Origin of the sequence: Halobellus salinus (assembly GCF_014646875.1) — an archaeon.
In the GTDB taxonomy this organism is placed as follows: Archaea; Halobacteriota; Halobacteria; order Halobacteriales; family Haloferacaceae; genus Haloquadratum; species Haloquadratum salinum.
This window is the reverse complement of sequence record NZ_BMOC01000009.1, coordinates 1-56977: the sequence shown is the minus strand read 5'-3', so window position 1 is coordinate 56977 and position 56977 is coordinate 1. Positions and strand designations below refer to the sequence as shown.

54 protein-coding genes and 1 pseudogene (1 of these 55 cut by a window edge) are annotated in these 56977 nt (G+C 64.8%); 30 read left to right on the top strand and 25 right to left on the bottom strand.

Going from position 1 to position 56977, the window contains the following annotated elements; genetic code table 11:
* Both IEX72_RS08440 and IEX72_RS08435 read left to right on the top strand, forming a co-directional pair.
* Positions 1-171, top strand: partial view of a TATA-box-binding protein gene (locus IEX72_RS08440; protein ID WP_188786938.1) — the 3' portion only. 393 nt of this gene lie to the left of the window's left edge; the window shows 171 of its 564 coding nt (coding positions 394-564); its start codon lies off the left edge, out of view; its stop codon occupies positions 169-171.
* A 22-nt stretch (positions 172-193) separates the two neighbouring features.
* Positions 194-574 carry a DUF7473 family protein gene (locus IEX72_RS08435; protein ID WP_188786937.1) on the top strand — a complete coding sequence of 127 codons (381 nt, stop codon included), beginning with the start codon at positions 194-196 and terminating at the stop codon, positions 572-574.
* A 639-nt stretch (positions 575-1213) separates the two neighbouring features.
* Here IEX72_RS08435 and hisG read toward each other — a convergent pair.
* Positions 1214-2059 (bottom strand): ATP phosphoribosyltransferase, encoded by an 846-nt coding sequence (gene hisG / locus IEX72_RS08430; protein WP_188786936.1) that lies wholly within the window; start codon positions 2057-2059, stop codon positions 1214-1216.
* A gap of 141 nt (positions 2060-2200) precedes the next feature.
* On the opposite strand from hisG, the gene hisB reads away from it, so the two are divergent.
* From hisB to IEX72_RS08405, 5 genes and pseudogenes are all read left to right on the top strand, one after another.
* Positions 2201-2863, top strand: a complete 663-nt coding sequence (hisB, locus tag IEX72_RS08425; protein WP_188786935.1) for an imidazoleglycerol-phosphate dehydratase HisB — start codon at positions 2201-2203, stop codon at positions 2861-2863.
* Between the two features lie 9 nt (positions 2864-2872).
* A pseudogene (locus IEX72_RS15555) lies at positions 2873-2986 on the top strand (IS5/IS1182 family transposase); the annotation flags it as partial.
* A 440-nt stretch (positions 2987-3426) separates the two neighbouring features.
* Positions 3427-4134 (top strand): PepSY domain-containing protein, encoded by a 708-nt coding sequence (locus IEX72_RS08415; protein WP_188786934.1) that lies wholly within the window; start codon positions 3427-3429, stop codon positions 4132-4134.
* Positions 4135-4224: 90 nt separating this feature from the next.
* A complete protein-coding gene (locus tag IEX72_RS08410) occupies positions 4225-4521 on the top strand; it encodes a hypothetical protein (protein ID WP_188786933.1) in 297 nt (98 codons plus the stop codon).
* A 42-nt stretch (positions 4522-4563) separates the two neighbouring features.
* Positions 4564-5103: a winged helix-turn-helix transcriptional regulator gene (locus IEX72_RS08405; RefSeq protein WP_188786932.1), complete on the top strand. Its 540-nt coding sequence runs from the start codon at positions 4564-4566 to the stop codon at positions 5101-5103.
* A gap of 1167 nt (positions 5104-6270) precedes the next feature.
* On the opposite strand, the gene IEX72_RS08400 is transcribed toward IEX72_RS08405, so the two are convergent.
* Complete coding sequence (locus tag IEX72_RS08400) at positions 6271-7098, bottom strand: hypothetical protein (RefSeq protein ID WP_229663792.1); 828 nt, start codon at positions 7096-7098, stop codon at positions 6271-6273.
* 73 nt (positions 7099-7171) lie between these two features.
* Positions 7172-7975 (bottom strand): sulfurtransferase, encoded by an 804-nt coding sequence (locus tag IEX72_RS08395; protein ID WP_188786931.1) that lies wholly within the window; start codon positions 7973-7975, stop codon positions 7172-7174.
* Positions 7976-8217: 242 nt separating this feature from the next.
* Between IEX72_RS08395 and IEX72_RS08390 the strand changes: the two genes are divergently transcribed.
* The gene (locus IEX72_RS08390; protein ID WP_188786930.1) at positions 8218-9087 is read left to right on the top strand and encodes a sulfurtransferase; all 870 of its coding nucleotides are present in this window, start codon (positions 8218-8220) and stop codon (positions 9085-9087) included.
* Between the two features lie 130 nt (positions 9088-9217).
* Here IEX72_RS08390 and IEX72_RS08385 read toward each other — a convergent pair whose 3' ends face one another.
* Positions 9218-10459 (bottom strand): MFS transporter, encoded by a 1242-nt coding sequence (locus tag IEX72_RS08385; RefSeq protein ID WP_229663791.1) that lies wholly within the window; start codon positions 10457-10459, stop codon positions 9218-9220.
* Positions 10460-10698: 239 nt separating this feature from the next.
* Complete coding sequence (locus IEX72_RS08380) at positions 10699-12240, bottom strand: stage II sporulation protein M (RefSeq protein ID WP_229663790.1); 1542 nt, start codon at positions 12238-12240, stop codon at positions 10699-10701.
* Positions 12241-12670: 430 nt separating this feature from the next.
* On the opposite strand from IEX72_RS08380, the gene IEX72_RS08375 reads away from it, so the two are divergent.
* Positions 12671-13006: a hypothetical protein gene (locus IEX72_RS08375; protein ID WP_188786929.1), complete on the top strand. Its 336-nt coding sequence runs from the start codon at positions 12671-12673 to the stop codon at positions 13004-13006.
* Between the two features lie 256 nt (positions 13007-13262).
* On the opposite strand, the gene IEX72_RS08370 is transcribed toward IEX72_RS08375, so the two are convergent.
* The 3 genes from IEX72_RS08370 to IEX72_RS08360 form a co-directional block, all read right to left on the bottom strand.
* The gene (locus IEX72_RS08370) at positions 13263-14282 is read right to left on the bottom strand and encodes a hypothetical protein (RefSeq protein WP_229663789.1); all 1020 of its coding nucleotides are present in this window, start codon (positions 14280-14282) and stop codon (positions 13263-13265) included.
* 337 nt (positions 14283-14619) lie between these two features.
* Positions 14620-14922 (bottom strand): DUF7521 family protein, encoded by a 303-nt coding sequence (locus IEX72_RS08365; protein ID WP_188786928.1) that lies wholly within the window; start codon positions 14920-14922, stop codon positions 14620-14622.
* A gap of 2 nt (positions 14923-14924) precedes the next feature.
* Entirely contained in the window at positions 14925-15350 is a 426-nt protein-coding gene (locus IEX72_RS08360) for an ArsR/SmtB family transcription factor (protein ID WP_188786927.1), read from the bottom strand.
* 1021 nt (positions 15351-16371) lie between these two features.
* Here IEX72_RS08360 and IEX72_RS08355 point away from each other — a divergent pair.
* A complete protein-coding gene (locus tag IEX72_RS08355; protein ID WP_188786926.1) occupies positions 16372-16986 on the top strand; it encodes a transcription antitermination protein in 615 nt (204 codons plus the stop codon).
* A 122-nt stretch (positions 16987-17108) separates the two neighbouring features.
* Here IEX72_RS08355 and IEX72_RS08350 read toward each other — a convergent pair whose 3' ends face one another.
* On the bottom strand, positions 17109-17378 hold the full coding sequence (locus tag IEX72_RS08350; RefSeq protein WP_188786925.1) for a DUF7553 family protein: 270 nt from the start codon (positions 17376-17378) through the stop codon (positions 17109-17111).
* Positions 17379-17504: 126 nt separating this feature from the next.
* Here IEX72_RS08350 and uvrB point away from each other — a divergent pair, with 126 nt between their 5' ends.
* Entirely contained in the window at positions 17505-19646 is a 2142-nt protein-coding gene (gene uvrB / locus IEX72_RS08345) for an excinuclease ABC subunit UvrB (RefSeq protein WP_188786924.1), read from the top strand.
* A 151-nt stretch (positions 19647-19797) separates the two neighbouring features.
* Here the strand turns inward: uvrB and IEX72_RS08340 are convergent, their stop codons facing one another.
* Positions 19798-20973, bottom strand: a complete 1176-nt coding sequence (locus IEX72_RS08340; protein ID WP_188786923.1) for an SPFH domain-containing protein — start codon at positions 20971-20973, stop codon at positions 19798-19800.
* A gap of 105 nt (positions 20974-21078) precedes the next feature.
* On the opposite strand from IEX72_RS08340, the gene IEX72_RS08335 reads away from it, so the two are divergent.
* Entirely contained in the window at positions 21079-21288 is a 210-nt protein-coding gene (locus IEX72_RS08335; RefSeq protein ID WP_188787008.1) for a DUF7554 family protein, read from the top strand.
* Between the two features lie 9 nt (positions 21289-21297).
* On the opposite strand, the gene IEX72_RS08330 is transcribed toward IEX72_RS08335, so the two are convergent.
* A complete protein-coding gene (locus IEX72_RS08330) occupies positions 21298-21864 on the bottom strand; it encodes a hypothetical protein (RefSeq protein WP_188786922.1) in 567 nt (188 codons plus the stop codon).
* An 89-nt stretch (positions 21865-21953) separates the two neighbouring features.
* On the opposite strand from IEX72_RS08330, the gene IEX72_RS08325 reads away from it, so the two are divergent.
* The 3 genes from IEX72_RS08325 to rnhB all read left to right on the top strand — a co-directional run bounded on the left by IEX72_RS08325 (position 21954) and on the right by rnhB (position 24649).
* Positions 21954-22481 carry a 2'-5' RNA ligase family protein gene (locus IEX72_RS08325; RefSeq protein ID WP_188786921.1) on the top strand — a complete coding sequence of 176 codons (528 nt, stop codon included), beginning with the start codon at positions 21954-21956 and terminating at the stop codon, positions 22479-22481.
* An 81-nt stretch (positions 22482-22562) separates the two neighbouring features.
* Complete coding sequence (locus IEX72_RS08320) at positions 22563-23927, top strand: tRNA pseudouridine(54/55) synthase Pus10 (protein ID WP_188786920.1); 1365 nt, start codon at positions 22563-22565, stop codon at positions 23925-23927.
* Positions 23924-24649, top strand: a complete 726-nt coding sequence (gene rnhB, locus IEX72_RS08315; protein ID WP_188786919.1) for a ribonuclease HII — start codon at positions 23924-23926, stop codon at positions 24647-24649. Before IEX72_RS08320 ends, rnhB begins: the two co-directional genes overlap by 4 nt.
* 24 nt (positions 24650-24673) lie before the next feature.
* Here the strand turns inward: rnhB and IEX72_RS08310 are convergent, their stop codons facing one another.
* From IEX72_RS08310 to IEX72_RS08300, 3 genes are all read right to left on the bottom strand, one after another.
* Positions 24674-24913, bottom strand: a complete 240-nt coding sequence (locus IEX72_RS08310) for a DUF7511 domain-containing protein (protein ID WP_188786918.1) — start codon at positions 24911-24913, stop codon at positions 24674-24676.
* A 919-nt stretch (positions 24914-25832) separates the two neighbouring features.
* Positions 25833-26336, bottom strand: a complete 504-nt coding sequence (locus IEX72_RS08305; protein WP_188786917.1) for an ACT domain-containing protein — start codon at positions 26334-26336, stop codon at positions 25833-25835.
* Positions 26337-26369: 33 nt separating this feature from the next.
* The gene (locus tag IEX72_RS08300; protein ID WP_188786916.1) at positions 26370-28295 is read right to left on the bottom strand and encodes a Cdc6/Cdc18 family protein; all 1926 of its coding nucleotides are present in this window, start codon (positions 28293-28295) and stop codon (positions 26370-26372) included.
* Positions 28296-29230: 935 nt separating this feature from the next.
* Between IEX72_RS08300 and IEX72_RS08295 the strand changes: the two genes are divergently transcribed.
* The 5 genes from IEX72_RS08295 to IEX72_RS08280 all read left to right on the top strand — a co-directional run bounded on the left by IEX72_RS08295 (position 29231) and on the right by IEX72_RS08280 (position 32434).
* Positions 29231-29872: an Era-like GTP-binding protein gene (locus IEX72_RS08295; protein ID WP_188786915.1), complete on the top strand. Its 642-nt coding sequence runs from the start codon at positions 29231-29233 to the stop codon at positions 29870-29872.
* Positions 29873-29877: 5 nt separating this feature from the next.
* On the top strand, positions 29878-30267 hold the full coding sequence (locus IEX72_RS08290; RefSeq protein WP_188786995.1) for a DUF2073 domain-containing protein: 390 nt from the start codon (positions 29878-29880) through the stop codon (positions 30265-30267).
* Positions 30268-30351: 84 nt separating this feature from the next.
* Positions 30352-31344: an OapC/ArvC family zinc-ribbon domain-containing protein gene (locus IEX72_RS08285; protein ID WP_188786914.1), complete on the top strand. Its 993-nt coding sequence runs from the start codon at positions 30352-30354 to the stop codon at positions 31342-31344.
* Positions 31345-31423: 79 nt separating this feature from the next.
* Positions 31424-31513, top strand: coding sequence for a hypothetical protein (locus tag IEX72_RS15650; RefSeq protein ID WP_425603792.1), 90 nt, complete (start codon positions 31424-31426; stop codon positions 31511-31513).
* A gap of 87 nt (positions 31514-31600) precedes the next feature.
* Complete coding sequence (locus tag IEX72_RS08280; protein WP_188786913.1) at positions 31601-32434, top strand: DUF7089 family protein; 834 nt, start codon at positions 31601-31603, stop codon at positions 32432-32434.
* Positions 32435-32594: 160 nt separating this feature from the next.
* Here IEX72_RS08280 and IEX72_RS08275 read toward each other — a convergent pair whose 3' ends face one another.
* Entirely contained in the window at positions 32595-33173 is a 579-nt protein-coding gene (locus tag IEX72_RS08275) for a DUF7090 family protein (protein ID WP_188786912.1), read from the bottom strand.
* 199 nt (positions 33174-33372) lie between these two features.
* Positions 33373-33828 carry a DUF2391 family protein gene (locus tag IEX72_RS08270; RefSeq protein ID WP_188786911.1) on the bottom strand — a complete coding sequence of 152 codons (456 nt, stop codon included), beginning with the start codon at positions 33826-33828 and terminating at the stop codon, positions 33373-33375.
* 172 nt (positions 33829-34000) lie between these two features.
* On the opposite strand from IEX72_RS08270, the gene IEX72_RS08265 reads away from it, so the two are divergent.
* Positions 34001-34678, top strand: a complete 678-nt coding sequence (locus tag IEX72_RS08265; RefSeq protein WP_188786910.1) for a class I SAM-dependent methyltransferase — start codon at positions 34001-34003, stop codon at positions 34676-34678.
* 160 nt (positions 34679-34838) lie between these two features.
* Here the strand turns inward: IEX72_RS08265 and IEX72_RS08260 are convergent, their stop codons facing one another.
* Positions 34839-36122: a cytosine deaminase gene (locus tag IEX72_RS08260; RefSeq protein ID WP_188786909.1), complete on the bottom strand. Its 1284-nt coding sequence runs from the start codon at positions 36120-36122 to the stop codon at positions 34839-34841.
* A 62-nt stretch (positions 36123-36184) separates the two neighbouring features.
* Here IEX72_RS08260 and IEX72_RS08255 point away from each other — a divergent pair, with 62 nt between their 5' ends.
* Entirely contained in the window at positions 36185-36355 is a 171-nt protein-coding gene (locus IEX72_RS08255; RefSeq protein WP_188786908.1) for a hypothetical protein, read from the top strand.
* A gap of 22 nt (positions 36356-36377) precedes the next feature.
* Here the strand turns inward: IEX72_RS08255 and IEX72_RS08250 are convergent, their stop codons facing one another.
* From IEX72_RS08250 to lipA, 3 genes are all read right to left on the bottom strand, one after another.
* A complete protein-coding gene (locus IEX72_RS08250; protein ID WP_188786907.1) occupies positions 36378-37271 on the bottom strand; it encodes a hypothetical protein in 894 nt (297 codons plus the stop codon).
* Positions 37272-37437: 166 nt separating this feature from the next.
* Positions 37438-38337, bottom strand: a complete 900-nt coding sequence (locus IEX72_RS08245) for a mechanosensitive ion channel family protein (RefSeq protein WP_188786906.1) — start codon at positions 38335-38337, stop codon at positions 37438-37440.
* Positions 38338-38416: 79 nt separating this feature from the next.
* Entirely contained in the window at positions 38417-39349 is a 933-nt protein-coding gene (lipA, locus tag IEX72_RS08240) for a lipoyl synthase (RefSeq protein WP_188786905.1), read from the bottom strand.
* A gap of 395 nt (positions 39350-39744) precedes the next feature.
* Here lipA and IEX72_RS08235 point away from each other — a divergent pair, with 395 nt between their 5' ends.
* Together IEX72_RS08235 and IEX72_RS08230 are read left to right on the top strand one after the other, a co-directional pair.
* A complete protein-coding gene (locus IEX72_RS08235) occupies positions 39745-42087 on the top strand; it encodes a DEAD/DEAH box helicase (protein WP_188786904.1) in 2343 nt (780 codons plus the stop codon).
* Positions 42088-42173: 86 nt separating this feature from the next.
* Entirely contained in the window at positions 42174-42959 is a 786-nt protein-coding gene (locus IEX72_RS08230) for an endonuclease NucS domain-containing protein (RefSeq protein WP_188786903.1), read from the top strand.
* Positions 42960-43101: 142 nt separating this feature from the next.
* Here the strand turns inward: IEX72_RS08230 and IEX72_RS08225 are convergent, their stop codons facing one another.
* Positions 43102-43290 carry a hypothetical protein gene (locus IEX72_RS08225; RefSeq protein WP_188786902.1) on the bottom strand — a complete coding sequence of 63 codons (189 nt, stop codon included), beginning with the start codon at positions 43288-43290 and terminating at the stop codon, positions 43102-43104.
* A gap of 545 nt (positions 43291-43835) precedes the next feature.
* Here IEX72_RS08225 and endA point away from each other — a divergent pair.
* Together endA and IEX72_RS08215 are read left to right on the top strand one after the other, a co-directional pair.
* Positions 43836-45047, top strand: a complete 1212-nt coding sequence (gene endA / locus IEX72_RS08220; protein ID WP_188786901.1) for a tRNA-intron lyase — start codon at positions 43836-43838, stop codon at positions 45045-45047.
* Positions 45044-46732 carry a tryptophan--tRNA ligase gene (locus IEX72_RS08215; protein ID WP_188786900.1) on the top strand — a complete coding sequence of 563 codons (1689 nt, stop codon included), beginning with the start codon at positions 45044-45046 and terminating at the stop codon, positions 46730-46732. The genes endA and IEX72_RS08215 overlap by 4 nt, the downstream gene beginning before the upstream one ends.
* 366 nt (positions 46733-47098) lie before the next feature.
* Here IEX72_RS08215 and IEX72_RS08210 read toward each other — a convergent pair whose 3' ends face one another.
* Together IEX72_RS08210 and IEX72_RS08205 are read right to left on the bottom strand one after the other, a co-directional pair.
* Positions 47099-47719 carry a DUF7718 family protein gene (locus tag IEX72_RS08210; protein WP_188786899.1) on the bottom strand — a complete coding sequence of 207 codons (621 nt, stop codon included), beginning with the start codon at positions 47717-47719 and terminating at the stop codon, positions 47099-47101.
* Positions 47720-47820: 101 nt separating this feature from the next.
* The gene (locus IEX72_RS08205) at positions 47821-48108 is read right to left on the bottom strand and encodes an amphi-Trp domain-containing protein (protein ID WP_188786898.1); all 288 of its coding nucleotides are present in this window, start codon (positions 48106-48108) and stop codon (positions 47821-47823) included.
* Between the two features lie 150 nt (positions 48109-48258).
* Between IEX72_RS08205 and pheS the strand changes: the two genes are divergently transcribed.
* The 3 genes from pheS (at position 48259) to IEX72_RS08190 (ending at position 54409) form a co-directional block, all read left to right on the top strand.
* Positions 48259-49782 carry a phenylalanine--tRNA ligase subunit alpha gene (gene pheS / locus IEX72_RS08200; protein WP_188786897.1) on the top strand — a complete coding sequence of 508 codons (1524 nt, stop codon included), beginning with the start codon at positions 48259-48261 and terminating at the stop codon, positions 49780-49782.
* Positions 49782-51557 carry a phenylalanine--tRNA ligase subunit beta gene (pheT, locus tag IEX72_RS08195; protein WP_188786896.1) on the top strand — a complete coding sequence of 592 codons (1776 nt, stop codon included), beginning with the start codon at positions 49782-49784 and terminating at the stop codon, positions 51555-51557. Before pheS ends, pheT begins: the two co-directional genes overlap by 1 nt.
* Positions 51558-51775: 218 nt before the next feature.
* Positions 51776-54409 (top strand): valine--tRNA ligase, encoded by a 2634-nt coding sequence (locus IEX72_RS08190; RefSeq protein ID WP_188786895.1) that lies wholly within the window; start codon positions 51776-51778, stop codon positions 54407-54409.
* Positions 54410-54442: 33 nt separating this feature from the next.
* Here IEX72_RS08190 and IEX72_RS08185 read toward each other — a convergent pair whose 3' ends face one another.
* A complete protein-coding gene (locus tag IEX72_RS08185; protein WP_188786994.1) occupies positions 54443-55501 on the bottom strand; it encodes a quinone-dependent dihydroorotate dehydrogenase in 1059 nt (352 codons plus the stop codon).
* Positions 55502-55578: 77 nt separating this feature from the next.
* Entirely contained in the window at positions 55579-55776 is a 198-nt protein-coding gene (locus IEX72_RS08180; protein WP_188786894.1) for a hypothetical protein, read from the bottom strand.
* Between the two features lie 265 nt (positions 55777-56041).
* Between IEX72_RS08180 and IEX72_RS08175 the strand changes: the two genes are divergently transcribed.
* On the top strand, positions 56042-56374 hold the full coding sequence (locus IEX72_RS08175) for a non-histone chromosomal MC1 family protein (protein WP_188786893.1): 333 nt from the start codon (positions 56042-56044) through the stop codon (positions 56372-56374).
* Positions 56375-56977: the final 603 nt, after the last annotated feature.

Below are 56977 nucleotides of genomic sequence, written 5' to 3'. Positions count from 1 at the left end.
CCCGAACAGTTCCCCGGGTTGGTCTACCGGCTCGATGAGCCGTCGGTGGTCGCGCTGCTTTTCGGCTCCGGGAAGCTCGTCATCACCGGCGGTAAAGCCCCTGACGACGCCCGCGAAGCCGTCGACGTGATCGTCTCCCGTTTGGACGAACTCGGGTTACTCGAGGGCTGAGGCCGCCTCGACGTCCGTTTCGATGTTCCTTCTCCAGGCCGCTCCCGAAGGGCCGCTCGCTGTCGCCGGCACGTTCGCTTCCTTCGCGATCTTCCTCTCGGTCACCGCCCACATCGCCGCCCGGAACGTCCTCGGCGACGTCCCGATCCGGAACGCGTTCGTCGTCGGTCCGGTTCCGGCCGCCGTCAGCGTGTTGGTGGCGACGTTCGCCGCGGAGACCCAACTGCCGATCTTTCTCGGTGTCGTCGCCGCCATCGTCCTCGACGGCGTCGCCATCCGGGCGCTCTACGACGAGTCGACGCGCATGTCGGCGTACATCACGTTCATCCACGTCGTGGTCAGCGTCATCCTGGGCACGATCGTCTTCGGCGTCTGGGCGCTTGCGATCACCGCGCCGGGTTGACATCCTCCCCGCGGTGAAGCGCGGGGATTCCTTCGTGGGACAACAGGCCGTTCCTCCGTCCCCGGAGCCACCCTGACCGAGGCCACGGTGGTCTCGGCTGTGGTTCGTGGGTGGTGCGTCGGGCCACCCAAGTGGCGTGGTGTGCTTTGTGTATCCGCTTGCACCTCACGGGCCGTGCCATCGACCCGACTCAACCCCGCTGGGTGAGTAGAACACTCGACGCAGGGTTGCTTTTTAATGATGGAGACCCCAATCCAACTCCAATTTTTGCCTGATGTGCTTACGTTACAATATGCTGTCGGAATAGTTACTACTCGTGGTCAGCGTCCCTGTTGTCGGATTCATCCCCGCGATAAACCACTGTCTCTTACCCACAAATCGAGTTGTTGCCGAGGTCGATTACTTCGGGCAAAATATCGATATCTGCGGGCGTTATACCGTTATGGACCGATTTTGGCGATCTTGGTTACCCGTGTTCAGTAACCCCCGACTGCCGAGATCACCGCCCGACTCACTCCTTACCTCGATCTTCTGAGTGTAGATTGGGGCCGACAGCGTCTGAAACGTCTGTTTGGAACTTGGTGGACTTGTGAGTAAGAGACAGCGCTTTAGCACGGGGAGGATGTCAAGCGACCCGTGTCATTCCACCAACCGCTCGATCTCAGTGACCAAGATCCCCGACGCCCCGACCGATTTCAGGTTGTCAATGGTCTCGAAGACGTCGCGCTCGTCGACGACGACGTGGACCGCCACGGTATCCTCGCCCGCGATATCCATGACCGTCGGACCGCCGAGCCCCGGGATCACCTCGCGGATCTCGTCGAGCCGGCCCTCGGGAGCGTTCATCATGACGTACCGCTTGTCCTCGGCGGCCAGCACCGACTCGAAGGCGGTCACGAGCTGTTGGACCTTCTGGTCGTCGGCGCGGTCAGGGCGGGCGTAGAGCCGCACCGACGACGAGAGCACCTCGTCGATCACCCCAAGACGGTTCATGCGGAGCGTGGTGCCCGTAGAGGTGATGTCCACGATGGCGTCGGCCATCTCGACGTGGGGAGTGAGTTCGGTCGCGCCCGTGACCTCGACCACGTCGGCGTCGATCCCCTCGCGATCGAGGTACTCCCGGGTGATTGTCGGGAACTCGGTCGCGACGGTCCCGCCGGCCAGGTCCCCAGCCCCGGCGATGCCGCCCTCTTCGGGCGCGGCCAGCACCAACCGGCATCGCCCGAACCCCAGATCGACCAACTCCACCAGGTCGACTCCGGACTCGACAACCTGGTCACGGCCTGTGATCCCCACCGCGGCGGCCCCGTCACCCACGTACTCCGGGATGTCGGCCGCGCGGGCGAACAGGACGGTCACGTCGGGGTCGACGGTGTCGGCGTAGAGCTTTCGATCGGCCGTGCTCTCGATCGGGAGCCCGGCCCGTTCGAGGAGGTCGACGCTCGGCTCGTGTAGGCGGCCCTTGTTGGGGACGGCGACGCGCATACTCGAGGGGTCACGCGCCCGTGACCTACCACTTTCGCTCGGGGGCCGCGGGGATGGCCGACGGATGGCGGGTGAGCGGACGGCAGCGCGGTACCGCCCCGGAGGCACAACGATCATACCCCCGCGCGTCGATGCCCCCGTATGACCGACGCAGACGGCGGGGACGCCGGATCCGACACCAACCCCGACAGCGACGCCGCCGGGACACGGGGTGCGGGCGCAGACCGCGCCGCGGCGGTCTCGCGGGAGACCGCCGAAACCGAGATCGACCTCACCCTCGCCATCGACGGCAACGGCGACGCCGCCGTCACCACCGGGATCGGCTTCTTCGACCACATGCTCGAGTCGTTCGCGAAACACGGCCTGTTCGATCTGACGGTGCGCTGTGACGGCGACGTGGACATCGACGACCACCACACCGTCGAGGATGTCGCGATCGTGCTCGGAGAGGCGTTCGACGAGGCGCTCGGCGACAAACGCGGGATCGTCCGCTACGCCGACCGACGGGTCCCTCTCGACGAGGCGGTCGCGGGCGTTGTGGTCGACGTGAGCGGCCGGCCGCACTTCGACTTCGACGGCGGCTTCTCCCAGGCGTCGGTCGGTGAGTTCACCAGCGATATGGCTCGTCACTTCGCGTACTCACTCTCGATGAACGCCGGGTTGACGCTCCACGCCGAGGTCGACGGCGACAACGCCCACCACGAGGTCGAAGCGGTGTTCAAGTCGCTCGCCCGGGCGCTTGACGACGCTACCCGGGTCGATCCGCGCCGGAGCGACACACCGAGTACAAAAGGGGAGCTGTGACAGCCGTTAGTGAACTCAACACTCAAGCGAAAGTATGGTGCGTTTGTCCGGTCACGGCGGTGGTGGAAGCAGTTCCGTGAACTCACCATCGCCTGTCTCATACTGTCGGCTATAACTACGTGAAGATTTTCGACACCCCGGGGTGTCGAAATACGTCACGCGACTATAGCCGACAGTATCATTCATAATGTAGATCGATCACTCTGAGCGGTCAGTACAGATGAAGCACAGATCGCTCAGTACAGTCCGTATATTGCCTGTGTTTGACTTGCTCTCGGCACGTTTTGGAGTCTCTCTGGAGGCCGTCATAACGAGTTAACTTTATGATGGATTTGCCTCAATCTATTGATAGTGCTGTCGGACCAACTTGCGCTGTGCCTCATGTATGTCCCGGACTAACACACATATACGTTATTCGATGATATGCGACTGAGAACGTGATTGTAGTTATGTACAGACTCCAGATGTAATGAGTCGTTAGAGGCGTGTACCACTGCTAGACTCATATACCAAACGACACTTTACACGTGGTCCCCTGTAGTCGTAATGAGGTTACGGAACTGATGGAATCTAACAGTCGGAGGATAATCGGAGGTGCCGTTGCTGCAATCGCCTTGCTCGCCGTTGTCGGCAGCGGGGTAGCATTCGCGCAAGGGAGTGGATCATCACTCGTGTCGGACGTTGATGACGAAGACTCGATTTCGGAGAGTAACGTCACACTTTCTGAGCAAGAGGCAATTGATATCGCAACTGCCGAAGCTAATGGGACCGTTAATGAAGTTGAACTTGAAAACGAAGACGGGGTACCCGTCTACGAAATCAAGCTCGTGACAACAAGCGGCTCAGAGACCGAAGTTGCCGTCCACGCAGACGATGGCATAGTCCTCGAAACTGAGAGCGAAGACGAGGAGATGGACGAAGACTCGATTTCGGAGAGTAACGTCACACTTTCTGAGCAAGAAGCAATTGATATCGCAACTGCCGAAGCCAACGGGACTGTTGACGAAGTTGAACTCGAAACCGAGGATGGCGCACCCGTCTACGAAGTTGAGTTCGTGACGGCAAACGGCTCAGAAACTGAAGTTGCTGTCCACGCAGACGATGGTACGGTCCTCGAAACTGAGAGCGAAGTCGACGAAGATGAGCGGGAAGACGAACAGACGGACGACGAAGATGAGCAGGAAGATGAGGAGGCGGACGACGAAGATGAGCAGGAAGATGAGGAGGCGGACGACGAGGACGAGTACGAAGACAGCGACGACAAACGGTAGTGTCGGTCAACACTATGACCGTCAGAACCAACGGTCGCGTGTGACCACCGTGACAAATAATTAGATAGCCCCCACACCCAATTTCATTATATGACGGAGATTGAACTGTTTGAACCGGAAACGTTCATCCGGGCTCTTACGCTCTTAGTGACGATGATCGTGGTTCTCGTTACCGCGTTCGCCTACTACCGTACCCGAGTCCGTCGTATTCTGGTCCTTGCGCTGCTCGCAGCGCTACTCGCAACCGATCTCATGTTAGAGGTCGGTGACGAGTTCTTCGAGGAAGGCATCCCACACTTCGAGTTGCTCACGAGCCTGTTTGCACTGGGGATTGCACTCCTCTTGTTATCGACAGTAGTCTGGCGCTTCGACTGGCAGCCACGATGATATCCCCACGCGTCACACCCGGCACACAGAGACGAAACGCAGATGGTTAGACGCCGACCTCACGACGGCGAGGAAGACATCCTTGAGCTAGAGACGCGGAAGGAGATCTTCGAATACGTCAAAACAAACCCGGGTGTTCACTTCAGCCAAGCGAAGCGCGAACTCGATATGGAGACCGGGCTTTTACAGCACCATCTCGACACGCTCGAAAACTATGACGTGCTCGTGAGCGAGGACCATCAGGGTAAACGTCGGTTGTTCGTCGCCGAGGAACTCGATAGTGAAGAGCGTGAAATACTGTCGTCCCTCCGATACGAGACGACCCGCCATGTCTTGTTGTTCTTGATACAAGAAGAGACGGCCCGAAATGGGGCAATCGCCGAAGAGGTCGGCGTGGCACCAGCGACGGTTTCTTGGCACGTGTCACGCCTCGTTGAAGAGGGGATTATCTCAGAGGTTCGAGATGGCCGAACGACGCTCTACACTGTTGCCGACGAGGAGTTGACGATGCAGCTCTTGGTACGATATCAGGAAAGTTTCGTTGACAGGGCAGTCGATAATGTGCTTGACTTCTGGGGTTGACATCCTCCCCGCGCTAAAGCGCGAGGCTTCCACGAGGTGGAGTTTGCGGTTCCGTGTTTCTTCGGGGTTCAAGCACGCTTTCGCGTGACCCCTCAACGGTAGCCGTCCAATTATGACCGAGGACGTGCATTGCAACGGATACAGCCCTGTCAACGGGGCCTTCCCATCCAGACGCGCTGGACGCGTCAACAGGAATACCGAGTCCCTCATACTGTCGGCTATAACTACGTGAAGATTTTCGACACCCCAGGGTGTCGAAATACGTCACGCGACTATAGCCGACAGTATCAACGGTCGGGTATTCAGCCGACTGGGTACCGCCAGTCGCGTCTCCGTGAAGAGGACGTGATGGAGTGGGTCTGGTTTTGTTACCCACCACGATCACTGGTCGAAGACCAGATGACGGTGAAACTGTCGTGACGTGGGTGGGGAAGACCATCACCATACGGTATGGTTGAAGCCTATTTAGACTCCCGTTTCAAACTCAGATGAACATCGTCAGTGGATTGCGTCATCAATTGTCGGATTTATCCCCGCGCTAAAGCACTGTCTCTTACCCATAAGTCCACCAAGTTCCAAACAGACGTTTCAGACGCTGTCGACCCCAATCTACACTCAGAAGATCGAGGTAAGGAGTGAGTCGGGCGGTGATCTCGGCAGTCGGGGGTTACTGAATTCGGATAACCGAGATGGGTAAAAACCGTCGCATAGAGGTATCAGATGGGTAGATACAGGATTTTCGTTCGGATTCATCGATCCTAGCACCGACTCGGTTTGTGGGTAAGAGACAGCGCTAAAGCACGGGGCTTTCTCCTCAATTCTCCGTAACTCCGCGATCTGAGGTACAAACTAATTAAAATATGATCCACTCTTACACCACTACCTAACAGATACATGGATCCCCAGCGTAATCACCGAAACATACGTTAAAATCACAGAGCTTCCGGCGGCCAACACGCACCTCTCATCGACCGGCTGTTTCAGGCGAAAATGTATCTGAAGAATAGGATTTCAACAGAGCCCTTGTTTTCTATAACGGAGTCGTGCTATGATCTACTGGTAAGAGGAGCACTCCCCGGGAGCGTCATACGGATTATTGTAACGAATTGGCGGTCATCGCCGGAAACGGGGTCGACGATGACCGGTAATTGACTACAGTAATCCGTATCAGTCCCGCCGGAGCGTGCCGCCGTCGTCGGCGATCACGCCGCGGTCAACCGCGTGGTCGACGATCCGGTGGACGTGCCCCTCGTCGAGTTCGTACGCGCCCGCGGCGAGTTCGACGATGGTGTCGCGGTCGACCGGAAACTCGCGGTTGCCGAGCAGCCGCATCACCGTCCGGAACTCCTCGGGTTCGTCGGGCCTGCCGGTCGCCGCCGCTTCGCTCCCGTCGGGGTCGTCCGCGCGGCCGTCGGGCGCCCCCTGCGATCCGCGGGCCTCGATCGCGGGTTCGGTCGGTTCGTCGGGAACGCCCCCGCCGTCGGACTCCGACTCCCCGGACGTGGGAGTGGTCGGTTCGACGTCGTCCCAGTGGACCGCGCCGTCCGTGGCCGCGTTGTCGTCTTTCGACCCGCCCGTGGACGGATCCGCCGGACTGTCGGGAGCGAAGCCGATGCCGTCGTCGGAACCACCCGCGTTGACGGGGTCGCTCGCGGTCGCCGCGTCGTCGGGGCCGGGCGCGTCGGGGTCGGCTGTGGCAGCTTCGGACGGCGACTCGGTCCCGGTCCCCGAAGCGGTCTCGGACGCGGGCGCGTCGGCCGGGGCTTCCGATGCGGGCGCGCCACCGTCGGCCGTCGACGCGTCCTCACCCGTTTCGACACCGAGTCGTTCGAGCAGCGGGTCCACGACGGTCTCGAGCGTCCCCGCGCAGTCCGAGCAGAGGACGAGCCGTCGTTGTTCGGCCTCCGTCGGCGCGAGTTCCGGCGGGAGCACTTCGTAGACGCCCGCCGCGTCGCCGCCGCAGAAGTCGCAGTTTCGGAGCTTGCGCATCGGCATACTCGTGTCTCCGCAAGCGGGCGGATAAAACCGACGGGCGTGCGACCGCCCTGCAGCCCCGACGGAACGGCGGCTACTCCAGCACGTCGTCGGGCACCGACCCATCGAGTGGACCGCCGCGCTCGACCCACTCCGTGAGGCTCCCCTCGTAGAACCCCACGTCGTTGTAGCCCAGCGACCGGAGCACAACGTAGGTGTGGCTGATCCGGCGCGCGGTGTTGCAGTAGAGCAACACTCCGGTGTCGGGGGTGACTCCGACCCCCTCGAGGACCGCCGAGAGTTCCTCGGGAGGTTTCAGCCCGCGGGTGTCGTCGTCGACGAGGTCGCGCCAGTCGAGGTTGACCGCACCCGGCAGGTGGCCCTCCTCGAACTCCCACGCCTCCCGGGTGTCGACGATGACCGCCCCGGGATCGTCGAGTGCGGCCCGGGTGGTGTCGTAGTCGACAAGCGGGGAGTGGTCGGGTACATCAACCGTGTACGACGCCGCCGCCGGCGCCGACGACTCGGTGGTGCTCCCGTGTTCGCGGTTCCACGCGCTGAAGTCGCCGTCAAGCAGGTGTAGGCGATCGGGCGGGTGGCCGTACAGCTCCGCGGTCACCAGAAACCGCGCCGCGAAAACCCCGTGGGTGTCGTCGTAGGCGACGATGTCGTCATCGGGACCGATCCCTGCGGCCGACAGCAGCGACTCCCACGTGTCGGCACCGGGGAGCATACCCTCGTCGCCGGATTCGCTGCGAAACTCCGCGAAGGGGACGTTGACCGCCCCCGGAACGTGGCCGATACCGTCGAACTCCCACGCGTCGCGGACGTCGACGATCCGCGCCGAATCGAGTCGCCCCGCGACCCACTCCGCCGAGACGACGACGTTATCGTACATGTCCGTAGGTAGTCAGCCGCGACTCTTGAACCTGGGCGATCCGGACGCTGTCGAAGAAACAAGTAAAAATTGCTGGTAGAATCCGCGCCGGGCGACCGATCGGTGGCCGGCGTGCCCCCACGCCGGGGTCGGTTCACGACGCATCGTCAAAAACCAGAAATATCGTCCGGGTCCCGTGAGGGATGGCAGGACGCGCCGTTGCTGGAGGGATTATACGGCACGGGGTCATATGGGAAGGTGTAATGACAGACAACGGCTACGCGAAAGACGTCCTGGTTTCCGCGGACTGGGTCGAGGACCGGCTTGACGAGTTCGAGAGCGACGACCCCGCCCACCGACTGGTGGAGGTCGATACCGACACCGAAGCGTATGACGAGAGCCACGCTCCCGGCGCGATCGGGTTCAACTGGGAGACACAGCTCCAAGACCAGACCACCCGAGATATCCTGACAGAGGACGACTTCGAGGACCTCCTCGGCAGCCACGGCATCACCGAAGACTCCACGGTGGTGCTCTACGGCGACAACTCCAATTGGTTCGCCGCCTACACCTACTGGCAGTTCAAATACTACGGCCACAACGACGTGCACCTGCTCGACGGCGGCCGCGAATACTGGCTCGAGAACGACTACCCGACCACCGACGAGGTCCCCGAGTTCTCCGCACAGACTTACGCCGCCAAAGGCCCCCACGAGGACATCCGGGCGTACCGCGACGACGTCGAGAAGGCCATCGGCCGCGACCTCCCGCTGGTGGACGTCCGCTCGCCCGAGGAGTTCTCCGGTGAGATCCTCGCCCCGCCGGGACTACAGGAGACCGCCCAGCGCGGCGGCCACATCCCCGGCGCGCAGAACATCTCGTGGGCCGCAGTCACCAACGACGACGGCACGTTCAAGACCCGCGACGAGCTCGAGGAGCTCTACGCAGAGCACGGCATCGACGGTGACACCACGGTCGTCGCGTACTGCCGGATCGGCGAGCGCTCCTCTGTCGCGTGGTTCGCGCTCCACGAACTCCTGGGGTACGACTCGACGATCAACTACGACGGCTCTTGGACCGAGTGGGGTAATCTGGTCGGTGCGCCGGTAGAGACGGGCGAGGCCGACGACTGAGCGGAGCGAGGCCGACGACTGAGCAAAAGAGTCGGCCTTGAGCCGGAGCGGCGACCGTGGGGAGCCGCGGAGATGCGGTGCGGTGGACGAGCGACGCGAAGGAGTCGGCCTCGAACACCGCGAGCCGAACTCAGGCCGGTGTCGAGTCCGCACCGGATTCCGCCATCCGCCAGACAGTGAGCCCTCCTGCTGCCCCGAGGCCAACGGCGAACGCGAACAGGATGCCGTACGTTCCGGCGGTGGCAACTAGCTCCCCGGCGACAACCGGTGCGACGAACGACCCCAGCCACCCGGCGACGCTCGCGATCGAGACGACCGTCCCCGCAGCACTCGGGTCGACGAACTCTTGGACCGACTGGTACATGAGCCCGATCTGGAGTTGGATGAACACGCCCGCCAGAACGAGCAACGAAACGAGCACCGCGACCGTCGTGCTGTAGAACATGGCGACCGCAAGCGTCATAGCCCCGGCGAATGACGCGGCGAAGACCGGGCGTCGCCGCCGGGCCAGGACCGTATCGGAGAGCCATCCGCCCGCCGGTCGGGCCAGGATCCCCACCGCAGGAAACAGCGCAACAAACGTGCCGCTTTCGGCGATCGAGACGCCGAACTGACGGGTGAGGTACGTCGGCATCCACGAGTTGAACACCATATACAGCGAGTAGCCGAGGAACGTGACCGCGACGACCAGCCACACGTTTCGGTTTCGCAGCACCTTCTTGAACCCGACCGCCGACATCGGCTCCGTCGGCGTCCGGTACCGCGACACCCGCCCGACCGCGGCGTAGAGCCCGAGCGACACCAGCAGCACCGCGCCGCCGAAGACCGGGAACACCCCCGGCCACCCGACGACCTCCGCGAGGCGCGGTGTCGCAACCTGCCCGAGCGCGTACCCCGCGGGGTATCCCGAGATGATCACCGAGGTTGCTGTTGCCCGCCTGTCGGGGGAGAAGGTGCTTGACGCGACGTTGATACTGACCACCCACAGTATGAACATCCCGACGCCCGCGAACAGCCGCGACCCGATCAGCAACGGGACCACTGCCTCGCTCGCGGCGAACCAATCGCCGACGCTGCCGGCGAAGAGGATGGCCGCCGCGATCGGGACAACCGTCCGGGCTTCGACACGGTCGAGGTAGATCCCGACGGGGATCCCGATCACCGTCGCCGCCACCTGCGGCATCGAGACGAGCGCGGCAGCTGTGGCTTCGGTGACTCCGAGATCGGCCATCACCAGCGTGAGAATACTAGCCGGCGTGATCAGGTACGCCCCGACAAACAGGAGCAACAGCCACCCGGCCGCGATGGTCGCGACCTGCAACGCCGACCCTCCGGTGGAATCACCGGTGTCGGGCGATTCGGAATCGAACACACAATCGCTTGCTGAACTCCGATCATAACCCTATTGCTGGCGGCACCACTTGTCAGTCGGTCGGCCCCACGTGTTCACATACTCAGGTGGTTTAATACGTCGAACACGACGAGTTCGAGCACTGCGAGGACTTCCTCGCCCGTTGGCTCCGGTCCGTCCGGCTGTTCGACGGGTCGTGCGTCGAGCCGACGCGTCTGTCCCCGGATCCGGCGGGTCGTCCCCGGTGGGCTAACTCCCGGCTACCCGCCGAGTACGGCGCCGGCGACCGCGGGTGTCAGAAACGCTTCGATGAATGCCGCGACGACGAAGAGCACGACGAGCCCCAAGAGGACCCGGTAGGTCCGCTTGATCGCCCCGGCCACGTCGCGGTCGTCGTACCGGCCGCGGATGGCGCCGACCCCGACACCGCCGAGCGAAAGCCCGGCCGCACCGCCGACCACGAGCGCCGGGATCTCGATCACGCCGTGGGGCGCGACCAGTGCGAGGAACGCCACGGGATCGAAGACGCCGCCGACGGCGCCCACGAGCAGCCCGTTGAACACGAGCGTCACGACCGCCGGCACGCCCGCTGCGACACCGCTGTACGCCAGGTCGACCGCGACCAGCCAGTTGTTCGTCGCGAGGTTCACGAACGTACCTACCGGGACCGCGCCGAAGACGCCCCCCACGTCGCCGCCGACCGGCAAATCGGCTCCGATCGTGGCGGTCGCGAGCCATCCGGCCGCACCACCGGCCGCGAAACACCCGAACGCGGCGAGGTTCGCGAGCGGGTGGTTACCGACGAACCCGGCGACGGAACGGAGCCCGCCGCCGAACGCCGCCCGGATGCGTCGCCCGACCGGCTGCGGCCCCCCATCCGGTGCCGGGGGTAACGGGGTTTCGGCGTAGAGTGCGGTCTTGAACCCGTCGACCACCGGCGGTACCAGGACCGCGCTGACCAGTGCGGCAGTACGGGGCGCGCCAGCAGTCGCTGCGAGGCCCCCGACGACGACCGAGACGAGGACCGCGCCGGTCGCGACGGCGACGTATCCCAGCACAGCGATGGGGCGGCGCAGTGGGAGCCGGGCGCTCCGTGTCACGCCCGCGACCGCCCCGACATCGTCGACGACGACCGCTTGATCGGCGAACGCGACGAGGACGAGAACAACGGGCACGGCGAGCAGTGTGACGAGCCCGCCAAGGACAGCGGCCACGACGCCGAGTGCTCTGGTTCCGGCCAGGCCGCCGGCCCCGGCCGTCACGCCGATCACGGCAGCAACGAGCCCGACCAGGGGTGTGAGTGCCGCCGCGACCGCGGCGACCACGAGGAGTCTGACACCGACAAACGGTCGCCAGTGCCGCCGCACGCCGGCGACGGCCGCGCGGACCCCGTCGTCGCCACGGAGGAGGCCGAACAACCCGCCGACGGCCGCGGCGTTGCCGACGGCGGACGCGATCACGGCGAGGGCGGCGGACGCGAGCACGCCGCCGGCGACGACGAGCACGACGCCGGGCGTCAGCACCCCCGCGACAGCGTCGGCCAGTTCCGGTGGGAGGGTACCGTTCCCGGTGCCGGTCGCAGCGGAGCCGGCCGACCCCCCCTCGGCGGCGCGGAGCCGATCGATGAACGGGTCGAGCCGGCCACCCGCGGCGAGGAGCCAGACCGCGGCGACACCGGCGACGACGAGTGGTGCGCGAGCGGCCCCGTAGAGGCCGCTGGCGAGGAGGTACACAGGGAGGACCGACGCCGACCGCTCCCAGAGCAGCCGTGCACCCGTTCGGAGGGCGGTGGAGGGATTCACGCTCCCGATATGTCGGTCCTGCATGATATGAGTTTGGGCGGGGGCGCTCAGCCGGCGTATGTGCGTTTGTGACCGACCAAGCGGCCACCCGGCGTGTGGTTTTCGAGTCGCCCCGCGCCGGGCGGCGGTATCGTCGCGTTTGCAAATCCCGTATCGATCGCACGGAAGCGTGCAATCAGATGAGGACTCATACTGTCGGCTATAGTCGCGTGACGTATTTCGACACCCCGGGATGTCGAAAATCTTCACGTACTTATAGCCGACAGTATCCAGGGTGTCATAGAACAGTTAGCACACCCGTCTCAATCGGTAAGTACAGATCTTATATCTATATTTTCGATCTTCAGGTGATATGCTCCTTTGATCAGTCCGTCGATCCCGCCTTCCCATCAGCGAAATGAATATTGGTCGGGATTCTGTAGACAAGCGTATGGAAATTATTGGCATAGACACGAAGGATCCACGAACCCGTGTTCATATCCGTGCGGGTAGTTCTGATGGTGATGACCTAGTTGCTTATGGATTAAGACGACACGTTGATCGACTCCCAGCCGACGCAGGGGAACGTATACGACGGGTTCTTTCTAATCACGATATAGAACAGTACCCCGAAGGAGCATACATCGGAACCTTCGGCGTAGAAAACTTTGAGGAGGAGAAGACGAGGATAATTCGGGATCACCGTGAGATCGTTTCTGATCCATACCCAAGCAATATTGACCTGACTGAATTCCCGCCTGACGAGGGTCAGCTCTACAAATGGTAGTCGGTGAGTGAGGATGCCCAATACAGGGTGATCACAGATCGATCAGTTCCACACAGAGATCATCCTACGAGATCTTGTCAATACTCCCCAGTCGCAGTGTCTCGAACAGATCTGTGTAGACTTTTGGGAAGTATACATTGAGGAGTTTTGGAGGGGTTTCGGTAGTGGATCTGAGTTGTCCGAACTTACTCAATCGGGGTGAGCTATATTTTCCGCCCTGATTCATCCAGTTTTCGATCGAAAGATTGGAACGGAATCAGCGGCGACGCCAAGCGACGTATCCACCCACTACAGCAAGAATAACCACGATAGCTGCTATCGACTGATAGACTGTTGATGCGGGATTCTGCCGGGAGTTCCACTCTTCCATCCAGTCCTCTTCGAGTGATTCGGACCGGTCTTGGGCTTCATCGAATTCGAAGTTGTCGATGCCGAGTGCTGCGGTTTGGTTTGCAGCGACAGCCGACTCATTATGGACTCTCCTGAAGTGTTGCGCCGTTTCATTTCCACGTTCGGGAACTGACGACACGTTCCTTGCGAGTGCCTCATTCGTTCCAGCCATCACGGAGAGCGGTTCATCAATACTGCTATATTCCAGATAATCCGAGAGATCGCTTTTCGCGTCGAGTGTCGCTGCGTACTGGGTGTAGAGCTGCTGGGGATCGACATTAGTTCCGTTCTCCCGCTGTTCGAGTAGATTGATGAGGGCCGTCGCATTCGATCGGTACGCAGCCGAATCGTTGTCGAAGGAGCGAAGTTCTGGGTATAGTTCGCGTGCGGTTTCATTAAATTCGGAGATCTGGGGTGCTGCCTCAACTGACGCGTTATAGACGGTCGTCCCGTTTTCGCTGACCGTTTTCATTCGCTCTATGTACACGAGGGTTTCGTTGATGGCTGTAGCTGTTGAGGATACGTTGGTTGCTGCCGCGCTGGCGTTCTGTGATGTCGTGCGGAGTTGACTGATGTCCTCCGCTCCGAGGCCTTGAACGGCACGTCGTTGGGCGAGTGCTGTAATTACCGATTCAGCAGTCGATTCTGAGGTGACCCGCTCACTATTCGTATATATGTCGATGCCACTGGCCCAGGGGAAGACGTTCTCGTGCTGGTAGACGCTGTACTGTTGTCCATCAACAGTGATATCCGCAATATGGTTCGTATCTTGATCCAGTAGTACCGGCTGTGAATCTGAAGCTCCTTGTGCAAGCGCGGCCATCGGTGTTGCGCCCACGAAGAGCATTATGATAACAAGACTGGCAACCAGTTTTCGTCCTTTCATGATCCACGTGCGACATCATATTCCGCCAATAAGGAAGGAGATGGAGAGTTACAAATGGCGAAACTGCGGGGAGTCATCGAAAGGGAATCAACAGCACCGAGTATCTCAAGAGATTATTTGTTGAACTTGACTCGGAAAATAGAACCTCGGAGAACCCACTGAGAATTTCCTCATCTCCATTATCAGTTGCGGGTTCAGAGAAGCCTCGCACCAGGAGGCCCTAAATGAAGATAACCGGTCATCGAATTTCCGTTCACTTACGGCGATTGACTACTCCCACGAATTACGATCAACCAAGTCCGAAACGTGGCCTTCGACTCGTTTTCGGAGTATCCAGTCAGTATCGAGAGAGTGCATAAAAAATCACGACGAGTCCCGCGGTAATAAGCAGGCTATCAATCGTTTGAAGCGCGAGTGATTCACGTCCGCCAAGATGGTAATCTCCACGAATACCGAGCTGATATATGATGTCGAGCAGTCCACCGAACGTGATGAGCGCGAAGCCTCCTGAGGCGAGACGGAGGCTGTGTTCCCGGACGCGAAGGTAAGCTCGATAGCTGAGCAGTGTCAAGGCTCCCCCGGCGATGAACAAGAGAGAATTGGATATCAGGAAACTCCAGAACTCCGGCGGCTCAGTCATAGTTACCCACTACTGAGATCAGAGGATGAACCATCACGGTGAGGCGAGTTGGAGTTTGCATCCTTCGAGATGTCTTCTGCTCCCTTCTCCAGATCGTTCCAGAAGTCCGTGAATTTGTCACTATAGTCCTTTTTGAGCTGGATATCGATATCGAACTGCCCGTCATCAACCTGGAACCGTGCCTCCTTGAGATTCGTTTTGAACTGCTTGGAGTGGTGGCCGTCATCGTCGATGTCTCTCTGCTCGTCCAGCATATCGTATTCTTGGAGCGCGTGAATCCGTCGATAGATCGTTGGCTCCGAGACATCACAGTGTTTGGCGAGTTCGGTAGCTGACAGGGGTCGGAGGCTGGCTAACGCGAGAATTTGCCGAGCAACCTCACTCCCGAGGACGTCGAACACGTTCTCTGGCTCCCATTCTTTGCTCACAGTCTATACCACTTTTGTTGATTTCTGCGTATGTACAATTAAGGGTCGGTTTCACGATCCGAAGCCGTGCCCCTCAACCGTTCGTATTCAGTTGTTGCTACGGTTGTCGTATCAATCTTTCCTGATAAGATGGTTTCATAATGGAAGGGGGAAGGCGAAGGTAGGGAGCTACAGAGGAGGGGGGCACGACGAATCGAACTCTCTGGGATCTGTTTTCCATCGGTTGTTGGGGTATCGTGATATCTGTTGTTCATTGTGTTTGGTCGGATATCATTAATACCCAACTGTCCGTTTGCGCCCGTCCCTTGTTAATCAGTCTCCGGGATTCATATTCCGAAACTGTGCTCAACGGTAATACACACGAAGAACCAGTTACCTACTGGTTGTCAATCCAGAGGAGTCACCTCTCAATCAGTATTCCAGCCCGTATACAGAATTAAGACTAGCCAGTGAGAACTCCAGATGAAGGGGATAGGCAATCCAAAGTGTCACACGTTCTCAACCCCCTACATTTCACTTGGAAAAAGTCATCCAGTAGCGATTTTGTCCCAGGCTTCGGCACATTCTTCACAGAGATAGCCCGTGAACCCATCGACTTCGTATTTGCGGACTGCTTTGTCTTTCTGACACCGCCCACATTTCATTATCGATTGTTCACAAAGACAGGGACAGATAATTCTTGTTGATTCCTAATAGTTCACAAACATTACTGTTAATGCTTGGGTGGGTAGTCGGAACAGACTATCCTATTCTATCCCTTGTCCTCTCTCCCCTTGGTGTTACTCAGTACGCACGCAGGATCTCACGGCTGATTCAGTCATTTAACCGTGAAATAAACACCGTGATAAGAGTTCTATGACACCCTAGACAGTATCAGTTGCAAACGCGACGGTGGTTCGGCACACCGGCGCAGGCGAGAGGAGGTGCCGACTGTTCGCTCACAGCCGGGACGCTGCACGCGACTCCGCTGCCGACGCCGCGCGTCGATGCCTACAAGCGATCCGGCAGTCAACAGGGGCATATGAACGGTGACGACCTTGCGAGCGAGCTGCGCGACGACAACGAGACCGAGTTCTCCCGGCTCGGCTCCTCGAAGGCAATGTACGCGCTCACGGGCGGAGAGATGGACGGCGAACACGTTCGGGGTGCCGCCGCGACCGACGCGCTGGCGCTCGCGGGAGTCCTCGAGGCGTGGGCCGAGGACGCGGGCGACACCACGAAGGCGCTCTACGCCGACCTCGCGGCCGCCGCGCGCGACCACGCCGCCGCGGTCGCCGACGATCCGGCACAGGACGACCAGCCGCTGCTCTACGGCGCGCTGGCGGGATTCGACGCACCGGCCGCCCGCCTCGGCGGCCTCCTGGGCCGCTACCTGGTCCTCTCCGAGTACGCCAGCCAGATGATTGGCTTCTTCGTCGGCGACGCCGACCCCATGGCGGCCACCGACTTCCGCGACCTCCGCTCGAAACTCGACACCGAACGCGACCGCGTTGTCGAGGCGCTCGATTCGACCTGCGGAACCGACGACGCGTGGGCCGCCGCTCGCGACGCCGCCACGACCGTGGTCGCGGTCGCGTACGACGACTACGTCGAAACGCTGGAGTCGATGGGTATCAAACCCAAAAACGTCTGTTGACCGTCGCCGGCAGCGGACTTCGCTGCCGACTCGAACGTTTGAATCGGTTCCAATCTCCACCCGAAATCAAGGGGTAGGGCGCGTGAAAATCCCGAATTCGGACGACAGTTGTCTGACGAGCGTCAGACGCCGTCGACTCCCTCCCGGAACGTCGCGAGCTTCGAGCGAGCGTCGCGGACCGCCTCCTGCGCCGGGCCGTCGGTCTCCTCGGCGAGTTCCGCGAGGGTGTGCATGTGCCGGGCGAGCCGGCCGTGGTCGGCGCCGCGTTCCTGCGCGGCGAGCGTCGCGAGCGCGTCGGACTGATCGTACAGCCGCTGTCGGGCGTTGCCCTCGGCTTCCACCGCGGCGACGCGTAGCCGGTTGCTGGCGTCTTCGAGTAGGTCCTGTGACATACCCCGGTGTACGCCCTCCCGGTAGAAAACCGTTGCACCGACGCGACGGATGGGCGCGTCGCCAGTCTCACGGCCTACTGCGCGCGACCGACCGCCTCAAGTGCGTGTGCGCCCAACCGACCGCCAATGAGTGACACCTCCGGAACCGGCCCGCTGTCGCCCGACCGCCCGGCGGCCGACCGGGCGTTCCGCGTCGACGCCCCGTTCGATCCCGCGGGTGACCAGCCCGACGCGATCGAACAGCTCGCGGCGGGGTTCGAGTCGGGGATGGACAACCAAACCCTGCTCGGGGTCACCGGTTCGGGGAAGACAAACACCGTCTCCTGGACCGTCGAGGAGCTCCAACAACCCACGCTGGTGATCGCCCACAACAAGACCCTCGCCGCGCAGCTCTACGAGGAGTTCCGGAGTCTCTTCCCCGATAATGCAGTAGAATATTTCGTCTCCTACTACGACTACTACCAGCCGGAGGCGTACGTCGAGCAGACCGACACCTACATCGACAAGGACATGTCGATCAATGAGGAGATCGACCGGCTGCGGCACTCCGCGACGCGCTCGTTGCTCACCCGCGACGACGTGATCGTGGTGGCGTCGGTGTCGGCGATCTACGGGCTGGGCGACCCAGCGAACTACACCGAAATGGCGCTCCGCGTCGAACTCGGCGACCGGCTCGACCGCGACGACCTGCTCTCCCGGCTCGTGGACCTGAACTACGAGCGCAACGACGTCGACTTCCAGCAGGGCACCTTCCGGGTCCGCGGCGACACTGTCGAGGTGTACCCGATGTACGGCCGGTACGCGGTCCGCGTTGAGTTCTGGGGCGACGAGGTCGACCGGCTTACCAAACTCGACCCCCTCACCGGCGAGGTCGTCTCCGAGGAACCCGCGGCGCTTGTCCACCCCGCAGAACACTATTCGATTCCGGACGAGAAACTCGAAACCGCGGTCGGAGAGATCGAGGGGCTGATGCAGGATCGCGTGGCGTACTTCGAGCGACAGGGCGACCTCGTGGCTGCTCAGCGCATCGAGGAACGAACCACCTTTGACATCGAAATGCTCCGTGAGACAGGCTACTGCTCCGGGATCGAGAACTACTCCGTGCACATGTCCGACCGCGAGTCCGGAGAGGCGCCGTACACGCTCTTGGATTATTTCCCCGACAACTTCCTGACCGTCGTCGATGAGTCCCACCAGACCCTCCCGCAGATCCGCGGGCAGTTCGCGGGCGACAAATCCCGGAAGGATTCGCTCGTGGACAACGGGTTTCGGCTACCGACCGCCTACGACAACCGCCCGCTGACCTTCGAGGAGTTCCAAGAGAAGACCGACCGGACGCTCTACGTGTCGGCGACCCCCGGCGACTACGAGCGGGAGCACTCCGGGCAGGTCGTCGAGCAGATCGTCCGCCCGACTCACCTCGTGGACCCCGAGATCGAAGTCGCCGACGCCACCGGACAGGTTGACGACCTGCTCGACCGGATCGACGCCCGGATCGAGCGCGAGGAGCGCGTCCTCGTGACGACGCTCACGAAGCGGATGGCGGAGGACCTCACGGAGTTCCTCGAGGAGTCGGGTGTCGACGTGGCGTACATGCACGACGAGACCGACACCTTGGAGCGACACGAACTCATCCGAGACCTCCGCCTGGGGAACATCGACGTCCTCGTCGGCATCAACCTCCTCCGCGAGGGCCTCGACATCCCTGAGGTTTCGCTCGTCGCCATTCTCGACGCCGATCAAGAGGGCTTTCTCCGCTCGGAGACCACGCTGGTCCAGACGATGGGGCGCGCCGCCAGAAACGTCGCGGGGGAGGTCGTGCTCTACGCCGACGACACCACGGACTCGATCGAGTCCGCGATATCGGAGACGCAGCGCCGCCGCCGGATCCAGCGGGAGTACAACGAGGCGCACGGCTTCGAGCCCAAGACCATCGAGAAGGCGGTCGGCGAGACCACGCTTCCGGGCAGCGGCGACCGGAGCGAGCGCTCGACGACCGACGAACCGACCGACGACGAGGAGGCCCGCGAGCAGATCGCGTACCTGGAAGAACGCATGGAGGAGGCCGCCGACAACCTCGAGTTCGAGCTCGCGGCCGACATCCGCGACCGGATCCGCGAACTCCGAGGGGAGTTCGGGATCCGCGAGGACGACGACGGTGCCCGCGGCGACGACGGTGTCGATCCCGGCGAGGATCCGCTGGGTGGGGTGCCGGTCGGCGGCGGCCCCGACGACCTGCCGGCGGACGACGCCGGTCGCGAGGACTGATCAGGATCGTCGTGACGAATTACCGATCGTCGCCGGCTCGCTTCCGGCAGTGACCGATAATTGACCACAACGATCCGCACGACGGCGTCCACGGGGACTCCACGCGCTACGGGTCACCTGTGTCGTGGCGCGCTCCCGCGTTCGGCCGCCGCTACCGCGTCGACTCGTAGGATTCTTCGAGGTTCAGGTCCACGTCGGCCGCGGCCTCGCCTTCTCGACCGTCGAGGTCACCGACGGCGTCGCCGGCCTCGGCGTCCTCAACCGCCGCGATGATCTCGTCGATGTCGTCGAGCCCGAGGAGTTTCCGGGTCTCCGCGTCGAACTCCAGGCTCTCGAGTCCGGCGGACTCCTGGACGTCGGAACCGGTGAGTCCCCGGCCGTACCGCCCCAGCAGGCTGGTGAGTTCCTGTGGGAGCACGAAGGTCGACGACGGCGACGTCCCGATCCGCTCGAGCGACTCCAGCCCGCGGTCGACGATCGCGCGTTCGCCCATCGACTCCGAGGCGCGGGCGCGGAGCACCGTCGCGACAGCGTCGCCCTGGGCACGGAGCACTGACGCCTGTTTCTCTCCCTGGGCGCTGATCACGTTCGACTGCTGTTCGCCCTGGGCGGTCTCGATGGCCGAGCGGCGCTGTCCCTGGGCTTCGAGGATCATGGCTCGGCGGCGGCGCTCCGCGGAGGACTGCTGTTCCATAGCGTCCTCGACGTCCCGGCTTGGTTTGACCGATCGCACCTCCACGCTTTCGACGCGGATCCCCCACTCGTCGGTAGGTGCGTCGAGTTCCTCGTTGATCCGGCGGTTGATGACCTCCCGTTCCGAGAGGGTATCGTCGAGGTCCATGTCACCCAGGACGGCCCGGAGCGTGGTCTGTGCGAGGTCCGAGACCGCCTTCTTGTAGTTGTCGACCTCGAGGAACGCGCGTTTGGCGTCCATAACCCGGATGTAGACGACCGCGTCGGCGGTCACCGGCGAGTTGTCGCGGGTGATCGCCTCCTGTTTCGGCACATCGATCGTCTGGGTCCGCATATCGAAGGTGTAGGTCTTCGAGACGAACGGCGGCACGAAGCTGATCCCGGGTTCTAGGAGCGTTCGGTACTCCCCAAACACGGTGAGCGCCCGCTTCTCGTAGGCGTTGACGACCTCGACCGCGCTGTAGACCGTCGTAACCGCCAGCGCGAGCGCGACCATCCCGGCGACGGTCGTCGGGTCGGTCCCGAAGGTCGCAACCACGAGGATCAGGGCAACGACCGCAGCCGCCGCGGGGAGGAGCCGGCCCGGCACACTGCCGGCGGAGCGGCGGCCGAGTTCCCGAAAGATGCTCGACATACCGGGTGTTGGGAACGTACCACATTAAGGGTGTCCCGGCCGCCCCATCGCGCCGCGAGCGACCCCCACCCGAAGGCGGTTGCCGCCGACTCGCGTCGACCCGCTGTGCGCCGTCCGAACACGGAACGCGACCAGGGGAGCCTCGGCGTCGGCACCCCGTTGCGGATCGTGTTGATGTTGGTCGTGACCTGGCTCGTGTTGGAGGTTTTCGGAACCGTTCTCGGGATCCCCAGGGAACTGCTCGGACCCCTCCGTCCGCTCTTGGGGCTGGCCGTCGTGGCGCTGCTCGTGCTGTGGCTCACCGACCGGCTGTGACTCCACCTTTCATCGGCTCGGACACGCGCCGGCGTCCACGGACTGTGACTCGGGGCCCTGGTCGATCGATCGGGTCGCGCCCGAGTTGAGATCGACGACCGCGACCCGGCCGCCGTACCCGTGGGTCTGATCGTGCCCGCGGACCACCACGCAGCCGACGCTGTCGGGAATCTCTATGGTCTCCGACCGGGTGAACGGGTCGGTCGAGTGGGCGTGGCGGAGGTCACGACGCCCCAGCCGCTCCCCGCCGAGGCGCTCGACCTGCCACCAGTCCGCGTACCCCTCTTCGCCGTCGTCGTCGTGGTAGAGCGTCACAGCGAGGTCGTGGGTGTCGCCGTCGCGTTCGATCGCCACCCCGACGACGTTGGCCTCACGGAGGTCCAACTCCGGACCGTCCGTCGATGGCCGCGGCGTGTCGGTCGCGGCGGACTCGGTGTCGGCGGACTCGGTGGGTGTCGGATCCTCGCTCCCCGTTTCCGACCCGTCGTCGGCCCCGCCGGCACAGCCCGCAGTCACGCCGGCGAGGCCGGCAACCGCAGCGAGGGCCCGGCGTCTGGTGGGTGTGGCGTCGCGCATACCCGGCCGTTAGTCGGCCATCGGCAAACGCCTGTGGACGAGGACACCGATCCCGACGCGTTCTTGTCACGCCCCGCCAACTACCACCCGTGTTCAGCCTGAACGTGCCCGTACCGGGGCGGGTCCGGCGCCTCGCGAGTGACCTCCACCCGGAACTCGCTCGCTTCGCCCGGATCCGGGAGCGACATTCGCTGCTCGCAAAGCGGTTCGACACCGGCCTCGACGACGACGCCGACTCGCTCCCGCGGCTCCGCGAGCGGCTCCGACCGACTCTCCGAATCGCAACCCACGCCGACGGCGGGATCGACCTCCGGGTGACCGGGCTCGACTACTTCGAGACGCCGCCCCACGGCCCGGGACCGGTTGTCTACCTCACCGTCGAGAGCCCCGACCTCCGCGCGCTCCACCGCCGGCTGTGTGACGCGTTCGGGACTGTCGCGGGGATGGAGGGCGACGATTACGTGCCACACGTCACCCTCGCTCGCGGCGGCGACACCGCCGATGCGGCCGAGCTGGTGGCGCGGCGGGCGGTCGACCACACCGAGTGGACCGCAACGGAGCTCCGGATCCACGACTCGCGGTACCGCGAGGACGCCGCACGACTGCCGCTCGGGTAGCCCGGGGCGGGGGACGAGCCCACCGCGGCTCGCGCCCACTCGAAGGGCAAGACAGAAGCGACCGCCGGCGTTCGTATCCGTATGAACGTTCTCGCTGACGCCCGCGACCTCGCCGCGGAGGGACCGGTCTGCGACGCCTGCCTCGGGCGGGCCGTCGCCGACCGGAGCCACGGGTTGACCAACGCCGACCGGGGCCGGAGCCTCCGGATCGCGGCCGCACTCGACGACGACGAACCGTACGAGCCGACTGACACCGCGGACTGCTGGGTGTGTGAGGGCCTCTGCGACGAGTTCGACGCGTGGGCCGACCGGTGCGCCGCGGCAGTCGAGGACGTCGAGTTCGACACCTACCAGGTCGGGACCCGCACCCCGCCGTTGATCGAGGAGAACGAACGCCTGCTTCGGGCGGCCGCTGGGCTGGATCCCGACGCCGGGGAGGTGTTCAAATCCGAGTTCAACCGCGAGGTCGGAAAGCGAATCGGGCCGCTGACCGACACGACGGTCGATTTCGGCCGGCCGGACGTGCAGTTCACGCTTGATGTCGACGCCGACACAGTCGAGGTCGACGTCCACTCGGCGTTCGTCTACGGCCGGTACCGGAAACTCGAACGCGACATCCCGCAGACCGAGTGGCCGTGCAACGCCTGCGATCGGTCGGGATACGTCGGCAGCCAGCCGTGTGGGAACTGCGGCGGGACCGGCTACCTCTACGAACACAGCGTCGAAGAGCTGACCGCGCCGGTTGTCCGCGACGTGATGGACGGCACCGACGCGACGTTCCACGGTGCAGGTAGAGAAGACGTTGACGCGCGGATGGTCGGCACCGGCCGGCCGTTCGTGATCGAGGTGCTGGAACCGCGCCGTCGCAACATCGACACCGACCGCTTGGAAGGCGACATCAACGCCTTCGCTGAGGGCCGGGTCGAAGTCGACCGGCTCGGGCTCGCGACCTACGATGCGGTCGAGCGGGTGAAGGGGCTCGACGCCTCGAAGCGGTACCGTGCCGAGGTCGCGTTCGACGGCCCGGTCGACGACGACGAGCTGGCGGCCGCGCTCGACGCCCTCGACGGCGCGACGGTCGAGCAGTACACGCCACACCGCGTCGATCACCGCCGCGCGAGCATCACCCGAACCCGGGAGGTCTACGACGCCACCGGCGAGCGCGATGACCCAACCCACGCGACCGTCGAGATCCACGGCGCCGGCGGGCTCTACGTCAAGGAACTCGTCTCCGGCGACGAGGGGCGGACCGACCCGAACCTGGCCGGGACCCTGGGCGTCGCCGCCGAAGTCACCGCACTCGACGTGATCGGGGTCTACGGCGAGGACGAGCCGTTTGAGGACCCCGCGTACTTCCGCGAGGCGGCGCCCGACCCACCCGGTGTGGCCTCTGATCCGGTAGACGGTAGCGGGGGCGAGGGCGACAGCGACGCGTCCGCGGAATGACCGGGCCGAAAGGCGGTAACGCGGTGGACGGCGGCGGATTCGACCCGGGCGACGACGACCCGCGGATCGGTACCGACGAGGCGGGGAAGGGGCCGGTGCTCGGGCCGATGGTGGCCGCCGCCGTCCGGGCGCGTCCGGAGTCGATCCCCGACGACGTTGACGACTCGAAGCGGCTCTCGGCGGCGACACGGGAGTCGATCGCGGCGGCGCTCCGCGACCGCGAGGATGTCGCTGTCGCTGTCGGGGTCGCGGTCGTCTCGACCGCCCGGATCGACGCTCCCGAGACCGACATGAACTCGCTCACGGTCGCCGGGCACGCCGAGGCGGTCGCGGCGGTCGCAACGGAGGGTGATCGGGTCGTCGCCGACGCGGGCGACGTGGACGCCGGACGGTTCGCGCGTCGGGTCGGGGACGGCGTCGCGGAGACCGGCACGGCGGTCGCAGTGCACGCCGAACACGGTGCCGACGCCACCTACCCGCTGGTGGCGGCCGCCTCAGTCGTCGCGAAGGTCGAGCGCGACGCCCGGATCAACGCGCTCGACTCCGAATACCCCGAGCGCGGCCCGATCGGCAGCGGCTACCCCAGCGACCCCGAGACACGGGCGTTCCTCCGACGGTACGTGGGCGACACCGGGAGTCTGCCCGAGTGTGCCCGGTCGTCGTGGTCGACCGCCGACGACGTGCTGGCCGCCGCCGAGCAGTCGTCGCTCTCGGAGTTTTGAGGCGGGTGAGCCTCAAACCGGGGGTTACCGCATGTCGTCGAGTCGGGTGAACGATCCCTCGCGGGCGGTGATCCACGTCGTCGTGAGGTCGGCGGCGGTCGCGTCCGCCGGGTAGATCGTACACTCATCGGGATCGTCGTCGTAGGACTCGATTCTGGCGACCCGGACCGGTTCTGGGCGATCGGCGCCCGGTCCGGGGCAGGAGACGGGGCTATCGACGGCGTCTACGCGCGCGGTATCGGGGCGGTGTGAGTCGGTTGCCATCGTTGTGGGAGGTCCCCGTTTCGAGTGAACCGACGGGGAGCGGCGGTCGCTGCTCGGTACATTTCAGACTAGTGTCGGCTTCGTATTTAAATGGGCGCCTAACAACATAGGCGTTCCGGCGAGTTGTACGGAACACCGTACTAGACGGTGTGTTCGGGCGTCTTCGACGCTTGATTTTGAACGACTGACACCCGTGAGCCGACAGTTACGGAAGTGCGAGGAGAACGGCCCGAGCTTCGGGGCGGGGACGAATCCGACGGTCGATGACACAATCCACCGACGGTAGTGTAGCCTGATATTCCAACAGATAGGTCCATAGCGTATCTATTACGTCCGTAACGGTCACGTGACTGTCACCGCGACGTTCTGGAATCCCCCCTGTCCCGGTGCAGAGAGTGGCAACACGCCTCTCGGCTCTACCGTGGGACCAAGCAGTTCTGTACCGACGGATGGGAGACCGGTGGCTTTGACGAGTCTGTGACCACAGCCAGCACAACGACGAAGGTGTTATAGAAGGCTTCCCACATCAAAACAGGAATCGCTCACTACAGGTGAACTACCCACCGCGAGCGACCGGAGGGAGCGAGCGGGTCAAGAGCCGACCAACGGGAGGCTCGCGGGCTTTTGGCGCAGCTTTTACCAGCGAGCCGAAGGCGAGCGCAGTAAAAGGTGCGCAAGCACGTTCTGATGGGTGATTCAGACTTAACAGAGTGAAAAGAACCCTTGCGAATAGTTCTGTGACACCCTCCAACGACTTCTACTGTGGGTGGCAGGGCTGCACGCGCTGGAACGCACGTCCTCGGTCGCAACCGGACGGCAGCGTTCGAGGTTCCACGCGAAAACGTACTTGAGAACCGGGGAAACGCGCAACCTGAATGTCCACTTCGGGGAACCCTCGCCCTTTAGCGCGGGGAAGATATCAAGCAATACTGATCCGCCGGACGAACCCGAGATCTGAGAGTTCGTTCAGCAGGTCTCCCGGGACGGGATCGTCGGTGACAACGTAGAGAAGAGGCTCGTCGGTGAATTCGGGGTCCTCGGTCACCGTCTGTCGGATCGAGATCCCGCGGTCGGCGAGGAGTCCGGTTACCTCCGCGACGATTCCGGGGCGTTCGGCGTCGTTGGGTTCGACTGTCAACACCGAGAGATCAAGCACCGGCGCGAGAGCCATGAGGCTTGGGATCGATGAGATGTTCTGGAAGATCCGCCTGAGGTCGTCGTCGTCAAGGATGGCTGTCGTCGTCGAGTCGACAACCCGGCGGTCGACGTCGATCTCGCGGGCGATCCCGGTGTTGGGGATCTCGATTCCGCCGGAGACGACCCGGCCGTCGTCGTTGACCGAAAAGCCGCGCTCGAGCAGGAGGCGGATGACCGCCTGTTGGCTCGGACTCCCCTCGAACTTGCCCATTATTTCGTCGAACATAGCGGTGGTGTGGTGCGTCGAGAGTGTCGTGAGTCAGTTGTCGAACCGCGCCTGGACGAACGGCTGGGCGTTCTCGATGTCGCCGAGCCGCGAATCCGAGAGGAGCACAGCCTCGGTCTCCTCGATCGGGACCGACAGCGAAATCTCCTTCGTGCGACCGTAGCGACCCTTCGAGACAACGACCGCGTTGACGATCCCGAGCATATCGAGTTCGGAGATCAGGTCCGTGACTCGGCGCTGAGTGAGGACGTCGGCGTCGATCTCCTCACAGAGTCGCTTGTAGATGTTGAACACCTCGCCGGTGTTGACGTTGTGGACGCCGTTTTTCTCGAGCAGGATCGTCGAGAAGAGCACGATCTTCGACTGGGTGGGGAGAGTTCGGACGACCTCAACCACCCGATCGAGTTCGATCTTATCTTGCGCCTTCCGGACGTGGGCTTCTTCGACGGTGTCGGCCTGGCCGCGCTCGGCGAGTTCACCCGCGGTCCGGAGGAGATCGAGCGCGCGCCGAGCGTCGCCGTGTTCCTGAGCGGCGAAGGCCGCACACAACGGGATCACGTCGTCGGTGAGCGCATCGGGTTTGAACGCGACGTTCGCGCGGTGTTGGAGAATATCCCGGAGTTGGTTGGCGTCGTACGGCGGAAACACGATCTCCTCTTCGCCCAGGCTGGATTTGACTCTTGGATCCAGAAAGTCTGTGAACTTCAGATCGTTGGAGATACCCATGATCGAGATCCGGGAGTTCTCGAGCTCCGAATTCATCCGTGAGAGATTATAGAGCGTGTCGTCGCCCGATTTCTCCACGAGTTTGTCGATCTCGTCGAGCATGATCACCACAACCCGCTCCTCGTAGTCGACCGCGTCGAAGAACGTCGAGTAGACCCGGTCGGTCGGCCACCCCGTCATCGGGACCGGGTCCATCTCCTCGCGGTCAGCTTCGAGTGTCCCGATTCGGTCGTCGACGGCGTCGGCCGTCTCGAACTCGGTGTCGGAAAGCGCCGGTCCGTCATCACGTGCGCGCGATCGGAGGTCTTCGAGTTCGTCGAGTTTCGACCCGATGAACTCGCGGTTTTTCTCGATAAACTTGTTTGCGAGCTGGGCGAGCACCCGATACTGGGTGTCGGTCACTTCGCAGTTGATGTACTCGACCTCGCAGGGGACATCGTACTTCTTGGAGGTCGACTCGAGTTCCTGGCTGACGAACTTCGCACTCGCGGTCTTACCGGTGCCAGTCTTGCCGTAGATCAGGATGTTCGAGGGGGTCTCCCCACGGAGCGCCGACACGAGGATCGTCGCCATCTGGTTGATCTGCTCGTTGCGGTGGGGGAGTTCGTGCGGGGTGTACGACGGCCGGAGGACCTCCTTGTTCTCGAAGATGGGCTCGCCGGAGAGAAGGTCGTCGAAGAGGCCTTGACTCTCGTCGTCGTCGAGGACGACTTCGTCGAGGTTCAGATCCCCGGATTCGGTGGATCCCGTCGGGGCGTCGGTGTCGACGCTCATACTCTCCTCGATCTCGATGTCATCGGCGGTGACCGGACCGGAGTCGGCTTCGGGTGACTCCGCTTGGAGGTCCGTCGGGTCGGTCGATCGGTCGTCGGGTGTGCCCCGGGCGGGAGCACCGTCCGCCGTCTGTCCGGTGTCGCTCCCGCTGGGAGTGTCAGTGGCGTCGTCTGTGGGGGTGTCAGTGGCGTCGTCTGGGGTAGCTCCCGTGAAGGGCTCATCGTCCCCGCTGTAGGCGTGGAGGTCCACGGAGGTCGTTGATCCGTCACTCGACGCTGTTTCAGATCTGCCCTCGACGGCATCGGCTGCGGAATCGTCGGTTACCGAATCGTCGGGTTCGGTGTTAGGGCTCTCAGGGTTTCCACCGTCGGTGCGCAATGCGTCTGACCCGGGGCGTATCTCGTCCCACACGACCTTCGTTCGCTCGCCGCTGCCGTCAGTTTGTGTGTCCTCGTCCATCCGTATCCCCCCAATTTCAACTGGAATTTTCACTCCGTCTCTCGGGAGTCGGCTTGTCACAGTTGGTGAGCGGTGTTTCGAGAGGTTCCCCAAACAGGCGCCCAAACAGGCGTGTCCAGTTGATGCACTCGAACCGGACGAACAGGATGTATAAAAAAGTTTCTTCTCCGGCTGTGATCCGACCAACCGCCGAACCGTGAACCGGCCGTTCTGGACCGACAACCCCGCCAAAACCGGGTTTCGACGTCGGCTGGATTCGACCCCGGACTCTGTTTCGACGCGAACCACCGACAGCTCGGACTGGATCGGAAACGGGAACAGAGCATCGTCTTGTCAAGAGCACACCCGCTCCCCCCCACCCCTTCGTTTCGGGTGGAACGCCGAAACGGGGTGGGGGTGGGTGTGCGGGAGGCCATATTGAAGCGGTGGCTTTATGTTATTGCAAATGAAACCACATCCGCACTGCGGTATACTCCTTGTGTTACCACATTCATATTTTGATTTTATTGTAACGACTAGTGAAAATAATATATTCCGGAGGAACCCACCGCATCTCCACACGTCTCCAGTTGAAACAAAGGGGTGGGGGAGGGGGCTACGCCGGACCCGCGAACAACGCCAAGAGTTGGCGGCTACAGTTCGCCAAACCCTCCGCGCACGTTCACGTCAATAACGAAGATTCACACCGACGACGACTCACTTTAGCGACGAAGACCCGGTCCGGTGATCCCGGGACGACGGTCTCGTGATTCCGGGACGACGGTCTCGTGGTTCCGGGACGCGTTTCCGACGCCGATTCACCCTCACGATGCCCGAGTTCCGGCTGATTCCGGCCAATGCGGGCCACTCCGGGGCTCGTCTGACGCAGTACTTAAGTAAGCACGGGGATGTGGTACGCTCATACGCCCTCAGAAGCGGAGGCGCGGGAGGCCAGGATGGGACTGCTCACAGACCTTAGAAACAGCATCTCACGGGCCGTCGACCGGATGTTCTCGGACGCCGACCCGAAACGGATCGGCATCTACGGACCCCCGAACGCCGGGAAGACGACCCTTGCAAACCGCATCGCACGTGACTGGACAGGGGACGCCGTCGGCCCCGAGAGCCACATCCCCCACGAGACCCGCCGGGCCCGCCGGAAGGAAAACGTCGAGATCGAGCGCGACGGAAACTCAGTCCGAATCGACATCGTCGACACTCCCGGGGTAACCACCAAAGTCGACTACAAGGAGTTCCTCGAACACGATATGGAGAAAGACGACGCCGTTCGGCGGTCCCGGGAGGCCACCGAAGGCGTCGCCGAGGCGATGCACTGGCTCCGCGAGGACGTCGACGGCGTCATCTACGTCCTCGACAGCACCGAAGACCCGTTCACGCAGGTGAACACGATGCTCATCGGGATCATCGAGAGCCAGGACCTCCCGGTTCTCATCTTCGCGAACAAGACCGATCTCGAGGACGCGAACGTCCAGCGGGTCGCGAATGCCTTCCCCCAGCACGAGACGATCCCGCTTTCGGCGCTCGAAGGGAACAATATGGACGAAGTCTACGGGAAAATCGCGGAGTACTTCGGGTGACCACGATGCCGGAAGCTACCCCGGAAGAGGCCGGCGACGGCGTTCAGATCGACCTCATCAGCGGCGCCCGGATGGAGGGGTTGACCGGGATGGAGAAGATCCGACTCATTCTCGACGGTGTCCGCGAGGGAAACATCGTTGTCCTCGAGGAAGGGCTTTCACCGGACGAGGAGTCGAAACTCATCGAGGTCACGATGACCGAGATCAGCCCCGACGAGTTCAACGGGATCGAGATCGAAACCTACCCCCACTCCACCGGCAGGGACAAAGGCTTCATCAGCCGGCTGATCGGCACGGAGTCACCCAAGAAACTCACCGTCATCGGCCCCGCGAACCAGATCGAGACGCTTCACAAGGACGAGAACCTGATCAGCGCCCTGGTGTCTCGGAAGTGATGGTCCGACGCTTCACACCCCGAGACCCGACCCGGCACCGGATCGGAATCCACCACCTATAGGCACCACCCACACACACCATAGATGCCTCACGAATGTACGACTTGCGGGCGCGTGTTCGCCGACGGCTCAAAGCAGATGCTGTCGGGGTGTCCGGACTGCGGCGGCAACAAGTTCCAGTTCAAGCCCACCTCGGCCACGAAGCGCGACGAGCCACCGATGGACGCCGCCGATCGGAACCCGGAATCTGGCGGTGTCGACCCGACGGGGAGGGCCGGAACTGGATCAACTGAAACGGCCACTACAGACTCAACTGAAACGGCCACTACAGACTCAACTGAAACGGCCACTACAGACTCAACTGAAACGGCCACTACAGACTCAACTGAAACGGCCACTACAGACCCGACCGGGCCTCCCGGCGATCGGAACACTGCTCCCGGCGACTCGACCGAGACACGGCGGGACCTCTCGGCGGACTCGACGGAGTGGCCGGATCACGGGTACGGAACGGCCGGTGACTCCGGAAGCGACGACTCTTCGCCGGACGCCTCCGCCGTCGACGACCCCGCTGCTGAGACACCCGTGACGGACGCCTCCGCCACCGGACCGGACGCCGCCGCGGAGTCCGATGTCGACGGATCCGGTACCTCCGAGTCCACGTCCGACTCCGGGTCGGAAGCGGGTGAGTCCACCGAAGACCCCGCACAGGCGGACGCCAGAACTGACGTGGTCTCGCCCGACGAGATCGCCGCTGCCACCCCCGAGACGACAGACGGAACCGCGAACCCGGACGCGCCGGGGTCACCCGCGACTCGCACCGACGACCCGGCGGGCAGCGTGGGTGGTCAGTCCCCAGGAGCGCGGCCCGACGACCGGCCGGACCTCCACGATCTCCGCGAGGAGCTCAACGAACAGTTCGAGAGCATCCGGATCGTCGCCCCTGGGGAGTACGAGCTCAATCTGATGGAGCTGTACGACCGGACGGAGTATATCATCTCACTTCAGGAGGACGGCCGTTACATCATCGAAGTCCCGGACACCTGGGACACGACTCCGGATTCCGACGAGATGTGACACGACTCCGGATTCCGACGAGATGTGACATCCGGGGCAGATTGAAGCATTTAACCACCCCCACGGAGACGACGGTAGTATGAGTCAGGCCACCAAGATCGTGCTCGGGACCCTCGCCGTGTCTGCAGTGCTCGCTATTGCGCTTATTCTCGCGCTCGCATTCGGCTGACCGATCCACGAACGGCCGCGGGATCCCACACCGTCACCGACCGGCTCGAACCGTCCGTCTCAAGACGCCACCCACCAAACACCGTGTATGTTCGACCGACGCGACCTCAACGACGATGTTGCTACCGTTCGCGACGAGCACGCGCCCGACGCGGTTGTGCTTGATGTCGCAGCCGACTTCGAGACCATCCCGCCCGCTGCGGCCGAGGATCTCGGACTGTTTGTCGACGGTCTCACGCCGATGTCGCACCCGACCGAGTGGCTCCCCGAGGATGCGCCGAGTGCGCTGGTCACGTACGCGGGGACGGATTTCACCGTCGGGATGCCCGGCGACGGTACGGTCGTGTGGACCCGCCAGACCACTCCCCCGGCCGTGTTGGTGAAAAAACGCGCTGACGGGACCCCCACGGACTTTCTCCGGTTCCTGCTGGCGGAGGCGTTCGTCCAGGTCGGAACCGGCGCGCCCGAGCAGTTCCTGCCGTTCTTCGCGGACGCCTACCGCGACCTTGACGCTGCGGTCCCGCTCGGCCCCAGCGACGTCTACCAGATTGCGACAGCGCTGTACGACGCCTGGGTGGGGCTTCAGACCCGCGAGCAGTTCCGAGCGTGGGAGGCGACGAACCCGCGGCTGTTCGACGCGTGGAACGACGCCGGCTCACGCCTGCAGGGTCGGCTCACCACGCTCCCGGAGGCGGTCGCCCGGGGCAGTGCCTCCTTCCCGGAAGCCACGGAGTACGCGTGTTCGGCGGTCAAACACGGCCTCGAACTCCCCGCCCCGTTCGCCGCACTCGACACGCAGGCGTTCGTGGAATACGGCCCCGAGTACGGGGTCCAGTGGGCGGAAAAGACGTTCGAGAAACTCGAGGAGAACGCCGACCCCGATGGCGATGATCCCGGCACCTCGGGGTCAGTGTCGGAGTAGTCGAGTCGACCGGGTCGGCGGCGCTTCCATCCGGGCGACCGGGTCGGCGGCGCTTCCATCCGGGCGACCGGGTCGGCGGCGCTTCCATCCGAGATGCTGTGTCGATGTCCCGTCTCGGCTGCGTGCGCCGATGGCACCGACACCCGGATCGCCCGAAACCTCACTCCTCGCGTCGGATCCCGCCGTCGCCGTCGAGTTCGAGGACGGTGTTGAACAGGTCCCGGAACCGGTCGACGGTCTCGTCGTCGTGGACCTCATTCGAGAGGTGAAACAGCCCTACAGCGTCGTACTCCTCGAGGAGTTCGAGCAGTCGTCCGGTCGCGTCGTGGGCGCCGTCGACTCCGGCGTAGTACGCCATTTCAGTCACCGAATCGACGCTGATCCGGAGTTTCCCCTCGTGGGATTCGAGGAACTCCCGGGTCTGTTCGACGATGCCGTCGAGGTCTTCGGGCGTGGAGACGTAGTGTACCCGATCGGAACTCCGCCGGGAGTATCCCCGTTCGACCGATAGCGCGTCGAGAATCTCCGCGTTCGACTCGTCGACGTCGTAGTGCTCCAACTTCTGTTCGACTTCCCGCGCGGTGGTTCGTGTGGATATCACCAGGAAGTGGTCGGTGTCGGTCTTCAGAAAGTCGGTGTCGATTCGGTCTGTCTCCCCGATACTCGGGTGCAACAACAACACTCCGGTGCCGCCGGGGATCGAGTCCGGCCCGTTCTCGATTGCGAGTGCGTAATCCATACCCGTAGGTCGGGGTCGCCCGACTTAATCGATGTGGGTCGACGCCGTGAGAGACTGCCCCGCGAACCGCCCGTGTCCCGTAGCGTTCCCGCCCCTATTCTTCCAGGTGTCCCGTAGCGTTCCCGCCCCCATTCTTCCAGGTGTCCCGTCGTGTCTCCACACATCCTCCCGTCTCGGTTCTCTGACCCCGGAGTCAGTATCAGTAGATCGAGTCGGCTGTCGCGGCGCCGATAACGCTAAACACCGACCCGATACTGACGGCCTTCAGCGTGGTTCCAACGGCTGGCCACTCGACCGACACGCCGAGCGACCCCGCGGAGGCGGCTCCCGACGGGCCGACGAACGTCTCCGGGGCGTTGAACGCCAGCGCAAGGATGAGCACCGAGAGGTACGACACCGCGATCAGCGAGATGAACCGGACGGGGATTCCCCCGACCTCGGTCTCCCGGTCGGGGTTCCTGTCGTCGGCCTTGTACAGCGCTCCGTATCCGATCGCGAGCACGATCGCCACGGTCGCGACCCCCTGAACCACCGACATCCCCGCGGCGAGAACCCACACCTCCTCGGTGACCACGAACGGCCCCGCAAGCAGGAACCCGCCAACGACCTGCTGGACGGTGTCCGAGAGCGCGAATCGCCGGCGGCGTCCACCCATACTTCCAGTGGCCCGCCAGTGATCATATATGCTGGGTTGTCCCGCGACTATGCTGGGTTGTCCCGCGACTATGCTGGGCCGTCCCGCGAACCCGCGCGGACGACCCGCCGACCGATCCCGACGCTTCCGACCGATCCCGACGCTTCTTATTCTGCGCCCACGACCTCCGGATATGAGCGTTCGCGAGGAGTTCGACGCGTGGGCGGCCGACGGCCGCGACAGAGGCATGGAGGATCGACACTGGCACACCGCAAAACACGCCCTCTCCCGGATGCCGGTTGAACCCGGCGACACGGTCTTAGACCTGGGGTGCGGTAGCGGATACGCCGGCAGGGTCCTCCGCGATACACGAGACGCCGGCCGTGTGTACGGTCTCGACGGATCACCCGAAATGGCCCGGAACGCTCGGTCGTACACCGACGATTCCGGTACCGGCTACCTCGTCGGTGACTTCGACGTACTCCCCTTTGACGAGGACATTGTTGACCACGTCTGGAGTATGGAGTCGTTCTATTACGCCACCGACCCGGCGCACACCCTCGAGGAGGTCGCACGGGTCCTCCGCCCCGGAGGGACGTTCTACTGCGCGGTCAACTACTACGAGGAGAACGTCCACTCCCACGCGTGGCAGGAGCGGATCGACATCGATATGACTCGGTGGTCGGCTGCGGAGTACCGCGAGGCGTTCCGCGCGGCCGGCTTTGCCGTCGCCGAGCAGGACTCGATCCCGGATCGCGAGGTCGAGATTCCGCCCGAATCCGAGTTCCCGACCGAGGAGTGGGAGACCCGTGAGGCGATGACCGAACGCTACCGGACCTACGGGACGCTGTTAACAGTTGGGGTCGCGTAGGGAAGTAGGGTCGCACAGGACGCTGTGTGGGTGGGAACGACCGTGCAGGTGGAGACGACCCCGAGCGATTCCTGTTCCGTCGTCCACACGGATCAACGGTCTGGCGTCGTCCACACGGATCAACGGTCTGGCGTCGTCCGCCTCGGTCCATCCCGCGACGCTACCGCCCGTAGTCGACCGACTTCGACCCATCCGATCGAATCACCGCGGCCGTTGCTGGCTCGGTCCGCGCGATCGGATCGCCGTCGCGGACGACGAGCGTCCGTGGGGCCTGCCTTCGGAGCGCGTTGAACCCGTCGGGGGCGTCGTAGACGACGAACGACCCCTCGTTGCCCGCTTCGAGCCCGTACCCCCCCGTACCGAAGACGGCCGCGTTGGCGTTAGTCAACATCTCCCAGAGCACGGACACGTCGCCGTGGCCCGCCATATGAGCGTAGTGGGCGAGCACGAACGCGGCGTCGAGCGGGTCGGCGACGCCGTAATGGTACCACGGGTCAAGCACGGAATCGTGACCGAGGCCAACGGTGACGCCTGCCGCCCGGAGTTCGTCGACTCGGGTGTGGCCGCGGCGGCGCGGGTAGTCGTCGTATGCGCCCTGAAGAACCGAATTGTCCGGCGGGTTCGTGACCACTGACACGCCGCTGTCGGCGAGCAGCGAGATCAGTTTGTCCGCGTAGGCGTTGTTGTACGAGTGCATCGCCGTTGCGTGGCTCGCGGTGACCCGACCGCCAATACCTCGTTTCAGCGCCTCGCTCGCGAGCACTTCGGTGAACCGGGAGTTCGGGTCGTCGGTCTCGTCGATGTGGAGGTCTACGGGTCGGTCGTGGCGTTCGGCGATGTCGCAGACGACCCCGACACTCTCGACTCCATCCTCCCGAGTGTGCTCGTTGTGGGGGATGCCGCCGACCAGGTCGACGCCCATCCCTACTGCCTCCCGGAGCAGGTCCTCGTGGGTGGGGTCGGTGAGGATACCGTCCTGCGGGAACGCGACAACCTGGAGGTCGACGAGGTCTGCGACCCGTGATTTCAGTTCGAGCAGGGCTTCGACGGTCGTCAGCGAGGGCTCGGTTGTGTCGGCGTGAGTCCGGATCCGCGTCACCCCGTGGGCGGCGTACCACTCGACCGTCCGCGTCGCGCGTTCGAGGATGTCCTCGACGGTGATGTCGCGCTTGTACGCACGCCAAACGTCGATCCCCTCCGCGAGTGTCCCGCTGTCGTTCCACGAGGGCTCGCCCGCGGTTCCGGTGGCGTCGAGGTGGACGTGTGGTTCGATCAGCGGCGGCGTCACCAGCCGCCCCCCGGCGTCGTACCGGCGGTCGGCAGGGACCCCGGACGGGTCGCCCTCGCCCGCGGCAACCACTCGTTCAATCGTCCCCCCGCGGACTTCGATATCGACCGCGTCGCCGCCGAGCGTCCGACTGTCGGTCACGATGTACTCGGACATATCCAGTGGACGCAAAGCCGATAGTTAACTATTTTCGCCCGTCACCGAAGTGATCCACAGACGTGCCCACAAAAACGGCCATACACCACAATTTTATGCACATAACTGATAAGCCCGGGCCGATAGCAACGGAGGACGACACGCCTGCGTGGCGACAGTTCGTGTTCGGCGACGAGAACCTGCCAGACCCTGACTACCCGTTGGACCACGTTCCCGGCGCCGAACGGTTGTGAGCGGTCGTCGGTCCCCGGCCACTCACCCGTCGAGTTCCGCGTGGAGCGATGCTCGCCACTCTTGGGGGTTGTACCACCCGCACCCGACGCACCCTATCGACTCGTCGTACGCCGCACTGCCCTCGTAGTAGTATTCGATCCCGAGGAACGGCGGCCGCTCGCCGTTCTCGACGCAGGACTCGCACTTCCGGCTCTTCAGGAGGTTGTGGCTCCGGGTGAGGATCTGGAAGTGTTCCGCGATCTCCTCGCCGGTCATCGACTCGTAGTCGAAGTCCTCGGAGGTCTCCCACCTGATTTCGGGCACCCGGTGGTCGACTTCGAGGGTCGTGCTCGGCGACGATCCGTCGAACGCGTCGCGGTGGTCGTAGAGGTCCCGGACCCGACGCTTGAACGAGTCGGGCATTCCCTGTCTGGTGATTGACTGCCCCGTCGGGAAGGCATATTTCAGCTTTCGGTGGAACGTCGTCGCGTCGCAGGTCTCACAGTGCAGGTAGTCACCCTGCCCCTGCCCGGTGTTCTGGACGAACTCGAACCCCTCCTTCCGGAGCATCTGGATGTCCTTTGCGGGCTGGGAACTCGGGAGTTCGCACGCCGAGCAGTGCCACTCGCAATCGGCGAGGATCTCGAACGTCGCTGCGCGTTTGGTCCCCTCGTTCGAGGGGTTCCAGTCGGCCGTGGCGTACTTGTGAACGCGGTCGCCGAACTCGGTTCGTTCGTACGCACCGCCGTCGGCCTCGACGACGCCGTCGTCGACGAGCGCTGAGAGGATCGCCTCAACGTCGGTGGCGTCAAGCGCCTCACGAAGCCCCGTTACCGTCTTTGCGCCCGTCTCGAGCGCCGCGAGGAGTGCCGTTCGATCGTGATCTGTCCGCACCGTACGGATCAACTCCGCCGTCTCGTCGTCCATTCCGGTCATACACCCGTTCGCTGGCCCGACACCAAAGCCGTATGGGGCCCGTCACCCTCCCGCCGGGTCCAGAACGGGTGATCGATGATGCGACGCCGATGCGTGGTCGACGACGCGACGCCGATCAGGGGTCCCGTGCCGGGTCGGACACACCGGCGTCCGCCCGGTCCAACGATCAGTCGACGGTCCGGTGCGGATACGGGATGGTAGTCCCCGCCGCCTCGAACCGTTCGGTCACACCCTGGACGAACCGTCCGCGGATCCCCAGGAAGTCGGACTGCCCCGGATCCTCGATCCAGATCCGGCTCTGAAGTCCGAACGACGCGTCGTTGATCTCGATCAACCGGACCGACAGCTCGGGGTCGTCGAGGATCCCCTCCACCTTCCGGGCTTCTTCGACGATGATCTCGGTGGCCTCGTCGATGTCGTCCTCGAAGCCGATCCGGAACGTGAACTTCACCCTGAGTTTCCCGTTTTTGTCGTAGTTCTTGATCACGCCGTCGGTGAGCTGGGAGTTCGGCACTGTGAGGTGCTCGTTGTCGAACGTCCGAACCCGGCTCACGCGGAGGCTGATGTCCTCGATGTAGCCGGAGTTCCCCTCCCACTCGATCCAGTCGCCGGTCCGGAACGGCTCGTCGGTGTAGATGAACACGCCGGCGACGAAGTTCTTCAACACGTCTTGCATCGCGAACCCGACCGCCAGCGTCGCCGCGGCGGTCACCGTCGACAGCGCGACCAGGATGTTCCCGAACCCCGCAAGCGAGAACGCGACCAGACCGAAAAAGAGCACCACTCCGTAGATCAGGAGCACGAGCGGTTTCCGGACGTGGTCGTCCAAGTTGCGCCTTTCGAGGAGTCGTTCGACGAGCGGGACGACGACCAGCCGGCTGCCGGCGTACACCGCGAGGAAGACGGCGACGAACACCACGGCCGCGGCGGCGGCACCCGCGAGCTGTGGCGGCAGCCCCACGCCGGCGAGCAGGTCGCCCAGAAACCCGGTGATCCCCGTCGCGTCGGTCTGAAGTCCACCGACAGTCGCCTGTGCCCCAGCCGCGTCGCTGTCGGTGTCCGACATACGACCCCGTCGCCCGGCCGGCGATTTATACTCCCACATGTGCCGACCGCCGCGCCCCGTCGCGGCGGGCGTCACCCGATCAGTCCCCAGCTGCGCGGGCCTCGCGCCGCGCGGCCTCGACGGTCTTTCCCTCCCGCATCACAGCGTCGACGAACAGTTCTCCAGCTTTGTACGACGACCGAACCATCGGCCCCGACGCGCAGTAGAGGAAGTCGAGCTCCTCCTCGGCGACGCGGCGCCACGTCTCGAACGCGTCGGGGTGGACGTACTCGAAGACATCCAGGTGCGACCGGGAGGGCTGGAGGTACTGGCCTAGTGTGACCACGTCAACGTCAGCCTCGCGGAGGTCCGACAGCGTCCGGTAGATCTCGTGGTCGTACTCGCCAACCCCGAGCATCAGGCTGGTCTTAGTGTAGACATCAGACTCTTCGGAGACCTGTTCGAGCACCGACAACGACTGGTCGTAGCCCGCCCGGCGGTCCCGGACCGGCCACTGGAGGCGCTCGACGGTCTCAATGTTGTGAGCGATCACGTCCGGCCCGGCGTCGATGATCTTCCGGACGAGGTCGGACTCTCCCCGAAAGTCCGGGATCAGCACTTCGACCAGGATCCCCGGGTCGCGCTCTTTGATTTCACGGATGGTCTTCGCGAAGTGGCCCGCCCCTTGGTCGGGGAGGTCGTCGCGGTCAACCGAGGTGAGGACCACGTAATCGAGCCCGATCTCCGCGACCGCCGCCGCGACGTTCGCTGGTTCGTCGGGATCCAGCGCCTCCATCCCGCCGGTCTCGACGTCGCAGAAGTTACAGCCTCGGGAACAGCGGTCGCCCATCAACATAAATGTCGCCGTCCCCGGCCCGTTGCGACCGCTCCAGCATTCTCCCATATTCGGGCAGTCGGCCTCCTCACAGACCGTGTGGAGATCGCGCTCCCGGAGTGTCTCCTTGATGTCGGTGAACTGCCGCCCCGACGGCGGGCGCATCTTCAGCCAGTCGGGTTTCCGCCTGCTGCTCATACCTCTCCCTTCGGGCGCCCGAGCAAAAGCCTGGGGGTTGGCGACGCTCCCGCCCGGCCGGTATCGGACCATCCCAACGCTGGTCAGCGTCGGATCGTAGCGAACAGTCGGCATCCGTACCCGCATCCCGCGCCGGCGTGCCGAGCAACCGCTGCCCGACGCGGGGTCGCTCTCAGGTCACACGTCGCCTGGCCGCGGCTTCGTATGAAAACGTCCGTTGGCGATGACCGGCCAGACGGCGATGGAGAAACGTCTTTCCCCCCGGAGTCCCCGGTGGCTCGTATGACTCGCGCCCCGCCGTTGCTACACGCTTCCCGTTCGGCTTCGGCGCTTCCGCCGCTCTCGACACGCTCGACGGCGGTCTCACCCCCGGCCGCAACTCGGAGGTGCGCCGCGTGAAGGTCGCCGACGTCCTCCCGGCGTTCGCCGACGCGTTCGGGTTCGAGGAGTTCAACCGGATGCAGCGAGAGGCCGCGCCGGCGATCCTCAACACCGATGACAACGTCGTCGCCGCCGCCCCGACCGCGAGCGGCAAGACCGCCCTCGCGGAACTCGCGATCTGCCGGACGCTCCGGCGGAACGGAACGGCGCTGTTTATCGCTCCGATGCGGGCGCTCACTAACGAGAAGGAAGCCGAGTGGGAGCGCTTCGAGGACCTCGGCTACTCGGTGTACGTCGTGACCGGCGAGCGGGAGCTGAACCCCCGGCGCGCCGAGCGCGCGGACATCCTGGTGATGACCCCCGAGAAGGCCGACTCCGCCACGCGGAAACACGATTCAGCGCGCTACGCGTTCGTGACCGACGTCGACTGCTGTGTCATCGACGAGGTCCACCTGTTGGACTCCGACAAACGCGGCGGCGTGCTTGAGGTTACGGTCTCGCGGTTCCGCCGGCTCTGCGATCCCCGGATCGTCGCCCTGTCGGCCACGATGCCCAATATCGACGACGTGGCGGCGTGGCTCGACGCCCCCCCGGAGACGACCTTCGAGTTCGGCGAGGCGTACCGTCCGGTGACACTCCACGCGGACGTGAAGACCTACTCCCACGGCGACAACTCCTTCGCCGACAAGTACCGCCGGCTCTACCGCGCCATCGACCTCGTAGAAGAACACCTCCGCGACGACGGCCAGGCGCTGGTGTTCGTCTCCTCCCGCCAGGACGCGGTCCGCGCCGCCGGAAAGGCCAGAGACGAGATCGCAAAACGCGACGTCCCGATGGGCGCCCGAGGCGACTACGACTTCCACACCGAGGCCGCGGAGTTGGGCAACGACACTCTCGCGAAGGGGGTCCCGGATGGGGTGGCGTTCCACCACGCCGGACTCTCGAAGGCCGACCGGGATCGCGTCGAGGAGTGGTTCAAAGACGGCCGGATTCAGCTCCTCTTTTCGACGTCGACGCTCGCGTGGGGCGTGAACCTCCCGGCCCGCTGCGTCGTGATCCGCGATACGAAGTACCACGACCCGCTGGAGGGCGAAGTGGACATGTCCCCGCTCGACATCCTCCAGATGCTCGGGCGCGCCGGCCGACCCGGCTACGACGACGTCGGCTACGGGTGGGTGGTCTGTGACCGCTCGGACGCCGACAAATACCGGCGGCTCCTCCGCGAGGGCAAAGAGATCGAGTCCCGGCTGGCGGCCGAGTTGAATTCACACCTCAACGCCGAGATCGCGATGGGGACGATCCGCGACCTTGACGACGTGATGGCGTGGCTGGAGACGACGTTCTACTACCAGCGGGCGCGGTCGAAGCCCGACGAGTACGGCTTCGACACGCTCCGGGACCGCGTCCGCGACACGCTCGAATCCCTGGTCGACCGGGGGTTCGTGGAGATGGGTGAGGATCTTTCGGTCGGGGCGACCACACTGAGCCGGCTCGCCTCGAAATACTACCTCCGGCTCGACACCGCCGCGCGGTTCCGGGACCTCGCCGAGCGGGAGACCATCTCCGCCGACGGGATCTTGGAGACGGTCGCGGGCGCCGCGGCGTTCCATTCCGTGTCAGCGCGCCAGTCGGAGGCCGACGCCGTCGATGAGGTCCTCTCGGGAACGGCGACCGACTTGGAGGACGGCCCCAGAAAGGTGCTCGCGATCCTCCAGGCGGGGATGGACGACGCGACCCCCGCGGACCTCCGGCCGGACGCGTGGATCATCCGGCAGAACGCGCTCCGGCTCGTCTCCGCGCTCCGGGAGTTCCTGGAGGCGTTCGCCGGCCCTCGCGCGGCGAACCTCGCGCGTCGGGTCGAAGCCCGCGTCGAACACGGCGTCCCCCGTGACGCAGTGGGGTTGACCGCGGTCGACGGAATCGGTCCGGCGCGGGCCCGGACGCTCGCCACCGGCGGGCTCCACGGCCCCGACGAGGTTGTTGACGCCGGCGCGGCGGAGCTCCGACGCGCCGGGCTCTCGGAGGGCGTCGCAAACCGGGTCGTCGAGAACGCCCGGACGTTCCCCGCGATTGACGTGGCGTGGGCGGGGTTCCCCGACTCGATCGCCACCGGCGCCAATCGGATGTGCGAGGTGGCCGTCCGGAACGACGGCGGCGGCGCGAGCGTGGGGATCCGCGTGACGGTCAACGGCGTCGAGATGACGGCGACCGAAACCTACCTCACCGACTCCGAGACGCTCCCGGTCGGCGTGTTCGGCGCCGACGCCGACGAACTCGAGTTCACCGTCGAGGTGACGTTTCCCGACGAGCCGCTGCATCCGGTCCGGGCGACGCGGACGGTCGACGTCGCGGACTGACCGTCGGCCATCGAGGCTCTGCCCCCGCACCTCACAAGAACCTTCGCGCAAGGGACTTTGGCCGATGCCAGGGCCACACCCCCCGTATGTCAGAGACGATCCGCGTCTTCGCCGGCGACTGCACGACGACCTTTGAGGGCGACCGCACCCGGACCCAGCGCGGCCGGGTCGTGGTCGTGATCAAACCCGACCGAACCACCTTGGTCCACGACGCCGACGGCTACCAGCCCGTTGCGTGGCTGACCCGTCCCGACGCCGTGACCGTCGAGACCAGCGCTGCGTCTCCGACGCAACAAGCAGACGGTGGCACCGTCGACGATCACGAAGGGTTCGGGATCGTCGCCCGCGCCGGTGACCAGGTGCTTCGGGTGGTCTGTCACCGCTCGGCGGGACGCGCCGAGTACCCCGTCTCGGAGGCGGGCGTCCCCGTCGGGACCGACCCCTCGAGCGACGAGGTGCTGATCCGAGCCGGCGGCGACGTCGTGGGTGTTGACTCCGACGTCCGCTACCCTCTCCCCCGCGGTGCGACCGTCACCGACGACTCGTGTTCCTCGTGTGGCCTCCCAACGATCCGCGCGGACGCCGGCGACACGTTCGAGGTGTGTCTGGACCGGTCGTGCGAGTCGCTTGACGACGCTGTCCGCGAGCGGTTCGACGGCGACTGGACCTGCCCCGAGTGCGGGTCGGACCTTCGGATCATCCGGCGGGGCGGCCGGCTGCTCGCGGGGTGTGACGCCTACCCCGACTGCGAGACCGCGTTTTCCGTCCCGGCGGGTGTTGTCGACGGCCAGTGCGACTGCGGGTTGCCGACGTTCGAGACCGACCGCGGCAGGCGGTGTCTCGACGGGAGCTGCGAGCGATTCGGTAAGTGACGACGAGCACTCCGGACTCGTTTCGCCGCCCGCCGTCGGCGGAGGTTGCTCTCGGCGGCACGCACAGAGCACTACTTAGGAGCCGACCGCAGTCCCGCCCGTTGTTGAGGCGGCCGGTACGTACATACGACATCCGGCCAACTCACTCAGCCACCCACCGATGGCACGCCGCATTTTCTGTGTCGATCCCGACGACGGCGCCCGAGCCGACACGGTCGAGACGCTCGACGCGGCGTTCGATGGCGCCGGCCCCACGTTCGAGTTCGCGACCGCCGCCACCGCGGCCGACGCAACTCGTCCGGACGGTTGTCGAGGCGAAGCCATAGACCACCTACCCGGTGCCGCAGACCGACTCAGAGCGGGTGGCCGCACTCCGCTCGCACGACCTCCAGGACGACGCGGTGGTGTCGTCACTGGAGCGAGTCACCGACCTCGCGGCCGCACATTTCGGCGCCGACCGGGCGTTGGTGACCATCATCGGCGAGCACAGCCAGGAGCTCCCGGCGTGTCACGGCGGGGCCGAAGAGTGGGACACGATGGACCGCGAAGGCTCCATCCGCACGTTCACCACCCTCGGAGACGAGGGCGTGATGAGCGCCCCGGACGTGGCCGGTCCCTGCCTTGAGTCCCGGAGCGACGCGGTGATCCGACTGGGGATCCGGGCGTATCTCAGCGCGAACCTCACCACTTCCGCCGGGCTGACGGTCGGGACGCTGGGTGTCTACGACGCCGAGTCACGCGAATTCTCTCCCGGGGCAGCCGTCCGTGCGGCACCCGCTCTCGCTGCCGTCGAAGTGAGACCTGACCCGGACCCCACGCCCGCGGCGCCGTGGCCGCACCGCAGCCCCTATGTCGCGGCCGGGCGCCAGAGTGGGTATGGACGGGACACTGGCCGATGGCGTGGTCCGGGTCGGCGGCGACGCCAGACAACGGTTCTACGACGCCCACGGCTACGGCCGGCCGCTCGACCGCAACCGGATCGAGCTCGCGCCTGTCGAAGCCGCGCATCTGCTCTCCCGCGGTGACCTCGACAACGTCGTCGACGTGCCGGAGGCGAACGCCGAGTCGGAATCGCCCGTGAACGCCGCTGTCGAGGCCGATAAAGACCGACTCGGTTTCCGGGCGTTCCTCGCGCGGACCGGGACCGCACTCCGGTTCACCGTCTACAAGGACCTCCGGGATCGGGGGTTTTACCTCTCGCCCGCCCGCCCGGCGTGGCCCGGGACTGACGCGCGGGCGGACGGCGACCCCGGCGACAGTAGGCACGACGACTTCGACGGCGCCGCGCCGGGCGGTTCCGATGTCGGCTCCGAGGCCGACTTCGTGGTCTACCCGCGCGGCAAGGGGCCGTGGGACGACGAGGTGGCCTACCGGGTGCGTGTGGTCGGCGAGCGCGAGGGCGTCCCAGCGGCGTCGCTCGGGGGCGTCGTGCTCGCGGTGGTCGACGAGGACGGCGAACTCACCTACTTCGACACCGACGCCGACCCCGAGGTTGGCCCCGACAGTCCTGCGGTTGGCGCCGACGCGGCCGCGGTTGGAACCATCGAAGCCGGCCCCGACGCGGCCCTCCCCGAGTCGGCCGACGCCGACCTGCTGGCGGACCGTGTCGTCTGTTATGAGGCCGCCGAGGCGCTTTACGAGTCGCGGTTCTACGGCCAGCGGCTGTTCGGCCGCAACGCGGACTCGGGCCCGCTCCAGTTCTCCCTCGTTGAGGCCGCATACCTCGCCCAGCGGGGCGTCCTCGGTGTCGATCCCGAAGCGGTGGTCGCGCGCGGTCAGTCGGTCGAGGGTGACCGGTTCGACCGCCGGCTGCGGGTCTACGCCGCGCTCCGGGGGCGGGGTGTCGTCCCCAAAAGCGGGTTCAAATTCGGTGCGGACTTCCGGGTGTACGACGACTTCGCCGGCGTTGACTCTCTGACCCACTCGGCTGACTTGGTGCGTGTTGTGCCCCTCAACCACACCGTCTCCCTGCGGGACCTCTCGCTCGATGTCCGGCTGGCCGGCGGGGTTCGGAAGCGAATGGTTTTTGCGCGCACCGCGGCCAACGGACGGATAGGCTGGCTCTCGGTAGCCCGAATCACCCCATGACACGAGACGACGACTCCCGGCACGGCGAGGACGGCCCACAGGCGACGCCAGTCGCCGAGGACGACCACGAGCGACAGCGACCGGCGCGCCCGGTCGACAGCGAAACGTTCGCCCCCGACGGCGGCACCGAGGGGGCAGCCGGCGCCGACGACGTCGCCCTCGACCCGTGGGGATCCTCTACTGTCTCGGACTACCGGAAGCTCTTCGAGGAGTTCGGCATCGGGGAGTTCGACGACGTCCTCCCCGGTGTGCCGAACCCCCACTACCTGATGCGCCGCGGGGTCATCTTCGGCCACCGCGACTACGCCCCCGTCGCGGACGCGCTCCGAGAGGGCGACGACGCCGCAGTGCTGTCGGGGTTTATGCCCACCGGCGACCCCCACATCGGCCACAAACTGGTGTTCGACGAGATCATCTGGCATCAAGAGCAGGGCGCCGACGCCTACGGGCTGCTCGCCGACTTGGAGGCCCACGCCGCCCGCGGGATGACGTGGGCTGAGATCGACGAGCACGCCCGGGATTACCTCCTGAGCCTGCTGGCGCTGGGGTTCGATCCCGATGAGGGTGAGCTCTACCGCCAGTCGGACAACCGGGAGCTCCAGGATCTGGCCTTCGAGTTGGGATCGAAAGCCAACTTCTCGGAGTTCCAGGGCATCTACGGTTTCGACGGCGAGACCAACGTCTCACACATGGAGTCGGTTGTCACCCAGATGGCGGACATGCTCTATCCGCAACTGGAGGAGCCGAAACCGACCGTGATCCCGGTCGGCCCCGACCAGGATCCCCACGTCCGGTTCGCCCGCGACCTCGCCGCGCGGATGCGGTATTTCAAAGTCACCGAAGCGTACGCGAGCTTCGAGCTCACCGACGCCGAGCGCGCGCTGGTCGGCGCGGTGTACGAAAGACGCGACGACTACGCCGACGAGCCCGACCGCCCGCGATGTGAGGCGGCCGCGACGTGGCTCCGGGAAGCCGACGCCGATACCCTCGATCCTCTCGGCGTCGTCGCCGACAGCGTCCGGGAGTCGGCGGCGGAGAAGCTGGAGAACGCCGGGATGGAGCCGCTCCGCCCTCGCGTCCGGTTCCTCGACGCCAACGCCACCGACGAGGCGTTCGAGGCGCTGATCGAGGCGATCGACGGCGAGAAGCGACGGTACGACGCCCACGTCGACGCCTTCGACCTCGACCGCGAGGCGGCGGAAGCCCTCTCCCGCGAGGTCGAACTCGACCACGGCGGCTACGGCTTCGTTCCCCCGTCGTCGGTCTACCACCGGTTCATGACCGGGCTGACGGGCGGGAAGATGTCGTCGTCGATCCCGGCGTCGCACATCTCCTTGCTCGACGACCCCGAGGACGGCTACGACAAGGTGAAGGCTGCGACGACGGGCGGTCGCGATACCGCAGAGAAGCAGCGCGAACTCGGCGGTGAGGCCGACGAGTGTCCAGTATACGAACTGTACGCCTACCTGCTGTCGGGCGACGACGACGAGTTCGCAAAGCGGGTCTACGACGAGTGCGTCGGCGGCGAGCGGCTCTGCGGCGGGTGCAAGGAGCAGGCCGCCGAACTCATGAAGGAGTTCCTCGAGGACCACCAGGAGAAACGCGAGGAGGCGGAGGAACTCCTCGAGGACCTCGACATCTCGCTTGAGTCGTCGCGGCGGGGCGTCGCGCCCGGCGACCGATAAACCCCGACCTTTTGCTGCGCTCGGTCACTTCGTTCCCTCGCTGGCAAAAGCTCGGCGTCACCCCCTCAGTCGCGGCTTCGCCGCTCTGTCGAGGGTTCCTTGGCCCGCTCGCTCCCTTCGGTCGCTCGCGGTATCTGAATCCTCTGGACTGAACCCCGACCGAGTGCTGTGCGTCGTCGACGAGTTGCTCTCAGTTCCGGTCGTCGTCCGTCAGGCCTCCACACTCCTGCTCGGGATCGCACCCGTGGTCACACATCACACCCTTCAGTTCGTTGAGCGCACACCCCCGTGGCTACGTGAAGAGATCGAAACGTCGGCACTTGCCACCACACCGACGTACTGACGCCAGACCTGAAAAACGGGACCCTACTCGTCGACGACGCTCGCGTCGCCCGGGGGCGCGATCTCGATCTCTTCGGCCCCGTGCTCGATGGACTCCGGTGTGGTCCCCTCTGCGTCGGCGAGCAGGTCGGTCAACTCGCCCGTGGAGAGGGGGTCTTCCGCTGTCGATTCCCGACTCATATCCTCAAGTATGTCACGCGAGCGTATAAATCTGGATGGTGTCTGGCCCCCATCGGGCCACCGTGGCGGCGATCCCGGACTCACGTTGCCTTCGTAGACGTCGACAAAGTAGCCTGTGTTCACATCGAGATAGTCGGTACAGGCGCGGATCACCCGTCCCCGACTCGCAGGGAGTGGACTGTGCGAGGGGCGGAGCTTCACGGGCGGGTGGGACCGACGGGCGGCGTCGACGTGGAGGCCCTCCTGATAGATATTGTGTCCGAGTGCGGCAGTTTCGTTGTGATCCATCCGGGCGATGGCCTCCCACCGAATGGGGTTGATATCGATCCGGTAGTGGAGTTGGACGATGAACCGCGGGATATGGTTCGACTGTCGATCGAACCCGACTGTGAGGACGCAGTTCGACGTACTCGCCTCGACGGCCTTCGAGACGTCGTACCCGGCGGGCGGCGAGGGCAGCGACATGAACGCCAGTTCAGAGAGTTGCCAATTAAGTTCCCGGTACGCCGCCCACGCGGAGGGGTGCGCCGCAGGCGCACCCGACGCAATAAAAAAGGTGGGTGGGACTACTCGATCGAGAGTTCGCTGCTCTCTGCACTCTCCCCGCTCTGCTCTTCGTCCCACTCGATCTCGAACTCGACGCTCAGTTCGCCCGGCGCGTCCGCGGGTCCCTCGCGTTCGGCTTTCACCTCGAACGTGGGCTGTTCCGGGGGATCGATCGTCACCGACTGCCCGCCCGCGGTCAGGGTGATCGGGCCGTCGCCGTCGAGTTTGTCCGCGAACGTTCGCAAGTAGGACGCGACCTCGGCTCGGCTCTGTCTGTTCTCCGAGTCGAAAAGGACGTCTTCGGGCATACGCACACGACGGCCCGGTCGGTCATAAAACTCTGTGCTCGGATACGTCGGGGGTCGCTGCCCCGAACTCGCCGCCCACTCTTCGGAACCCCTAACTTCCGGCCGGCCGGTAGCCCTCACAACGACCGACATCACTGGACACATCACAGAATGCAACTCCCCGAACCACAGGTCGCGGTTTTGAACGCCGCGAGCGCGACTGAGGAAACGCCGATCGACCGACTCGCCGCGGCGGCGGAACTCGAACCCGAGGCCGCCACGCGGGCCGTCTTCGAGCTGCGGGACGAGGGCCTGCTCGAGGTGGCCGAACGCGAGACCGTCGAGTACGAACCCACCGACGAGGGACGGACGTACGTCGATTCGGGGCTGCCGGAGACCCGGCTCTACCGCGCGGCGGTCGGCGCCGGCGCCGGCGCCAGCGCCGACGAGGACGCGGTCTCGATGGGCCAGGTCATCGGCGCGGCCGACCTCGCCGGCGACGCGGTCGACATTGCGCTGGCGAATTTCGGCCGGAAAGGGTATGGCAACATCGACAGCGGCGACCTCTCGGTGGACCCCGAGGCCGACCCCGAGGCCGACCCCGAGGCCGACGCGCTCGCCGCCCTCGTCGCGGACGAGGCCGTCGATACTGTCGACAACGAGGTGCTCGACCGGCTGGTCTCCCGGAACCTCGCGGCGCGCCGCGACCGGACCGAGCGATCGGCCACGCTCACCGACGCGGGCGTGACGGCACTGATGGAGGGCGTCGAAACTGCTGAGACGGTCGACCGGCTGACCCCCGAACTCCTGACATCCGGGGAGTGGGAAGACGTCGAGTTCGCCGACTACAACGTTGAGGCCGACGCGCCTGCGGTTCAGGGCGGCACCACCCACGTCCTCAGACAGGCCGCCGAACGCGTGACGGACGTGCTCGTGGGGATGGGCTTTCAGGAGATGGACGGCCCCCACGCCGACGCGGACTTCTGGATCAACGACTGCCTGTTCATGCCCCAGGACCACCCCGCGCGGACCCACTGGGACCGGTTCGCTCTGGACACCCCGCCGATCGACGACCTCCCCGCGGACCTGGTCGACCGCGTTGAGTCCGCCCACCGCGAGGGTGTCGGGGCAGACGGCGACGGCTACCACTCCCCGTGGTCCGAGGAGTTCGCCCGCGCAGTTGCGCTCCGCGGCCACACCACGTCGCTGTCGATGCGGTACCTCTCGGGCGAACGGGTGGGCGACCTCGACCCGCCGCGGCGGTTCTTCTCGGTGGAGAAGGTCTACCGCAACGACACGCTGGACGCGACCCATCTACTCGAATTCTTCCAGATCGAGGGGTGGGTGATGGCGGAGGACCTCTCCGTGCGCGATCTGATGGGGACGTTCGTGGAGTTCTACGAGCAGTTCGGGATCACCGACATCCAGTTCAAACCGCACTACAACCCCTACACCGAGCCGTCGTTCGAGCTGTTCGGCCGCCACCCCACGACCGGAGAACTCATCGAGATCGGCAACTCCGGGATGTTCCGCGACGAGGTGTTGGACCCCCTCGGCGTCGACCACGACGTGATGGCGTGGGGGCTGGCGTTGGAGCGGCTCGCGATGCTCACCACCGGCACAGAGGACATCCGCGACCTGCACGGGACGCTTGCGGATCTCGAGTTCCTCCGCGGCGCGGAGGTGACCTACTGATGCCCGTCGTCGACATCGATCCCGACGAGCTGCGGGACCTGACCGGCCACGACGAGAAAAGCGACGATGATCTGAAAGATGACCTGTTCGGACTCGGCCTCGAGTTCGAGGGCGAGACCGACGACGGTCTGCTCCGGTTCGAGTTCGGTCCCGACCGGCTCGACCGCCTGTCGGTGGAGGGCGTTGCCCGATCCCTCAGATATCAGTACGGCGACGACCGCGGTGTCCGCGTGCCCGACACCAACGACCCCGACTTCACGTTCGTGGTCGATGGCGACGTGCCCGACGAGCGACCGTACGTCACCGGCGCGATCGTCCGCGGAGTCGACCTCGACGACGCGGCCTTGGAGTCGCTGATCCAGTTGCAGGAGAAACTCCACGCGACGATGGGGCGGAAGCGCGCGAAGGGCGCGATCGGTATCCACGACCTGCTCTCGATCAAGGGCGACACCCTCTCGGAGGACAGCGACGGCAACTCTATCACCTATACCGGGGTCGCCCCCGACGGCGACACCTTCGTCCCCCTCGACAGCGATCGCGAACTGACTCCCGCGGAGGTCCTCCACGAGCACTCCACGGGCCGGACCTACGCCGACCTCGTCGCCGACTACGACCGGGCTCCCGCGATCTACGACGAACTCGGGCTGTTCTCGTTCCCACCGGTGATCAACGGCCGTCGCACCGAGGTCTCGACCGATTCACGGGAACTCCTGATCGAACTCACCGGCACCGACCAGTGGACCATCGACCGGATGTGTGCGATCATCTGCTACGCACTGTCGGCCCGCGGCGCGACCATCGAGGACGTCGAGATTGCGTACGAGGGCGGTAGCGACGCCGGCGGCCGGACGCTCCGGCGCCCCGACTTCGAGGTCCGGAGCAAATCCGTCTCCCACGACCGGATCGAGACGATGCTGGGCGTCGATCTGAAGGCGCGCGACGTGATCGACCTCTTCGAGCGGTCGGGACTGGATGCCGTCGTCGCCGACGGCGACGCAGGCGACGACGAGGCCGAAAGCGGCGATGGGGACGCCGACACCACCTACGACGTGTCGATCCCGCCGTACCGCGTCGACGTGCTCCACCCGCTGGATCTCGTCGACGACGTCGGCCGCGCGTACGGGTTCGACGAACTCGAACCGCGCTACCCCGACGTCGGAACTGTTGGTGGCCGACACGAGCGCTCGCGGCTGGAGGCCGTAACCCGGAACGTTCTGACCGGACTCGGGTTCGAGGATCTGCTGAACTTCCACATGACCTCCCGGGGGGAGGTCCACGACCGGATGCACGTCGAACCCGGGGCCGACGTCCTCGGCGGCGGCGACCCCGTCGAGATCACCGAGCCGTACAGTGAGGACTACACCATCCTGCGGCCGTGGGCGCTTCCATCCCTGGTGATGGTGCTCGAGAACAACACCCATCGTGCGTACCCCCAGGACCTCGCGGAGGTCGGGTTCGTGGCCGAGCGCGACGACTCGGTCAACACCCGCGTGGCCGAATCAAGACACGTCACGGGCGTGCTCGCCCGCACCGACGCCACCTACGAGGACGCCAAAGCCAGACTCCAGGCGCTCTGCCGGAGCTTCGGGGTGAAGTTGGAGACGCCGCCGACCGCACACCCCTCGTTCATCGACGGTCGCGCGGCGTCGGTCGTGATCGACGGCGAGGCGGTCGGCGTCGTGGGCGAGATCCACCCCGCGGTTCTGGTGGAACACGACCTGGAACTCCCGGTCGCGGGCTTCGAGTTCGAGCTGTCGGCGTTGGGCGAAGAGTAGGCATACTGTCCCGTTAGATCCGGAACTGGTGGGGACGGAAGCGTGACCGTCCTGGAAGCCCCCCTTCCATTCCCACCCGCTGGCGGCTATCCGGCCGGCGTACGCTCAAACAACGGTCTCCGCATACGCCGATCGGCGCTTCGACGTCGCTCTGCCTACCGCCTCGGCCCGCCAATCGAGCCACTTAACAGCCCGCCGGCCGGTATCTTCGCCCGAGAATGCCGAGCGGAGACTACGACCCCGAGACCGTCGAGGCGAAGTGGCAGGACCGGTGGGTCGAGGCGAACCGCTACGCCTACAACGGCGACGCAGCCGACCCCGACACCGCCTTTTCGATCGACTCGCCGCCGCCGACAGTATCGGGGAGCCTCCACTGGGGCCACGTCTACGGCTTCACCCTCCAGGACTTCGTCGCTCGGTTCAACCGCATGCGCGGCGAGGACGTCTACTTCCCGTTCGGGTACGACGACAACGGGATCGCCTCCGAGCGGCTCGCGGAGGACGAACTCGGCGTCCGGCACCAAGAGTACGGCCGCCGGGAGTTCCAGGAGATGACCCGGGAGGTCTGTGACCGCTACGAGGCGGAGTTCACCGAGAAGATGCAGCGTCTCGGGATCTCCATTGACTGGGAGCAGACCTACCAGACCATCTCCCCCGAGGTCACGCGGGTCTCCCAGCTCTCCTTTGTCGACCTCTACGACCAGGGTAGAGAGTACCGCCAGCGCGCGCCCGCGATCTGGTGTCCGGAGTGCGAAACCGCGATCTCGCAGGTCGAAACCGAGGACGACGAGCAACCGAGCCACTTCCACGACATCGCGTTTTCGATTGCGGGTCGCGAGGAGACGTTCACCATCTCCACGACCCGACCGGAGCTCCTGCCGGCGTGTGTCGCGGTGTTCGTCCACCCCGACGACGACGAAAACCAGTACCTCGTCGGCGAGCGAGCCGAAGTGCCGCTGTTCGGGCAGGACGTTCCCATCATCGAAGACGACCGAGTCGATATGGAGACCGGCTCCGGGATCGTGATGTGTTGTACCTTCGGCGATCAGACCGACATCGAGTGGTACCAGGCCCACGACCTCGACCTCCGGATCGCGATCGACGAGTCGGGGACGCTGACCGAGGTTGCCGGCGAGTATGAGGAGCTTTCGGCCGACGAGGCCGGCGAGGCGATTGTCGAAGATCTCGACGAAACCGGCGCGCTCTTAGACCGGTGGGAGATCACCCACACCGTCAACGTCCACGAACGATGTGGCACTGGAGTGGAGTTCCTGGTGAAAGAGCAGTGGTACGTCGAACTCCTCGACAAGACCGACGAGTATCTCGCGGCGGGTCGGGAGATGGACTGGTACCCCGACAAGATGTTTACTCGCTATCGGAACTGGATCGAGGGGCTCCAGTGGGACTGGGCCATCTCCCGGCAGCGGTCGTCGGGCATCCCGTTTCCGGTGTGGTACTGCGACGCCTGTGACGAGGTCGTCGTTGCCGACAAGGCCGACCTCCCGGTGGACCCACTCGTGGACGACCCGCCGGTCGGGACCTGCCCGGAGTGTGGCCACGACGAGTTCGTTCCGGAGGACGACGTCTTCGACACGTGGGCGACCTCGTCGTTGACGCCGCTGATCAACGCCGGGTGGGACTGGGACGAGGGGGCGGAAGAATTCACGTTCGAGAACCCCGAACTCTACCAGTTCGACCTCCGGCCGCAGGGCCACGACATCATTTCGTTTTGGCTGTTCCATACGGTCGTGAAATGCTACGAGCACACCGGCGAGGTGCCGTTCGACAGCGTCATGATCAACGGGATGGTGCTCGACGAGAATCGGGAGAAGATGTCGAAATCAAAGGGCAACGTCGTTGACCCCGACGAGGTGGTCTCGGAATTCCCGGTCGACGCCGCGCGCTACTGGGCGGCGGGGTCGGCGGTGGGCGACGACCTCCCGTACTCCGAGAAGGGGCTCCGGGCGGGCGAGAAACTCCTCCAGAAGCTGTGGAACGCGTCGAAACTCGTCGAGAGCCTCACCGCTGAGGCGCCCGCCCCCGACGCAGTCGACCACCACGACCTGACCGAACTCGATCGGTGGCTGCTGGCGTCGCTGGACCGGGAGATCGAGCGGCTCACCGGCTGGTTCGAGAGCCGAGAGTTCTCGAAGGCCCGCGACGAGCTACGGGGGTTCTTCTGGCACACCTTCTGTGACGACTACTTGGAGATCGCCAAACAGCGGATCCGCGCGGGCGGCGACGGCGACGCCGCGGCCGACTCGGCGGCGTACACCCTGCAGCTCGCCCATCGGCGGTTCCTGAAGCTGTTCTCGCCGACTCTCGCACACGTCACCGAGGAACTGTGGCACGATATGCACGGGGAGGAGAGTGTGCACACGAGCGGGTGGCCCGACCCGCTCGGGATCGACGCCGACTTCGCGGCCGGCGAGACCGCGATGGCGGTCGTGGGCGCGCTCCGGAAGTACAAAAGCGAGGACCAACTTCCGATGAACGAACCTCTCGACCGCGTTGACGTGTGGGGCGACATCTCCGGCTTCGAGGCCGACATCTCCGGGGTGATGCACGTCGAAGAACTCAACGCACTCCGGACCCGGCCCGAAGTTGAGTCGGTTGTGACCGGCGTCGACCTCGACTACTCGCTTGTTGGTCCCGAGTTCGGCAGCCAGGTGCCCGACATCGAGGCCGGGATCGAGGCCGGCGAGTACGAGGTCGTTGACGGTGTGCTCCACGCCGCGGGCGCCGAACTCAACGCGGACATGTTCGAGATCGAAAAAGAGCGACAGTACACCGGCGACGGCGAGATGATCGAGTCCGACGACGCGGTCGTGATCGTTCACCGCGAGGCGTAGCGCGCCGCGCTGCCTCTCGTTTCTTCCCCTGCGCTACAGGTCGGCGCCGACGGCGTCGTCGACGCTGTCGAAGCCGTCCCGCTCCAGCATGTCTACGAGCCCGTCGTTGATGTCGCGGGCGAGCGTCGGCCCCTCGTAGACCAAGCCGGTGTACAGCTGCACCAGGCTCGCCCCGGCACGGATCTTCGCGTACGCTCCCGTCGCATCGGAGACGCCGCCGACGCCGATCACGGGGACATCAACCCGCTCGGCCACGAACCGGACCGTCTCTGTGGCGCGATCCTCGATGGGTGCGCCGGAGAGACCGCCCCGCTCGGCCCGGGTCGGGTCTGCCAGTCCTTCGGGGCGGTCGGTGGTGGTGTTGACCGCGATCACGCCGTCGAGGTCGTAGTCGTCGACGACGGCAAGCGCCTCCTCGATCGCTGGGCCAGGAAGGTCCGGCGAGAGCTTCACCAGGAGCGGCGAGGCGCCGGCGTCGACCAGTCCCCCGAGGATCGCCTCCAGGGAGGCACGGTTCTGGAGGTCGCGGACGCCCTCGCTGTTCGGACACGAGACGTTTACCGCGACGTAGTCGGCGGCGTCACCGATGTGTTGGTAGGTTTTGCGGTAGTCCGCGGGGGCGTCGGCGGCGGCGACGGACTCCGAGAGCGCGATGTTGACGCCGACCGGGACTCCGGGGTCGGGTGCGGTCCGGAGACGGTCGCCGACCGCCGCCGCGCCCTCGTTGTTCAGCCCCATCCGGTTGACGAGGCCCCGGTCCTCAGCAAGCCGGAACATCCGCGGACGGGGGTTGCCGGGCTGTGGGTCGGCGGTGACGCCGCCGACCTCGACGTGGCCGAACCCGAGCGCGGAGAGCGCTGCGGGGAGTTCGGCGTTCTTGTCGAAGCCGGCCGCAACACCGACTGGGTTCGGGAAGGATTGCCCGAAGGCCTCGACCGCGAGTCGGTCGTTGTCGCGCGTGAAGCGGCCGGAGAGCAGATCCTCGACCGGGGTGTGTTGGACCGCCCGCAACCCCGCGTGGACCGTCCGGTGGGCGGTCTCGGCGGGCACGGAGAACAGCGCCGGCCGGAGCGCGCGGTACGCGGCGCGGATCACGCGGTGCCTGTCCCCCACGGGCCACCCGCCGTCCGGTCGATCGCAGATCGTTCGGTTCTCCCGGTCATCGCGGTTCAGAAGTCGTGTTCGACCGCGTCGGTGTCGGCCTTCTGGATGATTATCTTTCCGTCCCGCACCCGAACGAACACCTCATCGCCGATGTCCATCCCGGCGACAGCGAGTTCGTCCTCGTGGAGGTTGACGTGGACGTTGTGGTACTCGCCGTCTTCGTCCTTCGCGCCACTCGGAGAGAGCTTCTTTTTCCGGACCATCGGCGGTGTCTACGGGACCATTTGCCGCGCGATATACATATGTGTCGTTTGATACCCCGGCGCGGTCACGGGAGTCTCTCCGGAGCCGTGCGCCCCGTTGAGCGCTACGGCGCCTGCCGGGGCCGCGTCGGGGCGACGCGTGGCGGTCGCCCCGTCCGGATCACAGCAGCGCGTTGGGCGGTCGGGTCGTCCCCGACGCCGCACCCGGTTTTGCCGATATATTTATGTCGAACTGTGTGCTGAGTTGACACAGGGGTGTCACTCAATGGTACGCGAGGACGGTAAACGAAACTTCGTGATGCTCGAAGACGGAGAAAAGACCAAGCAGTTCACCGGTGAGATGCCGCGCCAGGCGGCGTTGAAGGCCGCAAGACGGCTCGATGGGTACGAATCGTACGACTCGGAATCCGACGCCGAGGCCGACCCGACGGAGATCCGGCTCTTGGAACGCGGGACCGACCGGGTTCATATCTACCACGCGTGGGCGTGGGAGGACACCGCCCCGAACACCAAGCCGGGGTGGATGAAGGAAAACAACGTGTCGAGCGTTATGCGGGGTAATGTCTCCAAACAGCGGATCGAACACACCGACACGTAGCGTCGGTCCCCCTGAGACGCTCCGGACCTCCCGCTCCGGCGGTGGTAGCGGGACCACAGCACGGCCATCGCTTCTGGCCTCCCGTCCTCAGACCGACGCCGTCGCCGCCGGAGGGCCGGCGGCGTTCGACACCGGTTTATTCGCGCCGAGAGGAGTTGTCCCCGCGCGGTTATCATCCGGCACGACCACACGTCGAACGCGTGGGATGACGTGTCGGCCTCCTGCCGCGCCACACTCCTCTCACCTCGGCTGACGCTCCGGAGCAGCTCGTATCCCACCGCGTTGAACCGCTTCCGACCCCGCCGTGTCACCGACTTGCTACCCACCGACCGCGGTGTGAAACCGCATAACGAAGCGGGGACAGTTCGACGGGGTTTTATGTTACCCAGCCATTCGGAATAATACGCGGAAGCCCGGCCGGGACGGTCCGGTCGAAGAACTTTCGAGCGCGGACCTGAACGCCGGCTTCGGCCGGCAACACACTCGGACCGACGCCTTTATGGGCTCGTCCGGTGTACGTTCAAGTCCGCAAGAGATGAGGATTCCACCCCTGCGGTCCGCCGTACACGATGGAATCTGATGTTAGCCTTGGTGGTTCGGTGA

Bases quoted from the DNA above. Each gene is read 5' to 3' on its own strand.
- IEX72_RS08435 (WP_188786937.1), top strand. From the start codon at position 194: ATGTTCCTTCTCCAGGCCGCTCCCGAAGGGCCGCTCGCTGTCGCCGGC.
- IEX72_RS08175 (WP_188786893.1), top strand. From the start codon at position 56,042: ATGGTACGCGAGGACGGTAAACGAAACTTCGTGATGCTCGAAGACGGA.
- IEX72_RS08290 (WP_188786995.1), top strand. From the start codon at position 29,878: ATGCCGGAAGCTACCCCGGAAGAGGCCGGCGACGGCGTTCAGATCGAC.
- IEX72_RS08270 (WP_188786911.1), bottom strand. From the start codon at position 33,828: ATGGGTGGACGCCGCCGGCGATTCGCGCTCTCGGACACCGTCCAGCAG.
- hisG (WP_188786936.1), bottom strand. From the start codon at position 2,059: ATGCGCGTCGCCGTCCCCAACAAGGGCCGCCTACACGAGCCGAGCGTC.
- IEX72_RS08245 (WP_188786906.1), bottom strand. From the start codon at position 38,337: ATGTCGGACACCGACAGCGACGCGGCTGGGGCACAGGCGACTGTCGGT.
- IEX72_RS08205 (WP_188786898.1), bottom strand. From the start codon at position 48,108: ATGCCCGAAGACGTCCTTTTCGACTCGGAGAACAGACAGAGCCGAGCC.
- IEX72_RS08295 (WP_188786915.1), top strand. From the start codon at position 29,231: ATGGGACTGCTCACAGACCTTAGAAACAGCATCTCACGGGCCGTCGAC.
- pheT (WP_188786896.1), top strand. From the start codon at position 49,782: ATGCCCGTCGTCGACATCGATCCCGACGAGCTGCGGGACCTGACCGGC.
- uvrB (WP_188786924.1), top strand. From the start codon at position 17,505: ATGAGTGACACCTCCGGAACCGGCCCGCTGTCGCCCGACCGCCCGGCG.
- IEX72_RS08305 (WP_188786917.1), bottom strand. From the start codon at position 26,336: ATGTTCGACGAAATAATGGGCAAGTTCGAGGGGAGTCCGAGCCAACAG.
- IEX72_RS08370 (WP_229663789.1), bottom strand. From the start codon at position 14,282: ATGAAAGGACGAAAACTGGTTGCCAGTCTTGTTATCATAATGCTCTTC.
- IEX72_RS08350 (WP_188786925.1), bottom strand. From the start codon at position 17,378: ATGTCACAGGACCTACTCGAAGACGCCAGCAACCGGCTACGCGTCGCC.
- hisB (WP_188786935.1), top strand. From the start codon at position 2,201: ATGACCGACGCAGACGGCGGGGACGCCGGATCCGACACCAACCCCGAC.
- IEX72_RS08355 (WP_188786926.1), top strand. From the start codon at position 16,372: ATGAACGGTGACGACCTTGCGAGCGAGCTGCGCGACGACAACGAGACC.
- IEX72_RS08415 (WP_188786934.1), top strand. From the start codon at position 3,427: ATGGAATCTAACAGTCGGAGGATAATCGGAGGTGCCGTTGCTGCAATC.
- IEX72_RS08300 (WP_188786916.1), bottom strand. From the start codon at position 28,295: ATGGACGAGGACACACAAACTGACGGCAGCGGCGAGCGAACGAAGGTC.
- IEX72_RS08410 (WP_188786933.1), top strand. From the start codon at position 4,225: ATGACGGAGATTGAACTGTTTGAACCGGAAACGTTCATCCGGGCTCTT.
- IEX72_RS08340 (WP_188786923.1), bottom strand. From the start codon at position 20,973: ATGTCGAGCATCTTTCGGGAACTCGGCCGCCGCTCCGCCGGCAGTGTG.
- IEX72_RS08375 (WP_188786929.1), top strand. From the start codon at position 12,671: ATGGAAATTATTGGCATAGACACGAAGGATCCACGAACCCGTGTTCAT.
- IEX72_RS08365 (WP_188786928.1), bottom strand. From the start codon at position 14,922: ATGACTGAGCCGCCGGAGTTCTGGAGTTTCCTGATATCCAATTCTCTC.
- IEX72_RS08190 (WP_188786895.1), top strand. From the start codon at position 51,776: ATGCCGAGCGGAGACTACGACCCCGAGACCGTCGAGGCGAAGTGGCAG.
- IEX72_RS08250 (WP_188786907.1), bottom strand. From the start codon at position 37,271: ATGACCGGAATGGACGACGAGACGGCGGAGTTGATCCGTACGGTGCGG.
- IEX72_RS08395 (WP_188786931.1), bottom strand. From the start codon at position 7,975: ATGTACGATAACGTCGTCGTCTCGGCGGAGTGGGTCGCGGGGCGACTC.
- IEX72_RS08405 (WP_188786932.1), top strand. From the start codon at position 4,564: ATGGTTAGACGCCGACCTCACGACGGCGAGGAAGACATCCTTGAGCTA.
- IEX72_RS08310 (WP_188786918.1), bottom strand. From the start codon at position 24,913: ATGGCAACCGACTCACACCGCCCCGATACCGCGCGCGTAGACGCCGTC.
- IEX72_RS08280 (WP_188786913.1), top strand. From the start codon at position 31,601: ATGTTCGACCGACGCGACCTCAACGACGATGTTGCTACCGTTCGCGAC.
- IEX72_RS08320 (WP_188786920.1), top strand. From the start codon at position 22,563: ATGAACGTTCTCGCTGACGCCCGCGACCTCGCCGCGGAGGGACCGGTC.
- IEX72_RS08210 (WP_188786899.1), bottom strand. From the start codon at position 47,719: ATGTCGCTGCCCTCGCCGCCCGCCGGGTACGACGTCTCGAAGGCCGTC.
- lipA (WP_188786905.1), bottom strand. From the start codon at position 39,349: ATGAGCAGCAGGCGGAAACCCGACTGGCTGAAGATGCGCCCGCCGTCG.
- IEX72_RS08265 (WP_188786910.1), top strand. From the start codon at position 34,001: ATGAGCGTTCGCGAGGAGTTCGACGCGTGGGCGGCCGACGGCCGCGAC.
- IEX72_RS08180 (WP_188786894.1), bottom strand. From the start codon at position 55,776: ATGGTCCGGAAAAAGAAGCTCTCTCCGAGTGGCGCGAAGGACGAAGAC.
- IEX72_RS08215 (WP_188786900.1), top strand. From the start codon at position 45,044: ATGACACGAGACGACGACTCCCGGCACGGCGAGGACGGCCCACAGGCG.
- IEX72_RS08285 (WP_188786914.1), top strand. From the start codon at position 30,352: ATGCCTCACGAATGTACGACTTGCGGGCGCGTGTTCGCCGACGGCTCA.
- IEX72_RS08390 (WP_188786930.1), top strand. From the start codon at position 8,218: ATGACAGACAACGGCTACGCGAAAGACGTCCTGGTTTCCGCGGACTGG.
- IEX72_RS08330 (WP_188786922.1), bottom strand. From the start codon at position 21,864: ATGCGCGACGCCACACCCACCAGACGCCGGGCCCTCGCTGCGGTTGCC.
- pheS (WP_188786897.1), top strand. From the start codon at position 48,259: ATGCAACTCCCCGAACCACAGGTCGCGGTTTTGAACGCCGCGAGCGCG.
- endA (WP_188786901.1), top strand. From the start codon at position 43,836: ATGGACGGGACACTGGCCGATGGCGTGGTCCGGGTCGGCGGCGACGCC.
- IEX72_RS08275 (WP_188786912.1), bottom strand. From the start codon at position 33,173: ATGGATTACGCACTCGCAATCGAGAACGGGCCGGACTCGATCCCCGGC.
- IEX72_RS08260 (WP_188786909.1), bottom strand. From the start codon at position 36,122: ATGTCCGAGTACATCGTGACCGACAGTCGGACGCTCGGCGGCGACGCG.
- IEX72_RS15650 (WP_425603792.1), top strand. From the start codon at position 31,424: ATGAGTCAGGCCACCAAGATCGTGCTCGGGACCCTCGCCGTGTCTGCA.
- IEX72_RS08230 (WP_188786903.1), top strand. From the start codon at position 42,174: ATGTCAGAGACGATCCGCGTCTTCGCCGGCGACTGCACGACGACCTTT.
- rnhB (WP_188786919.1), top strand. From the start codon at position 23,924: ATGACCGGGCCGAAAGGCGGTAACGCGGTGGACGGCGGCGGATTCGAC.
- IEX72_RS08400 (WP_229663792.1), bottom strand. From the start codon at position 7,098: ATGCCGATGCGCAAGCTCCGAAACTGCGACTTCTGCGGCGGCGACGCG.